Here is a 56,832-nt window from a genome sequence, read left to right as displayed (position 1 = left end):
ACGGCGGCAGTGCAGGGGAAGAAGAAGGCGGCGAAAAAGATGTTTTCAGACATGTTGACCTCTACAGTTCAGGATTGATCCGGGTTGGGAGTGAGCGAGGACGCGGCCGCGGCGATGCTGGCCGGCGTCAGCAGCAATTCGAAGGGACTGGCTTTGAAGTAATTGAGGGCCTTGCCGTCGTGCGACAGCTCCAGCTGGCTGGTGACCCGGCCCGCGTGTTCCAGCTTTGGCAGGCGCAAATGCAGCAGGGGACGGCGGATGCCCAGGCCGCGCGCCAGCTGGCTGACGTAGTTGCTCCCGCCGCTGGCCAGCGCCGCGATGATGCGCAGCCGGTGCGGATTGTCGAGCGCCGCCAGCATGGCCAGCAAGCGGTCGCCAGTGGGGGGATTTGTATCTTTGCATTATCTGACATGTGACAGGCCGTCAGACAAAATTGCCACGCCGTTTTAATGCAAGTTACTTGCAATTGTGTTTGTTTTTCTCCATGATATGCAACTTGTTTGCATATGGAGTGTCCAGCATGAAGCGCGATCCCCTTTCCTTGTCCCTGCCCGACGTGGCGGCCGGTCCCCATCTGGGCAATCCCTTGCCGCTCGAATGGGTGGGCATGCAGGGCATCGCCTTGCCGCTGTGGCTGGAAGAGGGCGGGCAGGCCCAGCAAGTGCATGCCTGGGCCGACGTGCAGGTCGATTTGCCCGACCCGCACGTCAAGGGCATCCACATGTCGCGCCTGTATTTGCTGCTCGATGCATTTGCCGCCGCCCAGCCGCTCGATGCGGGCGCGCTGGCTGCCGTGCTGCGGCGCATGGTGGACAGCCACGCCGATTGCGGCAGCACGCAGGCGCGCCTGGCGCTGGCCTTTCCCCTGCTGCGGCGCCAGCCGGCCCTGTTGACGCCAGGGCTGGCCGGCTGGAAATCGTATCCCGTGCGTCTGCAGGCCAGCTGCTCGCCGCAGGGGTTCGCCCTGTCGCTGACGGTGGAGGTCGGCTATTCGTCGACCTGTCCGTGCTCGGCGGCGCTGGCGCGGCAGCTGCTGGCCGACGCCTTTGCGGCGCAGTTCGGCACTGGCCCCATCGACGGCGGCGCCGCCCGCCAGTGGCTGCAGGAGCATGCGAGCCTGGCCACGCCGCACAGCCAGCGCAGCACGGCGACGGTCACCGTGCCATTGACGGAGCAGGCGGAGCTGGACCTGTTTCCCCTGATCGACCTGGTCGAGGCCGCGCTGGCGACGCCGCTGCAGACGGCCGTGAAACGGGCCGACGAACAGGCGTTCGCGCGCTTGAATGGTGCTAACCTGATGTACGTGGAAGACGCGGCCCGCCGCGTGCAGGCGGCGCTGGCGCCGCTTGGGCCGCATTATGGGCAGGCGTGTGTTACCGTGCGGCATATGGAAAGCTTGCATCCGCACGATGCCGTGGCGCAGGCGGGCAAGCTTGCCTGAACTTTTCGGTCAACCAGGGTGGAGGACGACAGCATGCCGGAGAAAATCGCGCACGAGCCGGGCGAAGGCAGCGTGGAAGAGGAGCTGGAGCGCGAACGGCGCGAACATGCGCTGATCGACGAGGAAAAGCTGGGACTGGACGAGCTGGAAGAGGAGCATTTGAAGCGGGAGCGCCCGCCGGGCGGGCCGGCAGGGCGCTAGCCTGCGGCGGGCGCGTATCAGCGCTGGCATCGCGCCGCGCCGCCCGGTACAATTTCGCTTTGTCCTACTCTCCCCCAACCCCGGAGGCCCATGAAATATCGCGCATTCTTCCAGTTCCTCGCCGGCTTGGCGGGCGCCACGCTGGCCGCCTCGCATGTCCAGGCTGCCACCATCTGCACCGCCATGGCCGACGCCAAAACGGGCGCCGTCCTGCTGCAAGAGGGTAATTGCATCGACCGCGTCACTCCCGCATCCACGTTCAAGATCGCGCTCAGCCTGATGGGCTACGACGCGGGCTTCCTCAAGGATGAGCACAAGCCTCTCTTGCCCTACCGCCAGGGTTATGTGGACTGGGGCGGCGAAGCGTGGCGCCAGGATACGGACCCGTCGCGCTGGATGCAGTATTCCGTCGTCTGGTACTCGCAGCAGATCACGCAGGCGCTGGGCGCCGAGCGCTTCCAGAAGTACACGCGGGCGCTCGGCTACGGCAACGCCGATGTGTCGGGCGACAAGGGCAAGGACAATAGCCTGGAGCGCTCGTGGATCAGTTCTTCGCTGAAGATATCGCCGCTGGAACAGCTGGGCTTTTTGCGCAAGCTGGTCAATTACCAGCTGCCCGTGACGAAACAGGCGATGCAGGAAACGCAGCGTCTGACGCGCCTGGCCGATGTCGGCGGCTGGCAAGTGCATGGCAAGACGGGCGCGGCCTTCCCGCGCAAGGCGGACGGCAGCTTTGACGAAGCGCATGGCTATGGCTGGTTCGTGGGCTGGGCCAGCAAGGGGGAAAAGTCGATCGTCTTCGCGCGCCTGGTGCAGGACGAACAGAAGGGCCAGCAGTCGGCGGGCTTGCGCACGCGCGACGCCATGCTGAAGGAATTGCCGGCCCTGCTGGAGCAGGCGCAGAAGTGACGCACTCGGTCGTCACGGCCACCTTCATCGCGACCGAGGGCGACTACCTGGAAGCCGTCATCGAGGTGGACGGCCAGCGCCTGCACGTGATGGACGAGTTCGGCGGCGGGCAACTGGCCGCCGGCACGCAAGTGCGGCTCGCACTGTGGCCGCAAGCCAGCGAGCTGGACGATTGGGACGCGATGTTCAAGGCCAATCCCGGCCGGGAAAAAGGCGTGTTGCGCCTCGATGGCTGGCGCTACCTGGCGCTGGGCGTCGTGGTGCAGGTCGACCCCGTCGTCTGCGACTGCGGCTGGCTGCAAGTGGCCGACGCTTTCCACACGCGCGATGAGCGCTGCGTGGGCGCGTACGTGGGCGTCCCCCTGGCCCGCCTGGATGCTTGCCTGCCGTAAATTCCAGCCCGCTTTGTTGCCCGCCCTATATACTTGCTGAAACGGATCATCCGGCATCAGACAAGGTTACAAGCATGGCATCAGGCATGGAGCAGTTTCAGGAAAAAGCACGGCAGGCATGGACATGGGCGCGCGCGCAGGCATTGCGCGTGGCGGGCCTGGCGTGGGTGAGGGCGGTGGCGCTGTACCGGCGCGGCCATGCGCATTTGATGACCTTGCCGCCCGTGCGGCGCGCGCTGGTGCTGGGCCTGTGGTCGTTTCTGGCCCTGCTGGCGCTGCTGATCCTGTACATGCTGCTGCTGATCCCCCTGACGCCCAGCATCCACGACTTGCGCCAGGCGCGCGCGGCCGCGCCCAGCATCATGGTCAGCGCGGACGGCAAGGAACTGGCCCGTTTCGACCAGGGCTTGCAGGAGCGCGTGACGCTGCAGCAGATTTCGCCGAACGTGATCAGCGCCCTGATCTCGACGGAAGACCACCGCTTCTACGAACACCACGGCGTCGATTTCACCCGCACGGCGGGCGCCATCGTGCATACGGCGGGCGGCAACCCGCAGGGCGGTTCCACCATCACGCAGCAGCTGGCGCGCAATATGTTCCCCGAGGAAATCGGCCGCTCGCGCAGCCTGAACCGCAAGCTGAAGGAGCTGATCACGGCCCTGAAGATCGAGGCCACCTACAGCAAGACGGAAATCCTGGAAGCGTATCTGAACACGGTGCCGTTCCTGTACAACACCTACGGCATCGAAATGGCGGCCCGCACCTATTTCGACAAGCCCGCCTCGCGCCTCGATATCCTGGAAAGCGCCACCCTGGTCGGCATGCTCAAGGGCACGAATTACTACAATCCGGTCGGCAATCCCGAACGCTCTTTGCAGCGCCGCAATGTGGTGCTGGGCCAGATGCGCAAGCATGACGTCATCGACGAAGCGCGCTACAGGCAGCTGATCAAGCGTCCGCTGCGCCTGCATTTCGAGCGCCAGAGCGAGCGGGCGCAGTCGGACAGCCATTTCACGGCCTATGTGCGCAAATGGCTGATCGACTGGGCCGACGAGAACGACTACAACCTGGAACTGGACGCGCTGGTGGTGCACACCACGCTCGACTACGATTTGCAGCAGGCGGCCGAGCGCGCCGTCGAGCGCCAGGCGAATGCCTTGCAGGCCATCGCCGACGTGGAATGGAGCCGCGCAGGCGTGCCGTCGTCCACCTCGACGGGCATGTATGCGGGCATGCAGGCGGGCAGCGTGGCCTTCGATTATTTCTGGAAATCGCATCCGGCCCTGCTGGACGCCTTCGTGCGCGAGTCGGGCGACTACCGCAAGCTGACGGCCGCCGGCAGCACGCCCGAGGCGGCGCTGGCGCAGCTGAAGGGCGACCGCGCCTTCATGGCCGCCCTGCGCAAGTCGAAGACGCGGCTGGAAGCGGGCTTTGCCGCCATGGACCCGGCCACGGGCGCCGTGCGCGCCTGGGTGGGCAGCCGCGACTTTGCGCGCGAACAATTCGACCACGTCTCGCAGGCGGCGCGCCAGCCCGGCTCCACCTTCAAGCCCATCGTGTATGGCGCGGCGCTGGAAAAGGGGCTCAGCCCCGACCACGTGTACCGCGATGCCGTGATGGATATCAAGGCGTCCGACGGCACGATATGGCGCCCGACGGACATGAGCGGCACGACGGGGCGCGACATGACCATGCGCGACGGCCTCGTGTACTCGAAAAACACGATCACGGCGCAGGTGATGCAGGATGTCGGCTTGCCGCCGATCATCAAGCTGGCGCGGGCGCTGGGCATCCGCGACAGCAAACTGGAGAAAGTGCCGTCGCTGGCGCTGGGCACCAGTCCCGTCACCCTGCTGGAAATGGTCAACGCCTACGCCAGCATCGCGGCCCAGGGCGAGGCGCGCCTGCCCTTCGTCGTCACGCACATCACTGACCGCGAAGGCAAGACCATCGCCCGTTTCGGCGACGACAAGCCCAAGAGGGCCATGCAGGCAGCGTCGGCGGCCACCCTGACGGACATGATGCGGGGCGTGATCGACCGCGGTACGGGCACGGCCATCCGCAGCCGCTTCGGCATCCGCTCCGACGTGGCCGGCAAGAGCGGCACCACGCAAAACAATGCGGACGGCTGGTTCATCCTGATGCACCCGGAACTGGTGGGCGGCGCCTGGGTCGGCTTCAATGACGCGCGCGTCACCATGCGCAGCAATTACTGGGGCCAGGGCGGCCACAACGCCGTGCTGGTGGTGGGCGACTTCTTCAAGACTGCGCTGGACACGGGCAAGCTGTCGCGCGACGCCATCTTCCCCGGCGGCAAGCCGCCGCCACCGCTGCGCCACGTGGAACCCGTCGAAGAGCCGCAGGATGAGCCGGTGGAAGAACCGGGCGATCTGTTGCAGGAAGGCGTGCCACCGGCGCCGCTGGCCATGCCGGCCGAAGCGGCCGATGGGCAGGAAGCGCATGGCAAGGCAGTGCCGGAACCGGTTCCTGCGCCAGTGCCGCAGCCGGCGCCCGTGCCCGTGCCCGTGCCGCAGGGTTAAAAGGACCCAAGGGAGCATTCCATGCTTAAAAAACTGCTGCCGTTGATGCTGTGTTGCGCGCTTGATTCCTCTGCGGAAGAATTGATCCAGGTCGGTTCGCCAACGGGCTATATTGAGCTAGCTCAAGTCGTCGAGAGCTCTTCCCTGGTGGCGCGGGTGACGGTCGTGTCCGCGACGGTGGTGCCGCACGAGGATGCTACGGATGGGAAACCCTGTGGCATTGTCTACCGGGCAAAAGTCGTGCAGGCATTGAAGGGCAGCCAGGACGGTGATGTGCAGTTTTTCCTGCCTGTGGAGACTTCTCCTCTCCAAGCGGGTCTCAAGTACCTGGTGTTCCTGGAACATCGAAGCGAGCGCCAGGCCAGAGACCTCTTTGCGTCCCTGAACGTGGCCTTGCCTTATGCTGAAAGCAAGCGTTTGAAGTGTAAATTTCCAGCGGGATATTACGTTTCCCTGCATGCGGCCCCCCTGGCATTTGATGCAGATGCCGGGAGGCAATTTGGTGGTGAGTGGCTGAACCTGGGAAGAGGCGGGGTGCCATCGGGCCTCGTGCTTTGCGAAGTACCTGTAACCAATAGCGCTAACGTGGAAAGCCGGCACCATCGACAAAAAAAATCCGGCGGCGCGGTGGTCAGCTGGATTGAAATGGCCCGCCTGATCAAAAGGGCCGATAGCGTGTTGAGCTTCTTGAACAGGGGACTCGATGCGTGCGGCCAGTAAGCCGTGCCGCCGCCCGTTCCAGTCTCGGATTTAGGGCGTATTGCGCCTCAACCCCGCCTGCCGCACGAACACTTGCAGCGCGGGCATGGTCTGCTGGTGCAGCGCTTGCAGTTCCGCTTCCAGTGCTGGCGTGACGGCCAGGCTGCCATCCGCCTGGCGGCGCACGGGCAGGCCCAGCGCTTGCGCCATTTCTACCGGGTAATTCGTGAAGTTGCCGTACGGCCGCTTGCCGTCCACGGACGGGGTGGGCCAATAGCCTTCGGCCAGGTAATCCTCGGCACTGCCCATGCCCAGCATTTCCACCGTCAGCCACGACTGCTGGCGCAGCAGCATCAGATGCTGTGCCGTCAGGACGAACGGCGTCTTGCCGTGGGTATAGCTGCCCGGCTTCAGATCGGCCATCTGCACGAAGCGGGGCAGCAGCTGCGCCGCTTCCATCAGGCGCTGCGCGGCCAGCGCCGCATCCGCGCCAGCGATGGCCTGCATGGCCAGTTGCAGGGTGTCGCCCGTGCCCAGCGGGTAGGCAGGATTGAGCATGGGCGCGCCGCTTTCCACGGGCGTCCAGCCGATGTTGAAACGCCGTGTATCAGCGCCAGGTGGTGCACATTGAGGATTTTCGGCAGGGGCGCGTCGAGGGTGGCCACGATGCGCTGGCGCACGGCGCGGGTCAGGCCGCCGCCAGCTGCGCGCGCCAGCACGGGTGGGCACAGCAGGGCGCCGGCGAGGCGCAGCAGCTGGCGGCGCATGGGCTGGATACGGCCCGGCATCACGGCGTCGTCACGTCCTGGCGCTGGAATTCGATGCGGTTTTCCTGGTAATCCCACTTCGTGTAGGGGCCGAACACGCGGCGGTTTTCCTTGCTGTCGGCGTTCGATTGCTCGCGCTTCATGCGCCGCACCAGGGCGGGGTCCGTGAGCGGGGCGGTCGTCGTGCCGAACACCTCGTGCCGCACGCTTTGCCTGGCGTCGGCGCCGCGCGAGATGATGGTGAGCTTGCGCGAGGCGGGATCGAAGTACAGGCGCATGGCAAACGTGTTCATGTCCTGCAGGTACAGGCCGTCGTCGCGCCACTGGGCATAGAAATAGTCGCCGCAGACGGCCTTCGGCTCGCGTCTCCACTCGCAGGCAAGCAGGATCAGCAAATGATGATCATCGAGCTGCTTGATGGAAACACGGGCCTTGGAATAACCCCAGTTGCTGGGCGGCACGGTCGTCGACGAGAGCAGGTTGTATTCGCCCACGAGCTTGGGCATGGGCGCTTGCGCAAAGGCGCCGGTGCACAGGGCAAGGGCGGCTGCCGCGGCGGCGCCGCGTATCGGGAAAAAGGGTGTCATGATGGCCATAAAGAAAAGTTGCCACATTATAGATGGCAACTTGCCAAGATGGCCGCGCGCTTGAACGGGCCGCCGGCTGTTACTTCAGCTTGCTCAACTCCGCCACGTCGATCTTGATGACCTTGCCGTCCGTGGCGGCCACCAGGGCCAGGAAATGGGGCGTCGCTTCATGTGCCCTCAGGGCCGCCTCGCCGGTCCATTCTTCCAGCATGATGAAACGGGTGGGAATCTTGTTGTCGAGGTGCAGCTCGTAGCGCAGGCAGCCGCTTTCGGCGCGGCTGGGCGGCACGACGGCTGCCAGGGCGGCGCGCACGGCGTCGATATGGTCGGCTTGGGCATCGATGGTGGCGACGACGGTCAGGGTCATGGTGGTCCTTGTGTAGTGATGGGGCGGATGCAGCTTAGCGCATCCTGGACTTTCATGCCGGCCACCCACAGTCTGGCTGCGCCGAAACAGTTTGCGCCGCAGCCAGAAAATCCGCCGCTCCCTACGCGGCTTGCAGCGCCCCGATCTGCTCGAACGCGGCCGTCAACGCCTGCGCCCTGGCGGCGTCGCTGACCTTGACGCCTTCGGCGCGCACGATGTCGATTTGCGTGACGCCGAGGAAGCCGAGGAAGGCGCGCAGATGGCTTTCCTGGTGCTCCAGGCTGGCCATCGGCGTGTCGGCGCCGTAATAGCCGCCGCGCGTCGAGGCGATGATCACGCGCTTGCTGCCCAGCAAGCCTTCCGGGCCGTTGGCGCCGTACTGGAAAGTCTTGCCCGGCACGGCCAGCGCGTCCAGCCACGATTTGAGCTGGCTGGGGAGGGCGAAGTTGTACATGGGGGCGCCGACGACGATGACGTCGGCCGCCAGCACCTGCTCCAGGGCGCCGGCCAGCGCCGCGCCGTCGCTGGCGCTGGGAGCCGCCGTGAATTGCGGCAGCGGCCGGGCCGCCAGGTCGCGGTAGTGGACGGCGGCGCCGGGCGCGGCCGCCTGCAGGCGGGCCACGATGGCGGCGGACAGCTGGCGGCTGATGGAATGCTCGCCGAGGATGCTGGAATCGATGTGCAGGATGTTCATGGGGGCCTTCTTGGGGGGTATGATCGGGTGGTATTTTTTTGTAACCGAGTTAAATATAGTGACTATCAAATGAACGCACAAGAAGGCACTTTTTCCACACTGGGGCACACGGATGTGACTATTGGCGATGCCGCCGCGCAAGGGGCAGAGCTGGAGCGGCGCATGCGCGACGAGGGCGGCCATGCGGGCGTGGCCGATTCCTGCCGCCCCATCACGGACATCCTCACGCGCGTGGGCGACAAATGGAGCGTGATGGTGGTGATCCTGCTGGGCAATGGCACCAAGCGCTTCAACGAGATGCGCCGCCTGATCGGCGGCATCTCCCAGCGCATGCTGACCCTGACCCTGCGCGGGCTGGAACGCGACGGCCTCGTGACGCGCACCGTGTTTCCCACCGTGCCGCCGCGCGTCGACTACGCGTTGACGGACCTGGGCCGCTCGCTCCTGGTCCCCATCAGCGCGCTGGGCGCCTGGGCCCATGGCCACCGCGACGCCATCGACGCGGCGCGGCTGGCGTTCGATGCCAAGGCAGGGAAGCAGCTCCCCGCGGACGATTAAGCTATGTCGATGACGGTCAGCATGTCACAGCCATCGGCATCCATGCCTGTTTCCACGAAACCCATGCTGGCATAGAATCGCTGCGCGTTGGTATTGCCGGGCTTGTAGCAAATCTCGATGCTGCGCGCATCCGGCCGGGCGCGGATTTCCGCCAGCGCCAGGCCGAGGGCGGCCCTGCCATGGCCTTGTCCCTGGCGCCGGTGGTCGACCATGAAACGCCAGATCCGGTAGTGGCCGGACGGGTCTTCATCGTCCGGCGAGACGAACATCAGGAAACCGATCACCTCTTCATCGCAATATACGGCGCGCGTATGCATGGTGGCGGGGTAAAAGCTGGCCTGCGCGATGGAGTAGTCGTTGCTGGCCAGATAATCGCGTTGCTGTGGCAGCAGGGGCAATTCGCTGATGACGTCAAAATTGTCGGCGGTGACGGCGCGCAGGCTGATGCTCATGTTCGAAGGTGATGAATAGTCGGGCGTGGAAGTATGGGGAAAAGTTGCGCAACTGGCAATGCCGTGCCATCGATCGGCGCAGCCAGCGCTTCGATCATCGTCATGGCAGGGCCTGTGTCTGAACGTATTCCGATGAACTGCCCTGCACGTCGTGCCGGTAGCGCGCCGGCGGCAGTTCGAACTGGGTCTTGAAGAAGCGGGTGAACGCGCTTTGCGAGGAAAAACCCAGGCGGTCGCCGATTTCCGCCACGCTCATGCTCGTTTCGCGCAGCAGCCGGCGCGATTCGCGGCTCTTGGCGCGCAGTTCCAGCGCGCGGAACGAGGTCTGCTCCTGCTGCAGCTGGCGCTGCAAGGTCCAGCGGTTCATCGCCAGGCCGTCGCACAGGGCCGGCAGCAGCGCGGCGCCGTCGGCGTCCGCCTGCCGGCTCAATAAATCGATGATGGCTTGCTCGACGCGGGCCGAAAACAGCTGCGCCCCCTGCAGCTGCTGCAATTGCCCCTGCGCGTGGCGCAGCGCGTGCGGCGCCAGCATGGCGTTGAACTGGGCAAAGGGCCGGTCCAGCGCCGGTGCGTCAAACGTCAGCGTGTTGCGTCCCTGGGCAAAGGTGGCGGCGGCGCCGAAGCACTCGGCAATGGCGGGCGCGAACCACGGCGCCTTGCCCTGGAAGCCGGCATGGAAGGCGGTGGCCGCGCCATCGTCGTAGGCGCGCGCCACCAGCGACAGCATGCGGAAATTGGCCAGCGCCTGCATGGCGCCGCCCGCGGGGCAGAATTCGGACAGGTATTCGATCTCGATGCGCGTGCCGTTTTCGCTCATCAGCATGAAATCGAATTCGCCGATCAATCCCCGCAAATGCAGCAGTTCGTGCAGCGCGCTGCGCAGGGTGGGGCGGTTGAAGCAGACGTGGGCGATGCCGGAAAAATGGGCGAACCAGTGCGTCACGTCGATGTCGAGAATGGCCCGGTGCTGCGGCAGCTGCTGGGCGTAGGCCGTCATGCGGCGGTGCCGCTCGGCGTTGATGCGGCCGCCCGGTTCGTCCAGCTGCGCTGGCGTGATGCCGGTCTGCCGGAAGAAGTCGGCGGGGTCGTGGCCATCGGCCTGCAAGGCGCGTGCGCATTGCTGCGCAATCCGGTTCGAAACCGTGCGCGTGTCGGGTTTGTGCAAGGGTGTCTCCTGCTTGTTGTAGTAATTTTTCACAAATATTAGCACTTTGTAGGAAATTGTTGGTTGTCGTGCCGCCTAACCAAAAATTGTTTTCGCGGGTATAAAACGCGTGCTGCGCGGTCAAGAAACTCACGCATTCTCACGCTATATTGTTTTCGGCCGGCCTTGCCGCCGCGCCTTGATACCTACAAAAACAGTCTTGGAGATAATGATGAATTGCACTTTGAAACCGATGGCCCGCGTGGTCGCCGGCTGCGTCGCCACGCTTGCCCTGGCCGCCTGCGGCAACGACACCGGCAGCGAGGGCTACACGCAGCCCGTGTTCGGCGCCACCACCTACGCCCAGCTCAAGTCCGACGGCTATACCTTCAAGGACATGAACCGCAACGGCAAGGTCGATCCGTACGAAGACTGGCGCCTGCCGGCCGAGGCGCGGGCCGACGACCTGCTGTCGCGCATGAGCCTTGATGAAAAGGCCGGCTTGATGATGCATGGCACGGCGCCCACCGTGTCCGATCCTTCCGGCATCGGCCTGGGCGGCGCGTATGACCTGGCGGCGCTGCAGGACCTGGTCGTCAAGCAGTACGTCAACACCTTCATTACCCGCATGGCGGGCGACACGGCGAATATGGCGGACCAGTACAACAAGCTGCAGGCGCTGAGCGAAACCTCGCGCCACGGCATTCCCGTGTCCATCAGCACGGACCCGCGCCACCATTTCCAGTACACGGTGGGCGCCAGCGCCGGTACCAAGGGTTTTTCGCAGTGGCCGGAAACCCTGGGCCTGGCCGCCATCGGCGACGATGCGCTGGTGCGCCGCTTCGGCGACATCGCGCGCCAGGAATACCTGGCCGTCGGCATCACGCAAGCGCTGTCGCCGCAGGCGGACCTGGCCACGGAGCCGCGCTGGTCGCGCATCAACGGCACGTTTGGCGAAGATGCGGACCTGGCCAAGCGCATGGTGCAGCACTATATCGAGGGCTTTCAGGATGGCAATACGGGCCTGCATGACGGCAGCGTGGTGGCTGTCGTCAAGCACTGGGTCGGCTACGGCGCCACGAAAGAGGGCTTCGACGGCCATAACTACTATGGCCGCTACATGACTTACCCGGGCAATAACTTTGCCTACCACGTCAAGCCGTTCGAGGGCGCCTTCACGGCCAAGGCGGCCTCCGTCATGCCCACCTATGCGCTGCCGGACGGCAATATCACTATCGACGGCATCACCCTGGAGCAGGTGGCGGCCGGTTTCAGCAAGACCATGCTGACGGATCTGCTGCGCGGCAAATACGGCTTCGAAGGCGTGATCCTGTCCGACTGGGGCATCACTTCCGACTGCGACGCCAACTGCCGCAACGGCACGCCGCCTGGCGTGGCGCCGTCGTTCATCGGCTTCGGCACGCCGTGGGGCATGGAAGACGCCACCAAGGCCGAGCGCTATGTGAAAGCCGTCACGGCGGGGATGGACCAGTTTGGCGGCGTGACGGAAGCGCCGTATCTGACGCAAGCCGTGCAGCGGGGTCAGTTGACGGAAGCGCGCATCAACGCGTCGGCGCGGCGCATCCTGGTGCAGAAATTCAAGCAGGGCCTGTTCGAGCACCCGTTTGTCGATGCTGCCAAGGCGGCCACCACGGTGGGCAAGGCGGACTTCATCGAGGCGGGCCTGGAAGCCCAGCGCCGCTCGCTGGTTCTGCTGGAAAACAAGGACAAGACCTTGCCGCTGGCGGCCACCGTCAAGAAGGTTTACCTGTACGGCATCGACGCGGCCGTGGCGAAGCAGTATGGCTACACGGTGGTCGCCACGCCGCAGGAAGCGGATGTGGCCCTGCTGCGCGTGGCCGCGCCGTATGAAATCCTGCACCCGAACTACATCTTCGGCAGCATGCAGCATGAAGGGCGCCTGAACTATGTCGATGGCGACGCCGACTACGAGGCCATCAAGAACGCGGCCAAATATGCGCCGAAGACGGTGGTGACGGTGTACCTGGACCGCCCGGCCATCCTCGGCAACGTGCAGGACAAGGCCAGCGCCATACTCGCCAACTTCGGCGTGAGCGACGGCGCGCTGTTCGATGTCCTGACGGGCAAGGCCAAGCCGCAAGGCAAGCTGCCGTTCGAGCTGCCATCGTCGATGGCTGAAGTGCAGGTGCAGAAATCGGACGTGCCGTATGACACGGCCCATCCGCTGTACAAGTTCGGTTACGGCCTGGGGTACTGACAACGCTCCTGCTGTCAGCGCATGGTAATCCAGCTGCGCTCCTGCACGGAGCGCAGCGCGGCGTCGACCAGCCGGTCCACCTCGTAGCCGTCGCGGAAGGTGGGCCAGACTGGCTGGCCGCCGGCGATCGCCTGCAGAAAATCGCGCGCCTCGATGACGATCTGCTCGTTGTAGCCCGTGCCGTGCCCGGTTCCCTGGCTGAATGCCAGGTAGTCGGGGTGGGCGGGGCCCATCAGCAGGCGCTGGAAACCCTGGCGCTGCGCGGGGCGGCTGGCGTCGTACAGCCACAGCTCGTTCTGGTTTTCCTGATCAAACGCAAGCGCGCCTTTCGTTCCCGTGATGCGGTAGGTATAGCCCATCTTGCGCCCGGCCGCCACGCGGCTGAAGGTCAGCGCGCCCAGCGCGCCGCTGGCAAAGCGCAGCAGCACATTCCCCTGGTCGTCGTTGTCCACCGCTTCCATGCCGTGCGGGCCGTCGCGCCGCGCATGCACGGTATTCATGTCGGCCACCAGCGCGTCGACGGGGCCGCCCAGGCGCAGGGCCAGGTTGAGCAGGTGCGAACCCACGTCGGCCAGCGCGCCGGCACGCGTTGCCGTGGCCTCCCGCGTGCGCCACGAGGCGGGCGCGCGCGGATCGTGCAGGTAGTCTTCCACATGCTCGGCGGCGACGTGGATGATGTCGCCGATTTCTCCGGACGCAATGATCTGGCGCGCCAGCTGGCTGGCCGGCGTGCGGATGTAGTTGTAGCCGACCATGTTGGCCACGCCCGCGTCTTCCGCCGCCTGCGCCAGCTGCAGCGATTCGGCGGCGGAAAATCCCAGCGGCTTTTCGCAGAACACGGGCTTGCCCAGGGCCAGCGCCGCCAGCACGATGTCCTTGTGCGTGGCGGGCGGCGTGGCGACGACGATGGCGTCGATGGCGGGGTCATTGACCAGCGCGCGCCAGTCGCCCGTGGAGCTGTTCCAGCCCAGTTCCCGCGCGCTGCGGGCCGCGCCTTCTTCGCTGCTGGTGGCGATGCATGCGCAGACGGGGTTGCGGGCAGTGGGAAAGATGCTGCGCACGGATTTATAGGCGATGGTGTGGGCTTTGCCCATGTAGCCGGCGCCGATCAGGCCGATGTTGATGTCTTGCATAGGGCGTCTCCGAGGTGGCGCGTAGGGGATTCAGGCTTGCTGGCGCCAGGCATGGCTGTCCAGGGCGTCGAGGAAGCGGGCTGCTGGCCAGTCTTGCGCCAGCGCTTCGCGCATGAGCTGCTGCTGCGTGGGCGGCGCCATGCCGTCGATGGGCTGGTCGCGGTCCAGGTTGCTGGGAAAGGCATAGCCTTCGGCGCAGGCGGCAATCGCGTGGCCGGCGCCGGCGTCATCCAGCGCGCCCTGCGCGCGCAGCGCCTGCAAGGCCGGGTATAGCGCGGCGCTCATGGCGCGGCGGTCCAGCGCTTCCATGGCGCGCCCGAACGGCGACGACACCTGCAGCAGATTGGCCATGCGGCGGATGTCGGGCGAGCGGTTATGTCCGGCCGCATGGAACAGGGCGGGATTGAAGAACACGGCGTCGCCTTGCGACAGCGGCAGCTGCACGCAATGCCGGGCGAAATAGTCGCGGAACGGCCGCTGCTGCCAGGCGAGAAAACCGGCCCGGTAGCGCTGCGACCAGGGCAGGTACAGGGTAGGGCCGGATTCGAGCGGCATGTCGCAATGGGCGACGGCGCCCTGCAAGGTCAGGAGGGCCGACATCTGGTGCACGGGCGCGGGATAGGCGGCGCAGGCGGCGGCGCTCTGGAAGCCCAGGTGATAGTCGCGGTGCGGCGCCTGGGCGGCCCCGCCGGGATTGACGACGTTCACTTGCGCCGTCATCTGGTAGGCAGGCCCCAGCCAGGCCTGCGATATCCAGGCGAAGACGGGGTTGGCGTAATAGCGCGCGAACGTTTCGGGCGCGCGCAGGCAAAGCTTTTGCTGGGCGTTCCAGATGCGGTCATTCGCGCCCGGCCTGGCGAAATGGTCGCCTGCCGCCTGGCCGCTGGCATGCTGCCCGGCGATCAGCTCGCGGAACACGCGATTCGCCTGTTCCAGCGTTTCCATGTCGGTGACGGCCCGTTTGAGCACGATGACGCCGGGACCGTCCATCAGCGCCTGGCCCCATTCGGCCTGCAGCGCGTATAGCGAGGCCGGATTGGCGGCCAGTTCGCGCACGGCATCGCAGTCGTAGACGAGGATATTTTCCTGCACCGCGGCGGCGTGCGGATAGTCGGCCAGCGCCGTGCGGCGGCTGACGCTGCCGATGAAGTCCTGCAGGTCGCAGCTTTCCGGCGTCAGCCAATACGGGGCGGGCGGCGCGGCGCCGGCGTTGGTGGTGTGCATGCGGAGTCTCCTGATTATTTAAGTTGTAGAATCAGTATAGGGATGAAAATCCGCATTTTTGATCAGAAAATCCATCAAAAAACCATCAATTCGAGTTGGAGGGCACGTGACGCATCCTTTCCCGGTCAAGGTCGTGGCGCTGCAGGCCGGCGTCAGCGTGGCCACGGTCGACCGCGTGATCAGGCAGCGCGGCGGCGTGCACGCCAATACGGTGCGCCGCGTGATGCAGGCGCTCGACGAGCTGGCGCGGCAAAGCACGCAGGTGGGTTTGGCCGGCAGAAAATTCATGCTCGACGTGCTGATGGTGGCGCCGCGCCGTTTTACCGATGCCGTGCGCGCCGCGCTGGAGGCGGAGCTGCCGTCCCTGCATCCGGCCGTGCTGCGTTCGCGCTTTCACCTGCATGAAACCCTGGAGGTGGACGGCATCGTCGACCTGCTGGAACGCATCCGCAAGAACGGCAGCCACGGCGTGCTGCTCAAGGCGCCGGACGTGCCGCCCGTGGCCGACGCCGTCGCCAGGCTGGCGGCGGCCGGCATCCCCGTGGTGACCCTGGTGACGGACTTGCCCGCGTCCGCGCGCCGCAGCTATGTGGGCATGGATAACCGGGCGGCGGGCGAGACGGCCGCCTACCTGATCGGGCAGTGGCTGGGCGGCGCGCGAAAGAAACGGCAAGTGCTGGTGACCCTGAGCAGCAACCGTTTCCACGGCGAGGAAGAGCGCGAGATCGGTTTTCGCCGCGCGCTGCGCGAACGGCACCGGCATTTATCCATCGTCGAAGTGAGCGAAGGCCACGGCATCGACGGCGCCACGGGCGCGCTGGTGCGGCAAGCGCTGGCCGCGCATCCGGATATCGCCGCAGTGTATTCCATCGGCGGCGGCAATGCCGCCATCGTGCAGGCGTTCGCCAAAGCGGGCCGGCCCTGCCAGGCCTTCATCGGCCATGACCTCGATGCGGACAACCTGGCGCTGCTCCGTTCGGGCGCCATCCACGCCGTGCTGCACCACGACCTGGGCCAGGACATGCGCCGCGCCTGCCAGGAAATCCTGCGGGCGCAGGGCGCGCTGCCGGCCCTGGCGCAGCCTGTCTCGCTGTCCGCCATCCAGATCGTCACGCCGTGGAACCTGCCCGCGCTGAACGGCCTGAATTGACAGCCGCCCGGGCCTGGCCGATACTCGCCGCTTCGCCCATCGCTCACCTTTGAAGGAAATCCCCGATGTCCGTCATCCCGAAATTGCATCAGACTGTGCTGGCCGCCTTGCTCTCCACCGCGTTTGCCATGCCGGCGATGGCCGTCGCCCCCGCAGTTGCGGCAGCTGCCGCCTCCCCATCGGCCTGGGTCGAGGCCAGCAACCGCAATGCGGCCATCGTGCTGGCGGCACAGGCGCAGTTCTCGCCCGAAGACGCCTCCGATACGGGACTGGCGCAGTACGACGGCCTGGCCGCCGACCTGGGGCCGAACATCACCGAGCGCCATGTGGCGGCCATGCAGAAGGCGCGCGCGCAATTGCAGCAAAAGCTGGCGGCGGAAAAAGATGAACGTATCCGCCAGGATCTGCAAATTCTGACGAACGCCGTCGACCAGGAAATCAGCGGCGCCCGGCTGGAAGCCAAATACGCCTTGCCGTGGGTCGACGTGCCGCAGATGGTCTTTGGCAGCATGCAAAGCCTGCTGCAGGAACAGCGTCCGGCCGCGCGCCGCGCCAAGGCGCTGGAGCGCCTGCAGCGCTATGTGGGCCAGTTCCCGGGCAGCACGCCGATCACGCAGCAGGCCAAGGCCCGCTTCACGGAAAAAATCGGCAAGCCCGGCCTGGCCGGACCCGTGCGCCTGCAGGTGGAGCAGTCGCTGGAGAACGTGCCGACGTATATCGCCGGCATCCGCAAGCTGTTTGCCGACATGCAGATCGCGGGCGCCGACGCAGCGCTGGCGGCCATGGAGCAGCAGCTGAACGAGTATGCGGCATGGGAAAAACAGGTGGTGCTGCCCCTGTCGCGCGCGGATTTTCGCATGGCGCCGGAACTGTATGCGTTCCGCCTGAAACAGGTGGGCATCGATATCGAGCCGCGCGCGCTGGTCGAACGGGCGCAGGTGGCTTACCTGGAAACGCGCGCCGCCATGCAGGCGCTGGCGCCCGTGGTGGCGGCGAAAATGTCGCTCAAGGGTGTCGACGGCAGTGATTACCGCCAGGTGCTGCGCGCGCTGAAAGCGGACTCCATCCCCGACGAGCAGCTCGAGGCGCACTACAAGGGCGTCAATACGCTGCTCGAGGAACGCATCCGCCAGCAGCGCGTGGTCGATATTCCGGCGCGCGCCATGACCATGCGCCTGGCGTCCGACGCCGAATCGGCCGCCCAGCCGGCGCCGCATATGCGTCCGCCTCCGCTGATCGGCAATACGGGGGAGCACGGCCAGTTCGTCCTGCCCGTGAGTAATCCGGCCGCCAGCGGCAAGGGCGAGGCGTATGACGATTTCAATTTCGCGGGCGCCGCCTGGACCCTGAGCGCGCATGAGGGCCGTCCCGGCCACGAACTGCAGTTCAGCGCCATGGTGGAGCGGGGCGTGTCGCAGGCGCGCAGCCTGTATGCGTTCAACAGCGTCAACGTGGAAGGCTGGGCCCTGTACGCGGAAGCGGAGATGATTCCCTACGAGCCGGCCGAAGGCCAGTTCATCGCGCTGCAGTTCCGCATGCTGCGCGCGGCGCGCGCCATGCTCGACCCGATGCTGAACCTGGGCCAGGTCACGCGCGAGGAAGCAGGGCGCATCCTGACGGACGAAGTGATGCTGTCGAAAGCGATGGCGCGCCAGGAACTGGACCGCTACACCTTCAATTCGCCGGGCCAGGCGGGCAGCTATTTCTATGGCTATACGCGCATCCTGCAGCTGCGCGCGGAAACGGAGCTGGCGCTGGGCGAGAAATTCGACCGCCTGGCCTTCAACAACTTCCTGCTGGGCCAGGGCTTGCTGCCGCCTGGCTTGCTGGCCAAGGCCGTGCGCGAGCATTTCATTCCCGAGCAGAGAAAAGCCCGGGGCTGAAGCGATCGCACGATGCGATGCGCCGCGCTGTCCTGCATACCCTATACTGGCGCCTTTGAATGAAGACGCGGGTGTGGCTGCATGTGGCGTGGGATCGTATCGGGTTTGCTGGCCGGCGCCTTCTGGGGCGCCGTTTTCATTGTGCCCGTCTTGCTGCCCGATTTTTCACCGGTCGAGCTGATGGCGGGCCGCTACATCTGCTACGGCGCGCTGGCGGCGGGGCTGATGCTGCCGCGCTTCCTGCCCCTGCTGCGTCGTTTGCGGGGCGGCGACTGGCTGGCCATGCTGCGCCAGGCGCTGGCCGGCAATGTCGTGTACTACCTGCTGCTGGCCTACGGCGTCAAGCTGGCCGGCGTGGCGCCCACCTCGCTGATCATCGGCCTGCTGCCCTTGAGCGTGACGGTTTTCGGCCACAAGGACCACGGCGCGCTGCCTCTGCGCCGCCTGGCCCTGCCGCTGCTGGTGGTGGCCATGGGCATCGCCTGCATCAATCTCGATATCTTCAGCCAGGCCGGTAGCGCGGGCGGCGCCGGCCTGGCGCACAAGCTGGCCGGCGTGCTGTGCGCCATCTGCGCGCTCGCGTGCTGGACCTGGTATGCGCTCGACAATGCCCGCTTCCTCAAGCGCCACGCGCATTTCAGTGCCGTGGAGTGGGCCATGCTGTATGGCCTGGCCAGCGGCGTCATCGCCCTGGCGGTGGGCGCCGTGGCGCTGGCGCTGCAGCCGGCGGGCGGCCCCGATGGCGGACCGGCGCGCGACTGGGCCCATTTCTGGCTCGTGTGCCTGCTGCTGGCGCTGGGCGCTTCCGTGATCGGCAACTACCTGTGGAACCTGGCGTCGCGCCTGGTGCCCGTCACCTTGTCGGGCCAGCTGATCCTGTCGGAGACCCTGTTCGCGCTGCTGTACGGCTTCGTCTACGCGCAGCGCATGCCGCGGCCGCTGGAATGGGCCGCCATGCTCTTGCTGACGGCGGGCGTGCTGTGGTCCGTGCACGCGCATGCGGGGCAAGGGGAGGATGGCGGGGAGGGGCGGGCGTAGCGAAAAATACATCGTTGCCAGCCTGCCGTTTGCCCTGGACGGGCCGTATAATTACGCTAATTTTTCCGCCCACCGAGGGAGTTCCGCTTGCAGCTACCGATCCGTTATCCGAACATGCCGCAACTGCTGCTGAAGGCCCGCGACAGCCTGCTCCAGCATTTCCGCCCCATCCTCAATCACTTCGGCGTCACGGAGCAGCAGTGGCGCATCATGCGCGCGCTGAACGAAAGCCCCACGCTGGAACCGCGCGAGCTGTGCGACATCTGCCAGATTTCCAGTCCCAGCATGAGCGGCATTTTGGCGCGCATGGAAGAAATCGGCTTGATCGGGCGCAGCAAGTTCGAAGGCGACCAGCGCCGCCGCAAGGTGCACCTGTCGGAAGCGGGCGCCAGCCTGCTGCTGCAGATGGGCAAGCTGATCGACTTGCAATATGAACACCTGGAAGCGGCCTATGGCAAGCAAGTGTTCGAAGACATGCGCCGCACCCTGGAAGCCTTCATTGCCCTCGAAACCCTGCCGGTGGCGCCCGCCATCCTGCGCTGACCTTCCCGTTCTTTCCGCGTTCTTTCCCGCGTTCTTTCCCGCGTTCTTTCCCGTTTTCCCGCCTGCCTGATTGCCCACCGGCGCGTGTTTTCCCACACGCGCCGCCGCTGCCTTTTCCATGCCTGTTCCGCGTACCTCCGCATCCTGCCGGGCGTGCGCCCGCGCGCCAGCCGGTTTTACTATAAGACACAAGAAAGTTTTGCTATAAGACTACGCCTTACAGTCAATCACTTATATATGAGTAAATAAGCGTATAATTTGCGTCACTTGATCCAAATCAAGAACAAAAGCGGACGCCCCACGCACTGGACGGGGCCGCAACGCGGCGCCCCAGCCGGTATGTCGCCCATGCGGCGGCAATACTTATCGGGCGTACAATAAAACAGGAAAGTCAGGAAAAATAATGAACAATACTTGCATGCGCGCTGCGGCGCTGGCCGTCTCCACGCTCATCGGCGCAAACGTTTGCGCCCAAAGCAATGTCAGCATCTATGGCGTGGTCGATGCGGCCACCGCCTACGCGAGCAACCAGGGCGGCAAATCGAATACCTATATGCGCAGCGGCAGCTTGTCCGCAAGTAAGATCGGCTTCCAGGGCGTGGAAGACCTGGGCGGCGACCTGAAGGCGCTGTTCCTGCTGGAAAATGGTTTTGAAAGCGATACGGGCGCGCAAAGTTCCGCCAGCTCCCTGTTCAACCGCCAGGCTTACGTGGGCTTGCAATCGTCCGCCTACGGCACCGTGACGGCCGGCCGCCAGTACACGCCGTACTATCTGCTGGTGGGCTCCCTGGCGTCGAGCAACGTCTTGACGGGCGCCACCGGTGCCCATCCGGGCGATATCGACGGCCTCGATACGACCGTGCGCATCAGCAATTCCATCACCTACAGCATGCCTGCCTGGCGCGGCCTGCAGGCCAGCGCCCAATACGGCTTCGGCGAAGCGGCCGACGGCAATGCCGTGGGCAGCAGCTTCAGCGCCGCCGTCAAGTACAGCACGTCCCCGGCCGAATTCGCGCTCGGCTACCTGAAACTGAAAAATGGCGAAAATGGCGCCGGCTGGAGCGACAACGCTTCGGGCAGCTTCGGCATCTCGGCCATCAACCGGGGCTACGCCTCGGCGGAAAGCATAGCGTTCGTCGCCGCCAGCGCGCGCTACACCATGGGCAAGTGGATGGTGGGCGCCAATGCCAGCAATGTGCAATACCAGGCGGGCAGCCGCTCGACCTTCCGCGACACGGCCATCTTCAACACGGCCGGCCTGATCTCCAGCTACCAGTTGACGCCGCAGTGGTTCCTGGCCGCCGGCTACAGCGACACCTTCGCCAGCCGCGCCAACGGCATCGCCGACCGCGCGCGCTACCGCCAGCTGTCGTTCGAACAGACGTATGCGCTGTCGAAGCGCACGGCCATCTACCTGATCGAAGCGCGCCAGCTGGCGCGCGGCCAGACCCTGGCCCAGAACGGCGCCATCGCCGATGCCGTCGCCTCGGTGGGCGATTCGCAAAACGGCACGCCGTCGTCGAACGGCGGCCAGACGGTGGTGATGGTCGGTCTCAAGCATTCTTTCTGAACGGTTGCTGAACTCACGGGAGCTTCAATTGGACGCTACACATAACAAGGAGGGCCGCGGCCCTCTGAATCCCGGCCGCCGCATGGTGCTGGCCGGCTTGCTGTCGGCTTCGGCGGCGGCGCTGATTCCCTGGGCGCTGGCCGAGCCGGTCGCCAATGCGGAGCAGGGCGCCTTCCTCGGTGTGTCGGCCATGCTGGTGGGACGGCAGGTGCTCGACCCCGTGCTGGCCAGGCGCCTGTACGACGCGCTGGCGGCGCAGGACGCCGCCTTCCCCGCCAACGTGCGCGCGCTGCTGGCCCTGATCAATGCGCAAGGCCTGCAGGCGGCCGGGCTGCAGGAAGCGCTCGACGCGCTCGCTCCCGCCCAGTCGCCGCTGGCCGCCTTGCCGCGCCAGATCGCCAGCGCCTGGTACCTGGGCATCGTGGGCACAGGCGAGGCGGCCGTCTGCGTCGCCTACGAGCAGGCGCTGAACGCGGCCGTCGTGGCCGACGTGCTGAAGCCACCCACGTATTCCTACGGCGCCTACGGCAGCTGGGCCAGAAAACCAATTTAAGGAGCCATCATGGCTGAAGAACTCTCTGCCGATTACCTCGTGATCGGCTCCGGCATCATCGGTTCCCTGGCCGCGCGCAAGCTGGCGCTGGCAGGCGCCTCGGTGCTGATCCTGGAAGCGGGACCGCGCGTGTCGCGCGGCGAAATCGTCGCCCGTTTCCGCAACACGACGCGCCGCAGCGACTGGATGTCGCCGTATCCGTCCGTCGCCACGGCGCCGCACCCGATCTACCAGCCCAAGGACAATGGCTATCTGGTGCAGGCCGGCCCGTATCCGTATCCGGCCGAATACATCCGCCAGTTCGGCGGCACGTCGTGGCACTGGGCCGCGCAGGCGTGGCGCAACGTGCCGAACGATTTCCGCATCCATACCCTGTATGGCGTGGGCGTCGACTGGCCCATCAGCTATGAAGACCTGGAGCCGTTCTACCAGGAAGCGGAGGAGATCATGGGCGTCTCGGGCGCGGAGAACACGGGTTCGCCGCGCAAGCAGCCCTTCCCGATGGACTCCGTGACGGAACCGTACGCCATGCGCCGCATCCGCGAGCGCCTCGACCCCGCGTTCAAGGTGGTGGGCAACACGGTGGCGCGCAACAGCGTCAGCTACGATGGCCGCCCGGCCTGCTGCGGCAACAACAGCTGCCAGCCGATCTGCCCCATCGATGCGCAATACCACGGCGGCATCGCCGCGCAGCAGGCCGAAGCGGCCGGTGTGAAGATCGTCTGCAATGCCAACGTCTACAAGCTGGAACACGACGCGCAGGGCCGCATCACGGCTGCCCTGTACTACGATGTGGACAAGAAGAGCCACCGCGTCACGGCCAAGACTTTCATCCTCGCCGCCAACGGCATCGAAAGCCCCCGTTTGCTGCTCGTTTCCGCCTCGGACAAATACCCGAACGGCCTGGCCAACAGCAGCGACATGGTGGGCCGCAACCTGATGGACCACCCGAGCACCTCGATCACCTTCGATGCCGATGAAGACCTGTGGCTGGGCCGGGGTCCGCAAAGCCCCAATTCCATCAACACCATGCGCGACGGCGATTTCCGCAGCCGGCATTCGCCGTACCGCCTGGACTTCACGAACATCTCGCGCGTCGACGGCGCCACCAAGGAGCTGATCGGCAAGGGTGTGTTTGGCGAGGCATTCGAACAGCAGCTGCGTTTCCGTTCGGCCCGCGAAATGAGCCTGAAAAACGTGCTGGAAGTGCTGCCGAATCCGGAGAACCGCATTGCCCTGAGCAGCGAAAAGGATGCCATGGGCATCCCCAAGCCGCAGGCGCACTATGCGATCGACGAGTACACGAAGCGGGGCCACGAGCGCTCGAAGCAGGATTTCGAGCAGATCGCCAAGCTGATGGGCGGCACCAATCTGCGCCACAGCAAGGAAGGCGTGTTTGCCAACAACCAGCACATCTGCGGCACCCTGTCGATGGGTTCTGACCCCGCCAAGGCCGTGTGCGACCAGTGGGGCCGCACCTTCGACCACGCCAACCTGTTCCTGTGCAGCACCGGCGTGCTGCCCACGTCCGGTACCTGCAATTCGACGGAAAACGGCCTGGCCGTGGCGCTGCGCACCGTCAAGCACATCCTCGATGAACAAGCGGGAGGCACAGCATGATGGCGACCTTCAGAATGGCGGCCGGCGCCGCCTTGCTGTCCCTGGCCCTGCCCGTGCTGGCGGCCGGTCCGGACGCGGCGGCCATCGAGCGTGGCCGCTACCTGGCCACGGCCGGCGACTGCATCGCCTGCCACAGCGTGCCTGGCGGCAAACCGATGGCGGGCGGGCTGTCCCTGGCCACGCCGCTGGGCGCCATCGTCGCCACCAACATCACGCCGTCGACCACGCACGGCATCGGCAACTACACGCTCAAGCAGTTCTCCGCTGCCGTGCGCCATGGCGTGCGGGCCGACGGCGCCAACCTGTACCCGGCCATGCCGTACACGGCCTACGCCAAGGTGACGGACGAGGACACGGCCGCCCTGTATGACTACTTCATGCACGGCGTGGCGGCCGTGGATGCGGCGCCGGCGCAAACGACGGACTTGCCGTTCCCGTTCAATATCCGCCTGTCGATGGCGGGCTGGAATATGCTGTTCCTGGACAAGAAGCCCTTCGTGGCCGATACGGCGAAAAGCATGGAGTGGAACCGGGGCGCCTACCTGGCGCAAGGCCTGGCCCACTGCACCACCTGCCACACGCCGCGCAATGCGCTGATGGCCGAGCAGCTGTCGAAGGAACTGGGCGGCGCCGACCTGGGTACCTGGCATGCGCCGAACATCACGTCGGACGGCAACAGCGGCGTGGGCGGCTGGAGCCAGCAGGAACTGGTCGATTACCTGCGCACGGGCCGTGCCGCGCACAAGGCGCAGGCGGCAGGACCGATGGCCGAAGCCATCGACCATAGCCTGAAGCACCTGAGCGACGCGGACCTGAACGCCATCGCCCACTACGTCAAGAGCGTGCCGGCCATCCGCGACAAGGCCGACACGCGGCCGGTGACGCAATGGGGCAAGGCGGGCGACGAGCTGGCCGCCATCCGCGGCGTGCCGCTGCCGCAAAACCTGAACAAGATGTCGGGTGCGCAGCTGTACGATGCGCAGTGCGCCAGCTGCCACCAGGCCAGGGGCGAGGGCAGTTTCGACGGCAGCCTGCCGCCCCTGTTCCACAACTCGGTGACGGGCCGCAGCAACAGCAACAACCTGGTGATGGCCATCCTCGATGGCGTGGAGCGGCAGGATGGCGAGGGCAGTCATGCTGCAGGACACTTGATGCCCGCCTTCCGCCAGACCCTGTCGGACGAGCAGATCGTTACCCTGGGCAATTACGTGCAGAAGATGTACGGCAACCCCGATGTCAAGGTGACGGCGGAGCAGGTGACGACCCTGCGCAACGGCGGCGCGCCGTCCAACCTGATCGGCCTGGCCCGCGCAGGCATCATCGTCGGCGTGCTGGCGCTGCTGGCACTGCTGCTGTGGTGGCGGGGACGCCGGCGCAAGGATGCATAGGCACGTTAACAAAACACCCTGAAGCAACGGCTGGGGTCGGACCCAAAGGGTCTGACCCCTTTTTTTATGCCGCAAAAATGCAACTTGCTTGCATATATGAATTTCATGTACTATCATTGGTTACATGAGACGCGACAGCAAACTATCTTCGATCCTTCATGTGCTGCTGCACATGGCCCACGCGGGACGCCCGATGACGTCCGACGAACTCTCCTCCTACCTGGACACCAACCCCGTGCTGGTGCGGCGCGTGATGGCCGGCTTGCGCGAGCGGGGCTACGTGGCCTCGGTCAAGGGCCATGGCGGCGGCTGGCGCATCGTCTGCGACCTGCACCGCGTCACCCTGCACGACATTTACGTGGCCGTGGGTTCGCCCACCATCTTCGCCATGGGCAACCGCGTCGAGCAGCCGGGCTGCCTGGTCGAGCAGGTGGTCAACCAGTCGCTGGCCGGCGCCTTCGACGAAGCGCAGGCGCTGCTGATGCAGCGCTTTGGCGCCGTCACCCTGGCCGACCTGGCCGAACGCTTCAGCCAGCAATACGCCGCACACCAAGGAGCAATGCATGAGCAATCCTGAATTCCAAGGCGCCGCCGCGTCTGCCGCCCCGTTCGACGCCATCATCGTCGGCGGCAGCTACGCGGGCCTGTCGGCCGCCACACAACTGGCGCGCGCCCGCCGGCGCGTGCTGGTCGTCGATGGCGGCCAGCGCCGCAACCGCTACGCCAGCTAATCCCACGGTTTTCTGACACGCGACGGCAGCGGGACGGCCGCCATCGCGGCCGAGGGCAAGGCGCAGCTGATGGCGTATGCCACCGTGTCCTGGCTGGACGGCACGGCCGTGCGGGCGGCGGCCAGCAGCGAGGGCCATGGCTACGACGTGACCCTGGCGGACGGCACGCGCGTGCGGGGCCGCCGGCTGGTGCTGGCCACCGGGGTGATCGACGAATTGCCGCCTGTCGATGGCCTGGCCGAGCGCTGGGGCCGCAGCGTCTTCCACTGCCCGTACTGCCACGGCTATGAACTGGAGCAGGGCGCCATCGGCGTGCTGGCCACCGGTCCCCTCTCCATGCACCATGCGCTGATGCTGCCCGACTGGGGCACGGTGACTTTCTTTCTCAATGGCGCGTTCGAGCCCGATGGCGCGCAGCTGGAGCAGCTGGCCGCGCGCGGCGTGACGGTGGTGCGCGCGCCCGTGGCGCAGATCGCCGGCGTGGCCGACGTGGTCATGCAGGATGGCAGCCGCCATGCGATGGCCGGCCTGTTCGTGGCGACCCGCACCCGCCCGGCCAGTTCCCTGGCCGGTGAGCTGGGCTGCGCGCTGGAAGAGGGGCCCATGGGCCCGTTCGTGCGCACCGACGAGCAAAAGGCCAGCAGCGTGCCTGGCGTCTTTTGCTGCGGCGATGCGGGCCGCATGGCCGGCAGCGTGGCGTTCGCGGTGGCCGATGGCGCCATGGCCGGCGTGGCAGCGCACCGCTCGCTGATGTTCGGACTGGCCCCGGCGGCGTAATGCCGTGGCGCGTGCCGGGGATCAGGCGGCAAAACCGCCGTCGATCTTCAGTCCTGCGCCCGTGACGAACGCCGCTTCTTCGCTGGCCAGGTAGGCGACCATGCCGGCGATTTCATCGGCGCTGCCGTGGCGGGGCAGGGCCATCAGGCCGTGCATCAGGTCGGCGAAGTCGCCCGTGGGCGGGTTCATGTCGGTGGCCACGGGGCCCGGTTCCACGTTGTTGATGGTGATGCCGCGCGGACCCAGGTCGCGCGACAGGCCTTGCGTCAGGCCGCTCAGCGCCGATTTGCTCATGGCGTAGGCGGCGGCGCCGCCGAACGGCATGCGGTGCGCGTTGGTGCTGCCGATGTTGATGATGCGTCCGCCCGCCTGCATGTGGGCCACGGCCGCCTTGATGGCCACGAACACGGCGCGCACGTTGACGGCCACGGTCTTGTCGAAGTCCGCCAGCGAAAAGTCGTCGATGGCGCCGGGCAGGAACACGCCCGCGTTGTTGACGAGGATATCGAGCTTGCCAAACTGCGCCGCCACCTTGTCGATGGCCGCCGTCAGTGCGTCGGCATCGGCTGCATCGGCCTGCACGCCCAGGGCCTTGCCGCCGCTGGCCTCCACCTTGGCGGCCAGCGCCTGCGCTTCGGCGGCGGAACTTTGATACGTGAAGACGACGGTGGCGCCCTGGCGCGCCAGGCGCTGGACGATGGCGGCGCCGATGCCGCGCGAGCCGCCCGTCACAAAAGCGATCTTGTCCTGCAGTGACAGGGCGGTGCTGGTGGTGGCTTGGGTTTGCATGATATGCTTTCTGAGTGAGGAGTCGAGGAGTTCAGTATCTGCCTTTCATTCCTGCCGCGCTAGCCATGAATCATTACAATCACTTTCAACCATTGTTATCAAATGAGAGGGTAAAATAGGGGCATGGAAGCCCTTAATCACTTGCAATCTTTCGTGCTGTCTGCCGAACTGGGCAGCTTTTCGGCGGCTGCGCGCCGCCTGGGACTGACGCCGGCCGCCGTCAGCAAGAACGTGGCGCGGCTGGAAGCGGGCCTGGGACTGCGGCTGTTCCAGCGCAGCACGCGCAAGCTGACCTTGACGGAAGGGGGCGAGCGTTTCCTGCTGCAGATAGGCGGCGCCCTGTCCACCTTGCAGGAAGCGATTGCCGGCGTGGCGGAAGAGGGCGGTCAGCCGGCGGGCATCCTGAAAATCAGCATGGCGCCATCGTTCGGGCGCAGCTACGTGGTTCCCCTGCTGGGCGACTTCATCGCGCGCTATCCGGGCGTCATTCCCGACTGCCATTTCGACAACCGGCAAGTGGACCTGATCGGCGAAGGGTTTGACGTGGCCATCGGCGGCGGCATCGAACTGACGCCCGGCGTGGTGGCGCGCGAACTGGGCCACGCACACATCGTCGCCACGGCCTCGCCCGCCTTCATGCGGGACAAAACCATGCCCGCGCATCCGCTTGACCTGGCGCGCTTCGACGGCGTGGCGCGCCGCTCGGCCGGCAGCGGCAGGCTGCGCAGCTGGATACTGCGCGATGGCCGGGGTGGCGAAGGCGTGGCCGAATGCCGGCCCCGCGCCATCTTCGACGATCCGGAAGCGATGGCGCAGGCCGCCATCCTGGGCGTCGGCGTGGCGCTCTTGCCCATGCCGCACGCGCTGGCTCACTTGCGCAGCGGCGCCCTGATCCGATTGCTGCCCGGCTGGCACGCCGATTCGGGCCCCCTGTCCGTGTATTATCCCAGCAAGAAACTGCTGCCCGCGAAGACGCGCGTGTTTGTCGACTTTTTGCTGGAGCAGTTCCGCCAGCGCGATTTCGCCGCGCAGATACAGCCCGATCAAACGAAGAAGAATTCCCATGCATAGCAACTACAGCCTGTTTTACACCTTCGACGGCGACCAGCCGGCCCGCTTCCGGGAAGCGCGCGTATTCGGCACGACCGTCTGGACGGCCGGCGGCGCGGCCATGACGTGGGGCGAAGAGACGCGCACGCAGTATGCCAGCGAAGCTGCAGCGCATGCCGCATATGCCGCCCGTTGCCAGGCCGCCCTGGCCGATGGCTACGCGCTGGCGCGTGCCACGGCCATCGACCCCGCCGTGTTTGATTTCGCGCTGCTGCAAAGCCTGGTGGCGCACGCCGCGCGCCTGGCTGTCGATGCCGTGCGCCGCGCGCATCCGGAGCAGCACATCGACGCTGTCGCGCTGGTGAGCGACGACAGCGCCATGACCATCGGTCTCATGGCGAATAGCCGCGAGGCGCTGGCCGCCTCGGAGTATGGCGAGGAAATGCTGTGGAATCCCGCCGAGTGGGCGTTCGAAGACGGCGGCGCGCACTTCGACAGCGCCTACCGCCTGCTGTTGCAGGCGCACCGCGAGCTGCCGTTCGAGGTGGACTTCGGCGCCTTGCGCAGCGGCGTGTTCGACGCCTGCATCGCGGCGCTGGCGCAGCTCGATGCCGAGGGATGTTTCGGCACGGGCGCGCAGCGCGACGAGAGCCTGCTGCTGTTCGAGGTCAGCGACAGCGAACCGGTGGAAGGCGCGCTGGCGCGCTTGAATCCGCCGGCGGTGGTGGCGCGTTACGAGGCATGGATGGCCAGCTGGGCGGAATGAAGTTCAGGCCGCCACCAGCCTGATTCTCGTAATCTCCGCCGGTGCGCCGATGCGTTTCGGCGGGCCCCAGTAACCGGTGCCGCGGCTGACATAAATCCACAAACGGCCTTGCCGGTGCAAGCCCGCCACGTAGGGCTGCTGCAGCGGCACGAACAGGTTCCACGGCCAGAACTGGCCGCCGTGCGTGTGGCCCGACAACTGCAGGTCGTAGCCGGCCGCTTCGGCCTCGGGCGCGCTGCGCGGCTGGTGCGCCAGCAGGATGCGGGGGATGCCGGCCGGGGCGCCGGCGATGGCCGCTTGCGGGTCGCTTTTCTGGGCCGGGTCGAATGCGCCCGCGTTGTAGTCGGTGACGCCGGCGACGGCCAGGCGCGCGCCGCCGTGCTCGATGACCGCATGTTCGTTCATCAGCACGCGCAGGCCCAGGCGGCGAAATTCCGCCACCCACGGCGCGGCGCCCGAATAGTATTCGTGGTTGCCCGTCACCAGAAACACGCCGTGGCGCGCGCGCAGCTCGCCCAGCGGCGCCGTGTGGCTGGCCAGCTGCGCCACCGTGCCGTCGACCACGTCGCCCGTGACGGCGATGAGGTCCGCCTGCAAGCCGTTGGCGCGCGCGACGATGGCTTCCACATAGGCGCGCTGGATGGTGGCGCCCACGTGGATGTCGCTCAGCTGCACGATGGTGTAACCGTGCAGCGCCGGCGGCAGGCCCGCGATGGGCACGTCGATCTCGCGCACGCGCGCCACCCTGCGGGCGTTGACGAAGCCGACGAAGGTGGCCAGCAGCGCCAGGGCCAGGGCCGCCACGGCGGACGCCTGCGCGTGCGCGCGCACTGCGGGGATCAGCATCAGCAGTTCGCGCAGCACGGTGAGCACGAACAGCGAGGAAAAAAAGCCCATGCACAGCGAACCGGCCCAGACCAGACGGTCGGCCAGGCGCGCATCATTCGTGACGGCGCGGGCGAAGATGGTCATCGGCATGAGCATGGTCGACGCCAGCAGCACCAGGCCGCCCAGCAGCCAGCCGGCCAGACCCACGGGCAGGGCAGGCAGCAGCAGCCAGCCCAGCAGGGCGTGCAGGGTGCCCAGTATCATGGTGATGCGCAGCAGCGGCGTGCGGGTTTTCATGTCATGGTTCCAGTGGTGGGGGGCCCGGAGCGGCGGGCGCGCTGACAGCATGGCGGCATGGCCGAACCTGTCGCGCCTGGCATCGGCCGATTATAGCCGACGCCTGGTCAACGGATGGCTGGCCCCGCTCATGGGGCGATATGCAGTCCCAGCATGGCCAGCTTGCCGAAATCGACGGGCTTGGCGAAGTGCTCGTTGAAGCCGGCCTGCAGGGCCGCCTGGCGGTCGTGTTCCTGGCCATAGCCGGTCAGCGCGACGAGCAGGAATTGCTGCGGTATCGGCAACTGGCGCAATTGTTTGGCCACCTCGTAGCCGCTCATGTCGGGTAGGCCGATGTCGAGAAAGATGATGTCGGGCCTGAATTCCAGAGTGCGTTCGGTCGCTTGCGCGCCCGTGTAGGCCGTGCGCACCGCGTGGCCGTACATTTCCAGCAATTCGGCCAGGGTGTCGGCCGCATCGCGGTTGTCGTCGACGACGAGGATGCGCTGGCTGCCGCCGGTGGCCGCTTCCGGCGCCGGCGCGGCGGCCGGCAGCGGCACGTTGGCGTCCAGCGGCAGGGTGACCTCGAAGGTGCTGCCCAGCCCCACGCCGGGGCTGCACACGCTGACCTGGCCGCCGTGCAGGGTCACCAGATTGCGCACCAGCGACAGGCCGATGCCCAGGCCGTCCTGCACCCGGTCGGGCGCGTGGCCGCTTTGCTCGAACAGGCCGAAGATGCTGTCGATGCTGGCCGCGGCAATGCCGATGCCGTTGTCGCTGAGGCGGATACGCACGTTGTCGCCTTCGCGCTCGGCGGAAATCGCAATGCGCCCGCCCGGCGCCGTGAACTTGGCCGCGTTGAGCAGCAGGTTGGCGACGATCTGCGACAGGCGCACGGCGTCGCCGCAGACCCGCAGTTCTTCCCTGGGCAGGTTCACGTCCAGCGCATGGCCGCGCGCCTCGACGCTGTGCGAACTCGTTTCCAGTGCGCTGCGGATGACGCTGGCCAGGCTCACGCTTTCCCATTGCAGCGAGATCTTGCCCAGCGAAATGCGCGACACGTCGAGCAGGTCGTCCACCAGGCGCACCAGGTGGTCCGTATGGCGGCCGATGGTGCGGCGCGCATTGTCCTGCACGGCCGGCACGACGGGATCGAGCTTGCACAGCAGGGCCAGCGCCGTGCGGATGGGGCCCAGCGGGTTGCGCAGTTCGTGCGCCAGGGTGGCCAGGAATTCATCCTTGCGGCGGTCCACGTCGCGCAGCGCGCGCTCGACGCGGCCCAGTCGCAGCAGCGCCTTGACGTTGGCGATCAATTCGTCCGCCTCGATCGGCTCGACCAGATAATTGTCGGCGCCGCCGTCGAGCGCGCGTATCTTGTCGGCCGAGCCGATGCAGGAGGCGGACGTCTGCAGCACCAGGATGGTATTCGTCTCGGCGCCGCCCTTCAACTGGCGGCACACTTCCAGGCCGTTGATGTCGGGCAGCTTGACGTCGAGCAGGATCAGGTTGGGACGGTCCTGGCGGGCGCGCAGCAGGGCGTCGCCGCCGTTCGACGCCTCGATGACCTTGAAGCCGGCGCGCTGGAGGATGCGCGACTTGGCGTAGCGGGCGCCGTCGCTGTCATCGACGTTGAGGATCAGAGCATCGCTATTGTTATCCGGTCGCATGCGCATTGTCCTCGGTGGTTGTGCCTTGCGGCGGAACCGGCTCTTGCCGGTGATGTTGATTGCCGATCAGCGCGCGCAGGGTGGCCAGCAATTGCTGGCGCGGCAGCGGCTTGACGTAGTAGGCGTCGGCGCCCAGGGCCAGGCCCTTGCGCACGTCGTCGATCTCGGTGGCGACGATGACGGGCACCTGGCGCCGCAGCGGGTCGTTTTTCAGCTCGGCCAGCCAGTGCCAGGCCGTTTCGCCGTGCAGCAGGATGTCGAGGATGATGGCGGCAGGGCGCTGCTGTTCCCAGCGCTCCTGCGCTTCGCGCACGCTGCGTGCGGGGACCACGCGAAATTCGCTGCCGGCCAGGAATTTTTCATACAGCAGGCGGACGGGCGGATTGTCTTCCACCACCAGCACGGGGATGCGCTGGTCGTTGCCGTTGTCGTTGGCCGGCGCGCACGGCGGCAGGCTGCCTTCGGGCGCATGGTAGCTGGTGGGCAGGATCACGGAAAACAGCGAACCCTGGCCCGGCGTGCTTTCGACGGCCACCGTGCCGTTGAGCAGGGTGGCCAGGTTGCGGCACAGGGGCAGGCCCAGACCCGTGCCCTTGACCTTGCGCTGCATGTGGTTTTCCACCTGGCTGAATTCCTCGAAGATCAGCTGCACGTCTTCGGCGGCGATGCCCAGGCCCGTGTCGGAAACGGAAAAGCAGATGGTATCCTGCTCCGGCAACGGCGTGGCGCTGACGATGATGGCGCCCGCTTCCGTGAATTTGAGGGCGTTGGAGATGAAGTTGCGCAGGATTTGCGACAGCTTGCCTTCATCCGTGTGGATGTGCAGCGCGGGATCGGGGGGGATGAAGGTGAGCGTGAGCGAATCGGACACCAGCAGCGGGCGCAGCATGCCGCGCAGTGCGCTGAACAGGTCGGCGACCAGCACGCTGTTGGCGTGCACGTCGACCTTGCCAGCCTCGATCTTGGCCAGGTCCAGCAAGTCGTTGACCAGGTCGCTCAGGCTGACGGCGCTTTGCAGGATGAACAGCACCTGCTTTTCCTGCTCCTCCGACAGCTCGCCATCGATGCGGTCGAGCAGCAGCTTGGACAGGGCGCGGATGGAACTGAGCGGCGTGCGGAATTCATGGCTCATGTTCGACAGGAAGCGCGATTTCATCTGGTCGGCGCGGCGCAGGTGGTCGGCCTTTTCGTCCAGTTCCGCGAACAGCGCCACCACGCCCCGGTTGGTGTCTTCCAGTTCGCGCGTCAGCTGCAGCAGGTCGTCCTGGCGCGTCTTCAGTTCGGCCAGGGTGCTCAGCAGTTCGCGGTTCTGCTGCTGCACTTCGGCGAGCGTGACATCCGGGGGCAGCGCCTGCAGGCTGCCGGACAGGGTGCCGATGCTTTGCCCGTCGAGCAGGGGCGCGTCGCGCGGGAACAGCTTGTGCAGGGTGATGTGCGTGCCATTGCCCGGCGCGCTGCGGATGTGACAGCGGTCCATCAGGCGCTGCGCGCCCAGGATGCCCAGCCCCATGCCCGTGCGCGAGCGGTAGGTGCCGGCCAATATCTGATCCAGGTGCGCGATGCCGGGGCCCTGGTCTGCGATGCGGATGCTGAGCACCTGCGGTGCCGTCAGACCGTCGATGGCGAAATGCACCTTGCCGCTGCCGGCGTAGTTGTAGACGTTGCGCGCCAGTTCCGATACGGCCGTGGCGATGCGCACCTGGTCCTGCACGCCGAAGCCGCACAGGGCGGCGATCTGCCGCGCGCGCTGGCGCGCGCCCACCACATCGAGTTCGCTGCCGATATGGGCCGTCAATATGCGTTGCGTCATGCTGCACCTGTCCCTTCTGCTGTTATGGCCTGGTGTTCCTCGTGTTCGCGCAGCACCACCACCGTGACGTCGTCGCGTCCGCGCGAAAAATCGCGGTACAGCACGGCGGCGACCAGGCTGGGATGGCAGTGCGCCAGGCCCGGATACTGTTCCAGGTCCCAGCGCGTATGCAGGCCGTCCGTATGCATGATCAAGGTCGTGCCCAGCTGCCATGGAAAACGGAATTCCTGCACCTTGCGCAGATTGCTGCCGACGATGCCGTTATGCGACAGCAGATGCCGGCGCTGCCGCGCATCGAAGGCGCAGGCGGCGATATTGCCCACGCCCGCATAGCGCAATTCGCGCTGCACGCTGTCGATATGCGCCACCGCCATGGCCGCCCCGCGCGTGGCGCGCAGGGCGCCGTGGGCCAGTTCGATGAAGGGGGCGGGCAGGGGCGGCAGGCCGGGCGTGTCGTGTTCCAGCAGTGCGCTGGCGCATTCCGAGGCGCGCGCCGCCAGCGGGCCGTGGCCCAGGCCATCGGCCACCATCAGGCTCAGTTCATGGCCTTCGCACACGACGTTCCAGGCGTCGCCGCATACCTGCTCCGAGGCCAGCGGCAGGCACACGGCGCCGATCTGCCAGTTCGGACTGGCCGGGATGGCGCTGCTGGCGTGCTGTCCCCATACCACCATCATCAGCACCGTGCCCTTGCCGGGCGCCGTGTACAGGTCGAATTCCTGGCTCAATCGGCGCAGGGCGCCCAGTCCCACGCCGTAGGTGCCCGTGGTGGAGTGGCCGTCCTGCATGTGCTGGCGCACGTTCGCCATGCCGGGGCCGTTGTCGATGGCCAGCACTTCGATGCCGCTGGTGCCGCCCCGCAGCACCTTGCGCAGCAGGATTTCACCGCGCTGCGCGTGTCTGGCGATGTTGGTGGCCGCTTCGCTGATGATGATGGCCAGCTGGCCCGTGCGCACGTCGTCGAAGCCGATGCGGCGCGCCAGCTCGTTGCCGGCGCGGCGGGCCGCGGCGATCTCGCTCGGTTCGCCGATGGGGAAACTGCGTTGCCTGGCAATGTCAGGGTACGGCTCTTGGTGGTTCAAAACAGCTTCCATTTCGCGATGGTGACGGTGGTGCCCGCGCCGGGCGCCGTGTCGATGTGAAATGCGTCGGCCAGGCGCTTGGCGCCACCCAGCCCCAGTCCCAGCCCGCCGCCGCTGGTGTAGCCATCGGTCAGCGCCAGGGGAATATCCTCGATGCCCGGTCCCGCATCGACAAAGCGCAGTTCCAGCCCCAGCCGCGCGCCGTCGCTGACGCGCGCGATGTGCGCTTCGCCGCCGCCGCCGTAGCGCAGGGTGTTGCGCGCCAGTTCGCTGGCCGCCGTGATGATCTTGGTCTGTTCGATCAGGCCAAAACCCATGGCGACCATGCTGTCGCGTACCTGCTTGCGCAGCCGCACGACGTCTTCATCGCTGCGCAGGGGCAGGATTTGCTGCCTCGGCTGCGCCCCTGCCTGCCCTTGCGCGCCTAGCACGGCGCCCCCGTCATGCGCACGCGCCGCCCCGTTCCAGCAGCTTGATCCCCCGCTCCACGTTCAGGGCCGTGCTCACGCCTTCCAGGGTCAGCCCCAGTTCCACCAGGGTGATGGCGACGGCGGGCTGCATGCCCACGACCACGGTGCGCGCGTCGAGGATTTTTGCCATCGCCGCCGTGTTGCTGATCATGCGGCCGATGAAGGAGTCGACGATGTCGAGCGCGGAAATGTCGATCAGCACGCCCGTGGCGCGGTCCGTCACGATGCGCGTGGTCAGGTCGTCCTGCAGGGTCATCGCCAGGCGGTCATGCATGTCCACCTGGATCGTCACCAGCAGCAGCCGGCCCATGCGTAAGATGGGGATTCTTTCCATAGGCGCCTCAGTGCTGCTGCGGGTAGGTGATGCTGGAGCCCGTGCGCTTCAGGGCCACGACGAAGGCGTCGGCCAAGGTGGCCTTGGTCATCACGTCTTCCAGGTTCACGCCCAGGTGCACGATGGTTTGCGCGATCTGCGGGCGGATGCCGCTGATGATGCAGTCGGCGCCCATCAGGCGCGCGGCGGCGATGGTTTTCAGCAGGTGCTGTGCCACCAGGGTGTCGACGGTGGGCACGCCCGTGATGTCGATGATGGCGATCAGGGTGCCCGTGTCGACGATCTTTTGCAGCAGGCTTTCCATCACCACCTGCGTGCGGGCGCTGTCGAGCGTGCCGATCAGGGGCAGGGCCAGCACGTTTTGCCACAGCTGCACCACGGGCGTGGACAGTTCCAGCAATTCCTGCTGCTGGCGCAAGATCACCTGTTCGCGCGCCTTCTGGTAGATGGCGATGGTCAGCAGGCCCAGTTCGTCGAACAGCTTGCTGGTGCTGACGATGGCGTCGCCCAGCTGCTGCGGCTGGGCCGTGATTTCCTTGCGCAGATAGGTAAACAGCGGCTCCTTGAGGGAAAACATGAAGCTGGCCGTGTCGATCGGCGAATAGCCCTGGCGCACGCGCGACTGCGATATTTCAGCGAGCAGCTGGCGCGTGTCGTCCCAGGCGCCGCCTTCGATGTCGAACGAGTCGCCGCTTTCCAGCGCGCCTGCCAGCAGCGGCAGGAATTGCGAGGCCTGCTGGCGCAGCTCGTTTTCGGCGATCTTGTCGCGCCGCACCAGGCGGGAGATCAGGCCGGCCATCCAGCCGTCCAGCAGTTCCGTGTGGTGTTGGCTGATGATGTCGGCCAGTTGTTGCGCCTGGCCCGTGCCCGTCTTGACCGTGTCCGTCTTCATACTCATGCTCATCCTTGGCTGGAGTGGAGGGTGCGGCGCGGCCGCAAGCGGGCACGCGCTGTGATGAATAAATTATAGGCAGGCGTGGCCCTGGCTTGTGTTCTGTGCCGCACATAGTGGCGCAATCGGTGCATATTTCCGCAAGAGACTGTCGCCATTTAAAGATGTATGTTATTTGCATGTTTAAGCAAATTCCGCTACACTGAATGCACTCAACAAGAGAAACACGCCATGAATATCGACAAATTCAAACAGCAGCACCTGGCCATCCTGGCCGCCATCGATGACTTGCGCCAGCTGGCGCGCGGCGGTGTTGCCGCGCAGGCGCAGGCCATAGCCGAACAGATCATTGCCATGAGCGGCTTGATCAAGCTGCACCTGGCCGTCGAGCAGCGCTATCTGTATCCGGCCGCGCAAGCGTGCGGCGTGGCCAGGGTCGCCCAGCTGGGCCGCCAGTACGAAGACGAGATGCACGGCATCGCGGGCGCCTACCTGGATTTTGCGGGCCGCTGGAATACGCCCGTGCGCCTGGCTGCCGAACCGGAAGCGTTCCGCAGCGAAGCCAATACCGTGCTGCACGCGCTGTTCCAGCGCATGCGGCGCGAAGACCATGACCTTTATCCCGCCATAGAATCTCTCGCCTGAGACCGCTTACTGATAGATACACAGGAGTTTTACATGCTGACCAAAGAACAACGCGCCATCATCACGGCCACCGTGCCCATCCTCGAGCAGGGCGGCGAAGCGCTGACCCGCCATTTCTACAAGAACCTGTTCCGCGACCATCCGCAAGTGCTGCCGTACTTTAACCAGGCGCACCAGCACAGCGGCGACCAGCAGCGGGCGCTGGCCAATGGCGTGCTGATGTATGCCAAACATATCGACCGGCTCGAAGCGCTGGGCGACCTGGTGGCCACCATCGTCAACAAGCACGTGGCCCTGCAGATTCGCGCCGAGCACTATCCGCTGGTGGGTGCCAGCCTGCTGCAAGCGATCCGCGAAGTGCTGGGCGCCGAGGTGGCCAGCGACGCCGTCATCGACGCCTGGGGCGCGGCCTACGGCCAGCTGGCCGATATCCTGGCCGGCGAAGAAGGGCGCATCTACAAGGCGCAGGCGGCCGCTCCCGGCGGCTGGAGCGGCGCGCGCGACTTTACCGTGCGCAGCAAGACGGTGGAAAGCGGCGAGATCACGTCCTTCCTGCTGGCGCCTGCCGATGGCCGGCCCGTGCTCGACTTTGCGCCAGGTCAATACATCGGCGTGCTGGCCACCGTCGATGGCGTGCCCATGCGCCGCCAGTATTCGCTGTCGGCCGCCAGCAATGGCCAGACGTACCGCATCAGCGTCAAGCGCGAGGAGGGCGGCAAGGTGTCGAATTTCTTCCACGACCGCGTGCAGGCGGGCGACACCGTGCAGCTGACGCCGCCATCGGGCGACTTCGTACTGACCGAGAGCGACAAGCCGCTGGTGCTGATCAGCGGCGGCGTGGGCATCACGCCCACCCTGGCCATGCTGACGGCGGCCCTGCGCGGCAAGCGTCCCGTGCATTTCATCCACGCGGCGCGCAACCGCGGCGTGCATGCGTTTCGCGCGCAGATCGACGCACTGGCCGCCCAGCATCCGCAACTGCAGCGCTATTACTGCTACGCGGAACATGGCGGCGAACACGATGCGCCGGGCGCCGCCGCGCCGGACGCCGTCGGCCTGCTGAACAAGGAGCAGCTGGCGCACTGGCTGCCGGCCTCGCGCGACGTCGATGCCTACTTCCTGGGACCGCAGCCGTTCATGCGGGCCGTCAAGCAATACTTGCGCGAACTGGGCGTGCCGGAACAGCAGACGCACCATGAATTCTTCGGACCGGCCGCCGCCTTGAATTGACGGTACCGATTGCCGCGTGTTGTCCCGGCGAGAAAAAACCGCTGGCGTAAGGGGCGGGTAAGCCTCGCGCTGTACTGTGAAGCCAAGCTCGAAAACAAAAGAGCAGCTTTTACATAACAGGAGGCAACACAATGCATGACGATCTGGTTCAAAAAATCAAGGGCGACCCCAGCTACCATCAGCTGGTCAAGGTGCGCTCCCGCTTCGGCTGGGCGCTGACGGGCCTGATGATGCTGGTGTACTACGGCTACATCCTGCTCATCGCCTTCAACAAGGAATTCCTCGCCTCGAAAACGGGCGCCGGCGTGATGACCTGGGGCATGCCGATCGGCCTGTTCGTCATCGTGTTTACCGTGCTGGTCACGGGCATCTATGTGCGCCGCGCCAACCAGCAATTCGACGATCTGAGCAACGCCATCCAGGCACGGGTGCAAGCATGAGCGGCACCCCATCGACGCAACGCACATTTGCCTGCCTGACAGCGCTGGCCTTGCTGGCGGGCGCCAGCAGCAGCGTGCTGGCGGCCGGCGCCGACCTGGGCCAGGCAGTCAAGCAGCCCACCAACTGGACGGCGATCATCATGTTCGCCGCCTTCGTCATCTTCACCCTGTTCGTCACCAAGTGGGCGGCCGCGAAGACCAAGTCGGCCTCCGATTTCTACACGGCGGGCGGCGGCATCACGGGCTTTCAGAATGGCCTGGCCATCGCGGGCGACTATATGTCGGCCGCCTCCTTCCTCGGCATTTCCGCTGCCGTTTTCCTCAATGGCTACGATGGCCTGATCTATGCCATCGGTTTTCTCGTCGGCTGGCCCGTCATCACCTTTCTGATGGCCGAGCGCCTGCGCAACCTGGGGCGCTTCACCTTTGCCGACGTGGCCGCCTACCGCTTCAAGCAGGCGCCGATCCGCATTTTCTCCGCGTCCGGCACCCTGGTCGTCGTGGCCTTCTACCTGATCGCGCAGATGGTGGGCGCGGGCCAGCTGATCAAGCTGCTGTTCGGCCTCGAGTACTGGATCGCCGTCGTGCTGGTGGGCACGCTGATGATGATTTACGTGCTGTTTGGCGGCATGACGGCCACCACCTGGGTGCAGATCATCAAGGCCGTGATGCTGCTGGGCGGCGCCAGCTTCATGGCCATCGCCGTGTTGGCGCAATTTAACTTCAGCCCGGAAGCGCTGTTCGCCAAGTCGGTGGACGTACATGCCACCAAGGAAGCCATCATGGGTCCCGGTTCCTTCATCAAGGACCCGATCTCCGCCATCTCGTTCGGCATGGCGCTGATGTTCGGCACGGCCGGCCTGCCGCACATCCTGATGCGTTTCTTCACCGTGCCCAGCGCCAAGGAAGCGCGCAAGTCCGTGTTCTGGGCCACCACCTGGATCGCCTATTTCTATATCCTGACCTTCATCATCGGCTTTGGCGCCATCGTGCTGGTGAGCACGAATCCTGAGTTCAAGGATGCGGCTGGCAAGCTGCTGGGCGGTAACAATATGGCGGCCGTGCACCTGGCCAAGGCCGTGGGCGGCAATGTCTTCCTCGGCTTCATGTCGGCCGTTGCCTTCGCCACCATCCTCGCCGTCGTGGCGGGCTTGACACTGTCCGGTGCGTCGGCCGTGTCGCACGATCTGTACGCCACCGTCATCAAGAAGGGCAAGGCCACGGGCGCCAACGAATTGAAAGTGTCGCGCGTGACGACGATCGTGCTGGGCATCATTGCCGTGGTGCTGGGCATTGCGTTCGAGAAGCAGAACATCGCCTTCATGGTGTCGCTGGCCTTTGCCATCGCCGCTTCGGCCAACTTCCCCGTGCTGTTCATGTCGGTGCTGTGGAAAGACTGCACCACGCGGGGCGCCACCATCGGCGGCTTCCTGGGCTTGATCACGGCCGTGGCGCTGACGGTGGTGTCGAAGTCCGTGTGGGTGGACGTGCTGGGCCATGGCGAAGCGCTGTTCCCGTATGCGTCGCCGGCGCTGTTCTCGATGACGGCAGGCTTTGTCGGCATCTGGCTGTTCTCGGTGCTCGACAAGAGCCCCCGCGCGCGCATCGACCGCGCCGGCTACGAAGCGCAGCAGATGCGTTCGGAAACGGGCATCGGCGCGGCAGGCGCCAGCGCGCATTGAGCATGTAGCATCGCTCTGCACCTGGAACACCCCTTTCGCAGGGGTGTTTTTTTTGCCTGCGATTTGCATGATCGGGCCAGCCGGTGTACGCTCGCCCAAAGAAGGTCCGCTTGCTGTTGTTACTGTCATTAAGTGCAACTTGAGAGAACCAATGAAGCACACATACGCGGTAAAAAGACAGGATGGCGGGGAGCGTTTGCGCGCCTCCGGCGCTGGCCCCGGAGCAGGGCAGCTGGCCGCGGCATTCCATTCCGGCAGCGAACGGCCGCAAGCCACAGGCTCGCGTAAATGGCGGGGCATGGCGGATGGGGCTGGCGGTGCGCGTAGGCATGCCATGCACGGCATGGCCGATCAGGCCCGCGTGCAGGACCTGCTGGCCAGGGCCGGACAGGGCAGGCTGCGCGATGGCGAGGTGGAAATGACGCAGCGGCCCGACGTCGGACCCATGTCGCTGCGGCATCTCGCACAATCGCTGGAAGCGACGGCCACTGCACCTGGCAGGCCGGTGGCCGACGCCTTGCAATCGGGCTCGGCCAGCATCGGCAATGGGCGGGTGCGGCTGCCGGGCATCGGCGGCGCAGGCGATCCGGCGGCGATCGCCCATCAGCTAGGCGTGCTTCGTCCGCAGGCAACGCGCATCGTGCCTGTGCCGAACGGGCGCTTCGAGGTCCAGGCAAAGCTCAACCCCTGGGTGTCCGTGGCGACGGGGCGCGCATTGCCGGAATTGGACGATGTGCTGGACCCCAATGTCGTCGACCCGCAGCAACAGCATAAGGATGGCGATAAACATCCGATCGAGCTGGGCGTGGAATGGCGTAGCGTGGTCCCCCAGCCCCTGCCATTGCAACCATACGATTCCGAAAACACGTATGGCGGATTCATGCAGGCGCTTGCCGCCGTCGATGGGTCGGATATGAAAGCAAAAGACAAGCAGGCGGAGAAAGTGCGCCTGCTGTCTGACTTTTACCATCAGCTGAAAAGCTTGTCAGCAGCGCAATTGCAGGAAATTGGAAGCCTGCTTGAAAAAGATATCAATACGCATGAGGCTAGCGATACGCTTGACAAGGCATATGCGGAAACCCGGCTGGTCTACAAAACATGGCATCTGCCAGGGCATATTTCAGGGTCAACCGGCCTGGGAGTGTCGAAATTAGACGGGAAAGAGCTTGTGGGCGCCGATAACCTCAAGACCGTGCTCGACCCCGAGAAATTCAGGCATTACAAGGAACAAATGAAACTGCCCGGGTCGAAATTGCCATCGCTTGGCGCCGCTCCATCCTCATTACTCTATCCTGATCAACCTAATACTGTTTTTTTTAAGGGACGCGGCACGGCTGCCGCCCTTTTGCCCGAAAATCTGAATGCCGGATTCGCCGCTTACAATGAGGCATCCAAATCCTTACTTCGAGGGAAGACAAGCGAAGAATTGGCAGGCGAATTCAGCAAACTTCATTACCATGCCAAAAAGATGCGGGCCAGCGTGACGCGGCCGGTGTTTTTTAATAAAGAAGATATTCAATCGAATACGGAGGCCTTTGAGCACCGAGATAAATTGGATGACCGCTCGCATGTACGTAAAACGCATAGTGACTTGCATGCAGATCACAATCCATTAAGGCAAAGCTTTGACCTTAAACTGGCCGATCCATTCCGGACCAACGCTATTTTTCATCAGACATTCTCACTGCATTCAAGAGCAAGCTATGGTGAATGGAATGAAATGGTTGTCAAATACAGAAAACAAGGGCATATGGCGGGCCTCTACCAGGAGATCAGGGAGTGGGTGCCCGGGTTGGCGGATTACCCTGGAATCATTGGCAATTTAATAGACAGCGGGAAATTCAATGCGGAGTATGCGCAGGCGACTGCCGTGAAAGATGACGATCAAAAAATAGAGCCAGAAAAGCAGGAAGCACAGAAAAAGCAGGAAAAGTCGAAAAAGAAGAAAAAGTAAGCGTGCTCCGGCGCGCAGCCCCCTCACCGCGATGCAACGTGGCGCATAGCGGGCCTGTCGCCTGTCCGGACTGCTTGCCTGGTCCAGGCACTTATTGCGTATTTTCCACATGCAGGCGGATCACGCCCGCCATCGGTGCTGGCGCATTGCCAGCCGGTTCCAGGATGGCTGCCAGGGTCACCGTGTCGAGCACGGCCAGGAAGGCGGCCGTGGCCTGGCCCAGCTTGGCCTTCAGCAGGCAATCGGGTGTCAGCGGGCAAGTGTTGTTTTCCTTGTTAAAACATTCCGCCATAAAAAAATCGCTTTCCGTCTCGCGCACCACGGTGCCGATATTGATCTCGGCCGGGTCGCGCGCCAGGCGCAGGCCGCCATTCCTCCCACGCACGGTTTCCACGATGCCGGACAGGCCCAACTGGTGCACCACCTTCATCAAGTGATTCTTCGAGATGGCATGCAGGTCGGCAATGTCCTGGATGGTCACGAGGCGGTCGCGGTGCACGCCCAGGTACATCAGGGTGCGCAGGGTGTAGTCGGTATAGGCAGTCAGTCGCATCGGTAGTCGTGTCGGTAAAGATGTGGATTACATCCTTGTTTCAGCCGTCAGCATACAGGAGAGTAGCTTGCCGCAGCGGGTCTGCTGCGCATTTTCACGCCACATTTCAGCCTCGAAAGGAAAAAGTTGATTGCCTTCCGATCAAATGCGTAGTAAATTTTCATATTGTTGCCACGGTAAATAGCTTGCAAGCCCGTTATAACCCTTTGAGCATGGACTTTTCTGATGGAAATCAAGAGGATGGTGAAACAATAAGGTAAATTTACTACAAATTGGATGATGAGCGCTTCCCGGGACGGGGAGCGCGTACGACGCAATCTGTGCGGTGCCGCCGTGGCCGCTCCAGGAAATGAATACCATGCAAATGAATGAAGTGAAAGACGAGCTGCTGAGCAGCGATATCCGCCAGCTGGGCCGTCTCTTGGGCGACGCCATCCGCAACCACCTGGGCGACCCCGCCTTCGAACGTATCGAGCATGTGCGCCAGCTGGCCATCCGTTTCCGCCGCGACAATGATGAAGCGGCGCGCGCGCAGCTGTCCGCTGCGCTGCAAGCGCTGTCGCAGGAAGAAAGCACGCAATTGACGCGCGCTTTCAGCTATTTTTCGCTGCTGGCCAATATTGCGGAAGACCAGCACCACATCCGCCGCACGCGCGCCCATTTGATCGCCGGTTCGCCGCCGCGCCAGGGTAGCCTCAGCCATGCTGTCGGCAATGTGTTCGACGCGGGCAAGGCCGATGCGCTGGAGACGTTCTTCGACGATGCTTTTGTGGGCCCCGTGTTCACGGCCCATCCGACGGAAGTGCAGCGCAAGAGCATCCAGAATTGCCAGATGGCCATCGCGCGCCTGTTGAGCGAGCGCGACCGCGTGCAAATGACGCCGGAAGAGGCGGAGCAGAACGAAGAAGCGCTGGGCCGCGGCATCGTCACCCTGTGGCAGACGCGTTTGCTGCGCACGAGCAAGCTGTCCGTCATGGATGAAGTGGCCAATGGCCTGTCGTTCTATGACCACACGATCCTGCGCGAACTGCCGAAACTGTATTCATCGCTGGAAACCATGCTGGCCCAGCGCGATGCCCGCTGGGAAGATGTGGAATTACCCAACTTCATGAAAGTGGGCAGCTGGATAGGCGGCGACCGCGACGGCAATCCGTTCGTGACGGCCGACATCCTGCGCAGCACCTTGCAGACGCAGGCCGACAAGGCACTCGATTTTTACCTCGGTGAATTGCGCAAGCTCGCTTCGCAACTGTCGCTGGCGCAGATACTCAATGGCTGCAGCGAACCGCTGCGCGCGCTGGCCGAGCGTTCGGCCGACGCGTCGCCGCACAGGGTCGACGAGCCGTACCGGCGCGCCTTGCACGGCATCCATGCGCGCCTGGAAAACACGCGCGTCGTGCTTTCAGGCAAGGGCAAGCAAGCCGACGGCGTGCAGCCCTACGCAGCGGCTGCCGAGCTGCTGGCCGACCTGGACGTGGTCCAGCATTCGCTTGTCAGCAATGGCTTGCGTGCGCTGGCGCGGGGCCGGCTGCGCCAGCTGCGCCGCGCCGTCAAGGTCTTCGGTTTCTCGCTGGCGCCGCTGGACTTGCGCCAGAATTCCGACGTGCACGAGCGCGTCGTGGGCGAACTGTTCGCGGGCGCCCAGCCGGGCCTCGTTTACCTGGACCTCGATGAGGAGCAGCGCATCGCCTTGCTGCTGGCCGAGCTGCAGTCGCCGCGCCTGCTGACGTCGCCGTATGCGCAGTATTCGGAAGAAACCACGTCCGAACTGGACATCTTCCGCGCCGTGCGCGAAGCCCACGTCAAATACGGCCAGGAATCGGTGCCGAACTGCATCATCTCAAAGGCGGACAGCGTCTCGGACTTGCTGGAAGTGGCCTTGCTGCTCAAGGAAGTGGGCCTGCTGCGCCAGGACAGCCGCGCAGTGGACGTCAACATCATCCCCCTGTTCGAAACCATCGACGACTTGCGCGCCGGTCCCGCCATCATGGCGCGCGCCTTCGGCCTGCCGTTCTACCGGGGCTTGCTGGCCTCGCGCGCGGACCAGCAGGAAGTCATGCTCGGTTATTCGGACAGCAACAAGGACGGCGGCTTCCTCACGTCCGGCTGGGAACTCTACAAGGCCGAGATCGAGCTGGTGAATGTCTTCAAGGAGCACCGGATCAAGCTGCGCCTGTTCCACGGCCGGGGCGGTTCCGTGGGCCGCGGCGGCGGACCCAGTTACGAAGCCATCCTGGCCCAGCCGGCCGGCGCCGTGCAGGGCCAGATCCGCCTGACGGAGCAGGGCGAAGTCATCACGGCCAAGTATGCGAACCCGGAAGTGGGGCGTCGCAACCTGGAAGTGCTGGTGGCCGCCACCATCCAGTCGACCCTGCTGCCGCAGGCGCAGCTGCAGCCGAAGGCCTCGGCCGGCGCGGGCCACCTGGCCGCCATGGAAGAGCTGTCCGGCACGGCCCTGAACGCCTACCGCGACCTCGTCTACGGTACGCAAGGCTTCGAGCAGTATTTCTGGGAATCGACGGTGATCGCGGAAATTGCCGCACTGAACATCGGCAGCCGTCCCGCCTCGCGCAAGAAATCCACGTCCATCGAAGACTTGCGCGCCATTCCCTGGGTCTTGAGCTGGGCGCAATGCCGCTTGATGCTGCCGGGCTGGTTCGGCTTCGGCTCCGCCGTGCAAGCCTATCTGGCCGCCCACCCGGCCGGCGGCGCGGACGTGCTGCGCGGCATGTACACGGATTGGCCTTTCTTCACGTCCCTGCTGTCGAACATGGATATGGTGCTGGCCAAGAGCGACATCGCCATTGCCGGCAAGTATGCGGAACTGGTCAAGGACAAGGCCTTGCGCGACGCCATCTTTACGCGCATCCGCGCCGAATATGCGGCCACCCTGGACGCCCTGAAACTGATCACGGGCCAGGAAGAGTTGCAGCAAGCCAATCCGCTGATGCAGCGCTCGATACGCAACCGTTTCCCGTACATCGACCCGCTCAACCACGTGCAGGTGGAGTTGCTGAAGCGCTTCCGCGAGGGCAAGCAGGATGCGGCGGCGCGCACGGGGATTCATTTGTCGATCAATGGCATTGCGGCGGGGTTGCGCAACAGCGGTTGATTCTTTTTAACCCGACAACAAATGCTGGGGTCGTACCCTCAGGGTACGACCCCGGTTTTTGCACTTGGGTGGAGAAATAGTGGCTACCTTTTTGGGTCAGTCACTGCGTGACCGGAATGCGCCCCACTAGGGCGTATTCCCCCGCCGGGTCTGACCCCAGCTTTGCACTTGGCTTAGTTTTAAGTAAAACAACAAGGAGACAGCATGACCATCAAAGTTGCCATCAATGGCTATGGCCGCATCGGCCGCAATGTCTTGCGCGCGTTTTATGAAGGCGGCAAGCAGCAGGATATCGAAATCGTCGCCATCAACGACCTGGGCGACGCCAAGTCGAATGCGCATCTGACGCGCTACGACACGGTGCACGGCAAGTTTCCCGGCGTCGTCACCATCGACGGCGACAATATGATCGTCGACGGCGACCGCATCCGCGTGTTCGCGCAGCGCGATCCGGCCCTGATACCGTGGGGCGAACTCGGTGTCGACGTGGTGCTCGAATGTACGGGTTTCTTCACCACCAAGGAAAAAGCCTCGGCCCACCTGAAGGGGGGCGCAAAGAAAGTCATCATCTCGGCGCCGGGTGGCAAGGATGTCGATGCCACCATCGTGTTCGGCGTCAACCAGCAGGTGCTGAAAGCCACGGATACGGTGATTTCCAACGCCTCGTGCACGACGAATTGCCTGGCGCCACTGGTCAAACCGCTCAACGACGCCATCGGCATCGAATCGGGCCTGATGACCACCGTGCACGCCTACACGAATGACCAGGTGCTGTCCGACGTGATGCATGAAGACTTGCGCCGTGCCCGCTCGGCCACCCATTCGATGATTCCCACCAAGACGGGGGCGGCAGCCGCCGTGGGCCTGGTCTTGCCGGAACTCAATGGCAAGCTCGATGGTTTTGCCGTGCGCGTGCCGACGATCAACGTCTCGCTGGTCGACCTGTCCTTCATCGCCAAGCGCGATACCACGGTGGACGAGGTGAATGCGCTGCTGAAAGCGGCGTCGGAAGGCGCGCTGAAAGGCATCCTCACGTACCAGACGGAACCGCTCGTTTCCATCGATTTCAACCACAACCCCGCTTCGTCGAACTTCGATTCGACCCTGACCAAGGTGTCGGGCCGCCTCGTGAAAGTGTCGTCGTGGTACGACAACGAGTGGGGCTTCTCGAACCGCATGTTGGACACCACGGTCGCCCTGATGGCGGCCAAGTAACAAGGTTTTACCGCTGATCCAGCGCACCAGGACGGCCGGCCCACAAGGCTGGCCCTTGTAGCAACTTATTATAGAAAGCAGCACACCATGACCATGCAAGTACAGCAACGCGCCACCAAGATCGTTTCCACCATCGGCCCCGCTTCGAACGATATCGATACCCTGGTCCGCATGTTCAAGGCCGGCGTCGACGTCGTGCGCCTGAACTTCTCGCATGGCAAGGCGCAAGACCATATCGACCGCGCCCGCATGGTGCGCGAAGCGGCCGCCCTGTGCGGCCGCGAAGTGGCCATCATGGCCGACTTGCAAGGCCCGAAAATTCGCGTCGGCAAGTTTGAAGAAGGCAAGATTTTCCTGGAAAACGGCGCTGCCTTCATCCTCGACGCGAAATGGGGCGAGAACGGCGAACTGGGCAACATCGAGCGCTGCGGCCTCGACTACAAGGAATTGCCGCGCGACTTGCGCACTGCCGATGTGCTGCTGCTCAACGATGGCCTCATCGTCTTGACGGTCGACAAGGTCGTCGGCAGCGAAATCCACACGACCGTGAAAATCGGCGGCGAGTTGTCGAACAACAAGGGCATCAACCGCCAGGGCGGCGGCTTGTCGGCCCCGGCCCTGACGGCGAAAGACATGGAAGACGTGAAGACGGCGATGAGTTTCCAGGCTGACTACGTGGCCGTGTCCTTCCCGAAAAACGCCACCGACATGGTCATGGCGCGCCAGCTGGCCAATATCGCCGGCGAAGCGTGGGACCACAAGCCGATGATGATCGCCAAGATCGAACGCGCGGAAGCCATTCCTGCGCTGCAGGAAATCCTCGACGCGTCCGACGGCATCATGGTGGCGCGCGGCGACCTGGCGGTCGAGGTGGGCAATGCGGCCGTGCCGGCCTTGCAAAAGCGCATGATCAAGATGGCGCGCGCGTCGAACAAGCTGGCGATCACGGCCACGCAGATGATGGAATCGATGATCGTCAACGCCGTGCCCACCCGCGCGGAAGTGTCGGACGTGGCCAATGCCGTGCTGGACGGCACGGATGCCGTGATGACGTCGGCGGAAACGGCGTCCGGCCGCTATCCGATCGAAACGGTGGAAGCGATGGCCGCCATCTGCCTGGACGCGGAAAAGTGGGATACCTGCAAGCTGGACGCCGATTTCCTCAACGCCACGTTCTCGCGCATCGACCAGTCGATCGCCTACGGCGCCCTGTTTACGGCCCACCACCTGCGCGTGAAAGCCATCGCCACCCTGACGGAATCGGGTTCCACGGCGCTGTGGATGAGCCGCTGCAACATCGACATCCCCATCGTCGCCCTGACGCCCAGCGTGGGCACGCGCCGCAAGCTGGCCCTGTACCGCAACGTCAGCACCCTGGAACTGACGTCCGGCACGGACCGCGACAAGGTCTTGCAACAGGCGGAAGACTTGCTGCTGGAACATAAAGTCGTGGCCAAGGGCGACACCGTCGTGCTGACCTGGGGCGAGCCGATGGGCAAGGTGGGCGGCACGAATGCGCTGAAAATCATGAAGATCGGCCAGCACTAAGTTGCTCAGGCGCCGGCTCCCCCTGTGCGGATCCGGCGCCGCATTGCCCTGGCGGGCCCGCCCTGCGCCACCGGTGCGGGTGGCCCGTCCAATCCTGCCGCTTCCTTCCTCCGCCATGCGCGCCACCATCCTGTCCAGTTGATAATTATTAAGAACACACTTATTAATTATCGAAATTAGTATATTTAAATATAATTGCATGTATCGTGTTTTGCGCAGTCAAACCATACAAGGCTTTGCATGCAGTTATTACGTCTTGCCGCCATCTCTCTATTGACCGTTGCGGGCTTGCCGGCCTACGTCGTGGCAGCCGTCTTTCCTGCCGTTCCGGCGGCAGACATCGCGCAGCATTTCACCGATTACTATGGCGTGCGCCAGCATGCGCAGCAGCGTGTCCAAGTGACGACGGCTACCGTGGGCGGCGTCACGCGGCCCGTGGTGCGCGCCGACTGGTTTGGCACGGACGCCACGCCGCACAGCGATTTCCACCTGCTGAACGAACAGCACCCGGCGCAATCGACGCGCCGCTGGTATGCCATGAGCATCTTCCTGCCCGCCGACTGGATCAGTACCAGCGCGCCCATCACCGTGGCGCAGGTCGATAACGGCAGCGGGGCAGGGACCCTGGCGCCGCCCCTTGCGCTGCAGATACGCGGCGACCAGCTGATGCTGAACATGAACTTCAATCATCGGACGGGCGATATCACGCCCGCCAATTCCGCGCGCCGCACGGTGCTGGCCGGTCCGGCAACCCTGGGCAGCTGGCACTGCATGGTGGTGCGCGCCGACTGGTCGGCGGTGGCTGGCACCGGTGAGCTGCGGGTCTACATGAATGGCAGTGCGAAGGAAACTTTTTTCGCCCGCTTAAGCCACAACAGCTACGCGGGCGCGCTGCACGTGCCGCGCGCGGGCTTGAGCGTGCCGGAGGAGGCCGCGCCAGAACATCGCGTGATGTATGCCGACTTTGTATGGGTGGGCGATTCCGCCGCATCACTCAATGACATGACGCAAAAGACGCCTTGCCATGCGGCATCTTGAACAGCCTCCGAAGCAGGGATTTTCCATGCGCTCCTTTACCGCCATCGCCATGCTGGCACTGCTGGCCGCCACCCCGCTGCACGCGCAGGTCGTCAACGGCATCGGCGGACCCGTGACCACCATGGTGCCGTCCAGCGCGTCCCGGCCAGCCAGTTTCGACAATGTGACGACGCGCCACTTCAACTGGCTGTACGGCATCAGCGCCGGTAATGCTGCCGGAGTGGAATTGGTGGGCGATCCTGCCGTGACGCAGGGCGTCGAGACGCGCAAGGTGTTCCGCATGACCGTCAACGCCAGCGATCCCGACGAATATGGCAAGCGCACCGAGGTGTCGCCATTGTATGAGCGCGTGCCCCAGGGGCGCCGCTGGTATGCGGGCGGCGTATATTTTCCCGCGGACTGGGACTTGACGGGCAAGGATGGCTGGATCGTCGTCTTCCAGGTGCACAGCGCCAGGGGCATCGTCGTGACGTCGCCGCCGTTTTCGATCATTGCCGATGGCCCCGACCTGCTGATGGAGACGCGGGCCAATCACCGCGATACCTACACGTTGAAGAATGGCGTGATGGTGCCCGATGCGAGTCCGGACAATACGATGCAGCAACGTCTGATGCTGGGGAAAATTGAGCGTGAGAAATGGTACTGTTTGGTGCTCGATGCGGACTGGCAACATGCGTCAGGGACGGGCGCATCGCGCCTGTGGCTCAATGGCAAGTTGGTGTACGAGGGAAGCAATTTTCCTACCCACTATATGAATGTGGATTTGCCGTCGCGCGGCAATTATCCGAAGACGGGCGCCTACCTGGGCGGATTCCAGGACACGCTGCACGGCAAGCGCGTCCTGTATGCGGATTTCATCCACCTGGGCGGCGCCGCCAGCAGCTATGCGCAAATGGCCGATCGGACGCCATGTCCCGCGCCGCCGGCAACGTAGTCAAGGCGCAGGGGCTCCACCGTCGCCAGCGCAATGCTCTGCAAGATCAGGAAAGTCTGACGGCCGAGTGAGCTGCAATTTGAAGAATTGCTGAAGAATGCAGGCTGAAAGGGAATGCCCATGCAGCGCGGCGCTCCATGGGAGGAGCGCCGCCGGCAGCCACGCTGAAACAACAGTTTCCAGGATCGGGCAGGCGCCGGCATTGACGCCGGAGGCAATGATTTGTGATAATGAGAATTATTATCAATTGAGTCGCTTGCCTTGCGGCCGGCCGCCATCGCGGCCGCGCCTTGCCTTGAGCGCATCGGAGTCCCTCGTGAACATTGCGCAATCCGGCGAATCGATCGCAGTCATTTACAGCAATCATCATGGCTGGCTGATGCGCTGGCTGCGCGCCAAGCTGCAGTGCGCCGACCACGCGGCCGACCTGGCGCAGGATACCTTCGTGCGCCTGCTGACGGCGCCGCCGGAAGGCCGGCAGACCATGCGCGAACCGCGCGCCTACCTGACGACCGTGGCGCAGCGCCTGCTGATCGACCATTACCGGCGCCTGTCGCTGGAGCAGGCGTGGCTGGAAACCCTGGCGCAGCAGCCCGATCTGCTGATGCAGTCGCCGGAAGAGCGGCTGCTCGTGCGCGAAGCCTTGCAGCGCATCGATACCATGCTCGACGGCTTGCCGCCGCTGGTGCGCAGCGCCTTCCTGCTGGCCCATGTCGATGGCCTCGGCTATGGGGAAATCGCCGGGCGTCTGGCCGTTAGCGAGCGCAGCATCAAGCGCTACATGGTGCAGGCGTTCGAGCGCTGCATCCTGCTGATCCTGTGAACCCGGCCATCGACCCGGGCGCGGCGCGCGCCGCAGCGCAATGGCTGGTGCGCCTGCATGCGGGCCCCTTGACTGCGGCCGAGCAGCAGGCGTTCCAGGCCTGGCGCGCCGGCGATCCCGCACACGAAACGGCCTGGCAGCGGGCCGAACTGGTATGCAGCACCCTGGCCAGCGTGCCGCCCGCGTTGCGCCAGGCGGCGGACGGGGCGCCCCAGCCGCCGCAGCGGCGTGCCGTGCTCTACGGCCTGGCGGGGCTGATCGCGGCGGGGCCGGCGCTGTGGCTGGCCAGTCAGTCAGAGCCCTGGCAAGCGTGGCGCGCCGGCATCCGCACGGCCAGGGGGGAAATCCGCCATATGAACTTGCCTGATGGCACGCAACTGGTACTCAACACGGACACGGCCATCGACGTGCGCTTTGACGACGGGGCGCGGCTCGTGGCCTTGCATGCGGGCGAAATCCACGTTGCCACGGCGCACGACGGGGCCGTGCCGGCGCGTCCGTTTCTCGTGCGCAGCAGCAATGGCGCCGTGCGCGCGCTGGGCACGCATTTCAGCGTGCGCCACCTTGGCAGCGTGCTGGCGCCGCGCACGCAGGTGAGCGTCAGCGAGGGCGCCGTCGAAATCCAGCCCTCGCAGGCGTCCGGGGGCGCGCGCAGGGTCGGTGCGGGCCAGCAGGGCAGTTTCGATGACCGTGCCGTTTCGGCCCTGGCGCCGCTGGCGCCGCACGCTGCCGGCTGGCTGCAGGGCGTGCTGATCGCCGAGCGCATGCCGCTGGGCGAGGTGCTCGACCACGTGGCGCGCTATCGCTACGGCGTGCTGCGCTGCGATCCCGCGCTGGCCGCCATGCCCGTGGACGGCATCTTCCAGCTGAACGACCCGGACAACATCCTGCTCTTGCTGCAGCGCTCACTGCCGATCCGGCTGGTACGCCGCACGCGCTACTGGATCAGCGTCGAGGCGGTCTGAAGAAATTATTTGCCGCCCGCCTGTCCCTTTTTCGGAATTGCTTCGTCATACAAGGTAGAGAACGAACAATCCGAACCATCGAAAGGGTTTTACATGGCTGTGCAGCACCGCTTATCTTCACCGTGGACGCCACTCGCGCTCCATCCCGCCACGGGCGCCGTGCGCGCCGCACTGGTCCTGCTGCTGGCCGTGGGCGCCGCTGGCGCCGGCTTGCCGCACACGGCGCTGGCCGCCGGGGCCGGCCCGTCCGCAAGCGTGCGCGGCTACAATATTCCCGCCGGCAGCCTGCGCGGCGCGTTGGCCACATTTGCCGTCGCCGCCGGCATCAACCTGTCCACGCAGGGCGTGGCGCTGGACGGCCTGGCCACGCCAGGCTTGCAGGGCCGCCATGGCGTTGCCGCGGGCCTGCAAAAACTGCTGCAAGGCAGCGGGCTGGAAGTGACGGACGGTGGCAACGGTAATTACCTGTTGCGCAAGATCAATACCAGCACGGCCGATGGCGGCATGGAGAGCATGCCCGCCGTCGTCGTCAGCGCCGAAGCGGACCGCGCCACGGAAGGCACGGGACTCTACACTTCGCGCAATATGTCGACGGCCACGGGCCTGAACCTGTCGCAGCGCCACACGCCGCAAACGGTCAGCGTCATTTCGCGCCAGCAGATGGAAGATTTCGATCTGACCACCTTGCAGGACGTGGCGCGGGCCACGCCCGGCATCTATGGCAAGACGCAGGGCGTGTCCGACCAGGAAACCACGTATTTCGCGCGTGGTTTTGCCTTGAGCCACGTCAATGTCGATGGCTTGCCGCTCGATGTGACGGGTTTTAATGAACGCAATGTCTCGGCCGACATGCTGATGTACGACCGCGTGGAAGTGGTGCGCGGCGCCACGGGGCTGATGGAAGGGGCGGGCGCGCCGTCGGGCAGCATCAACATGATACGCAAGCGCCCCACGGCCACGCCCTTGCTGAACGCGTCCGCCCACCTGGGCAGCTGGAAGGACCGGCAATCGACGGTGGACGCCAGCAATGCGCTGAACGAGTCGGGCAGCGTGCGCGGGCGCGTGGCGGCCGGCTGGCGCGACAGCGACAGCTTCGTCGACGTGGTCAACAACAGGAACAGCACCGTGTATGCGATCGTCGAGGCGGACCTGACGCCATCGACCACGGCCGGCATCGGCTTTTCGCGCCAGCACAGCCGCACCGACGGCGTGTTCGTCGGCTTGCCCACGTTTACCGATGGCAGCCACATGCCCTTGCCCCGCTCGACCTTCCTGAACAATGCGGACGCGTTCCAGAAACGCGACAACAATGTCGTCTTTGCCGACCTGGAAACCAGGCTGGAGAAGGGCTGGCGCAGCCGCTTCGCCATCACGCATATCGATGCCTCGTCCAGCACGCGCAATACCACCAACAGCCGCATCGATGGCGAAATATACGAGCTCAACCAGTCGGAAACGGGCTGGAAGTACAATACGGAACAAGTGGTGGCCGACTGGCGGCTGAGCGGCCCCGTCACCTGGTTCGGCCGCCAGCACGACGTCATCGTGGGCGCCAGCTACCGCCACGACGATTCGGACGCGGGCCAGAGCTGGGAGGGCGCGGGCACGCGCGTGATCGACATCCGCAGCTGGAATCCGTATGCCTACCCGATGCGCGGCACGGCGTTCGAACCCTACAACTGGGGCCGCAAGACGGACGAGAAGGGCCTGTATGCGGCCGGCAACTTCAGCCTGGCCGATCCCCTGCGCCTGGTGCTGGGCGGGCGCTTCGGCTGGTACGCGCAGGACGTGACGGGCTGGTATTCCACCAATCCCGCATGGCGCCGCAGCCTGACGGAAAACGCGAAGTTCACGCCGTACGCGGGCCTCGTCTACGATGTGGACCGGCAGCATTCCGTGTATGCGAGCGGCACGCAGATTTTCGAGCCGCAAAGCTCGCTGGACGAGCGCGGCAATACCTTGCCGCCGCTGAGCGGCACCAACCTGGAAGCGGGCGTCAAGGGCGAGTATTTCGGCGGCCGGCTCAATGCCAGCGGCGCCTTGTTCCGCATCAGGCAGAACAACCGCGCCATGGCCGATGAAGTCAATTGCCCCACGGGCGGCGCCGTCTATTGCGCCCGCGCGGCGGGGCAGGTGCAGAGCGAGGGCGTCGACCTGCAATTGTCGGGTTCGCCATTGCCGGGCTGGCAGATCGCCGGCGGCTACACCTATGTGCTGGCCAAGTACACGAAGGACAGCGTGGCGGCGAATATCGGCCAGCGCATCGCCACGGACGAGCCGAAGCAGTTGTTCAAGCTGATGACGAATGTGCAGCTGAGCGGCAGCCTGGCGCGCTGGAACCTGGGCGCCTCCGTCTACGCGCAGGACAAGATCTACCGCCGCGATCCCGCCTACCTGACGCGGCAGGGCGGCTATGCGCTGGTCGGCCTGACGGCCGGCTACCGCCTCAGCGAGCAGCTGCAGCTGCGCGTGAACGTCGACAACGTGCTCGATCGCCGCTACTACCAGGGACTCGGCTATTCCTGGTCGGGCGGCCTGGAGCGCTACGGCGCGCCGCGCAGCGTGCTGGTCTCGCTGAACTACAAGATGTAGCCGTTGCGCCAGCGGAGCGCGCCCGTCCGGGCGCCTCTGCTACACTGCCGCCGTCTTCATCTTTCCAATTTGCCATGACCGCCACGCCTGCATCGACTCCCCTGAAAAGCGCTTTCCAGCAATCGCGCGCCGAGAACAACATCGAGCTGATCCTGCCCGAACTGCTGGCCGCGCAATTGCACGTCGTTATCGGCGGACAAAGCGAGCAGATCGACCTGTTCCTCGTGCCGTCGCCCAATCCCGAGCGCCGCTGCGTGACGGTGGCGGAAGATCCCGCCTTCCTGGCCGGTATCGCGTTTCCCAACATTCCCGTGACGGGCGCGCAACTGCTCGCCTCGATCCCGGCCGAGATCGAGATCGTCGTCCTGCATGGCGACGGCGCCAATTACCTGACGCGCGAGCAGTTGGCCTGGTTCCGCGGCATGCTGGCGCAGAACGCTTGAGCGGAGAACCGGCGCGCCAGCTGAAACGGGCGCGCGCCGAATGGATCTGCTTTGCGCCGGCCGACGATGCCGCGGCCCAGGCGGCGCTGATGGCGGATAGGCGTCCCGTGCTGTCGCGCAGCGTGCTGCTGGGCGGCTGCGCGCTGATCCTCGCCTTCATGCTGCAAGCCGTCTGGCGCAACGTGCCGTATGCGGGCGAGGCAGTGTTGTTCGGCCCGCTGGCGCTGGGCGCCTGGGTGGCGGGCCTGGTGCTGTTTCCCGGACGGGGCCTGCTCTTTCATGCGGAACTGGGCGACGGGGGCCTGTTGCTGCGGCGCCAGGCGCGACGCTTGCCCGGCTGGGATAAAAGTGTGCTGCTGGACTTGACGCAGCTGCAGCGGCTGGAAGTGGTCACGTATGGGGGCGCGTTGCAGGTCTACCGGACCGCGGCACCGCTGGCGCGCGTAGAGCTGCTGCTCTACACGACCTTGGCGGACTGTCCGCTGATCCGCGTGGTGGGCCTGAACTTGCCCGTGCCGCAGCGCTGGTCCTTGTGCCAGATCAAGGAGGAGCTCCTCCGCCGTTGTAAACTGGCCGGTATCCCTGTCACCGAGACGTTCGGCCCGCTGAGTCAACAATCCGGGGCCATCCGCGCGCGCTGGCCGCAGGCGTAGGCGGGGATTGTCGCATCGCCGCCGCAATAAATATTAGTTTTGATAACTGTATTGCTGAAGTCCTATGAATATTTTCGCAAAGCAACTATACTCATGGCTCTTTAAAAAATCATCGTCACGCTGGCGGCCAGCCATCCGCGCCAGAGTTCGTACGCATTCCGCTTGTTCCTTCTGAACGAGCACCTTTCCCCCGCGCGGCAGGCGCGGGCGTGATGACCGAGCCTTGCCCTGGTCGACTGCTACCGTTGTCATTTTCGCTGTGTTGCTGCTTTGCTAAAAAGCCTGGCACCGGCGCGCGGTGCGCAGTCATGTTTTGCGACGTTAGGTTTCACTCTCTTATGCCACGACAGTATGTTTAGTTCCATCTTTACCGCATCGACCGATACCATGCCGTACATCTACGGCACGCACGATGTCGGACTCGTGCTGTTTTCCATCGGT

General features: G+C 65.1%; 54 protein-coding genes and 1 pseudogene (1 of these 55 cut by a window edge). 36 read left to right on the top strand and 19 right to left on the bottom strand.

Going from position 1 to position 56,832, the window contains the following annotated elements; genetic code table 11:
• Positions 1 to 68 precede the first annotated feature (68 nt).
• On the bottom strand, positions 69 to 359 hold the full coding sequence (locus GCN74_RS09755; RefSeq protein ID WP_152256522.1) for an ArsR/SmtB family transcription factor: 291 nt from the start codon (positions 357 to 359) through the stop codon (positions 69 to 71).
• A 161-nt stretch (positions 360 to 520) separates the two neighbouring features.
• Between GCN74_RS09755 and folE2 the strand changes: the two genes are divergently transcribed.
• The 6 genes from folE2 (at position 521) to GCN74_RS09730 (ending at position 6,203) form a co-directional block, all read left to right on the top strand.
• The gene (gene folE2 / locus GCN74_RS09750; RefSeq protein WP_226938966.1) at positions 521 to 1,441 is read left to right on the top strand and encodes a GTP cyclohydrolase FolE2; all 921 of its coding nucleotides are present in this window, start codon (positions 521 to 523) and stop codon (positions 1,439 to 1,441) included.
• A gap of 33 nt (positions 1,442 to 1,474) precedes the next feature.
• A complete protein-coding gene (locus GCN74_RS28715; RefSeq protein WP_193317030.1) occupies positions 1,475 to 1,642 on the top strand; it encodes a hypothetical protein in 168 nt (55 codons plus the stop codon).
• 90 nt (positions 1,643 to 1,732) lie between these two features.
• Entirely contained in the window at positions 1,733 to 2,551 is an 819-nt protein-coding gene (gene blaOXA, locus GCN74_RS09745) for a class D beta-lactamase (RefSeq protein WP_152256482.1), read from the top strand.
• A complete protein-coding gene (locus tag GCN74_RS28710) occupies positions 2,548 to 2,943 on the top strand; it encodes a hypothetical protein (protein WP_193317029.1) in 396 nt (131 codons plus the stop codon). The genes blaOXA and GCN74_RS28710 overlap by 4 nt, the downstream gene beginning before the upstream one ends.
• Positions 2,944 to 3,017: 74 nt before the next feature.
• Positions 3,018 to 5,483: a penicillin-binding protein 1A gene (locus tag GCN74_RS09735; protein WP_152256481.1), complete on the top strand. Its 2,466-nt coding sequence runs from the start codon at positions 3,018 to 3,020 to the stop codon at positions 5,481 to 5,483.
• A 21-nt stretch (positions 5,484 to 5,504) separates the two neighbouring features.
• Positions 5,505 to 6,203: a hypothetical protein gene (locus GCN74_RS09730; RefSeq protein WP_152256480.1), complete on the top strand. Its 699-nt coding sequence runs from the start codon at positions 5,505 to 5,507 to the stop codon at positions 6,201 to 6,203.
• Positions 6,204 to 6,233: 30 nt separating this feature from the next.
• Here GCN74_RS09730 and GCN74_RS09725 read toward each other — a convergent pair whose 3' ends face one another.
• From GCN74_RS09725 to GCN74_RS09705, 5 genes are all read right to left on the bottom strand, one after another.
• The gene (locus tag GCN74_RS09725) at positions 6,234 to 6,740 is read right to left on the bottom strand and encodes a hypothetical protein (RefSeq protein WP_152256479.1); all 507 of its coding nucleotides are present in this window, start codon (positions 6,738 to 6,740) and stop codon (positions 6,234 to 6,236) included.
• A complete protein-coding gene (locus GCN74_RS09720) occupies positions 6,641 to 6,970 on the bottom strand; it encodes a hypothetical protein (RefSeq protein ID WP_152256478.1) in 330 nt (109 codons plus the stop codon). Before GCN74_RS09720 ends, GCN74_RS09725 begins: the two co-directional genes overlap by 100 nt.
• Entirely contained in the window at positions 6,970 to 7,536 is a 567-nt protein-coding gene (locus tag GCN74_RS09715) for a hypothetical protein (protein ID WP_152256477.1), read from the bottom strand. Before GCN74_RS09715 ends, GCN74_RS09720 begins: the two co-directional genes overlap by 1 nt.
• Positions 7,537 to 7,615: 79 nt before the next feature.
• Positions 7,616 to 7,903: a putative quinol monooxygenase gene (locus tag GCN74_RS09710; protein WP_152256476.1), complete on the bottom strand. Its 288-nt coding sequence runs from the start codon at positions 7,901 to 7,903 to the stop codon at positions 7,616 to 7,618.
• Positions 7,904 to 8,024: 121 nt separating this feature from the next.
• Positions 8,025 to 8,597, bottom strand: a complete 573-nt coding sequence (locus GCN74_RS09705; RefSeq protein ID WP_152256475.1) for an FMN-dependent NADH-azoreductase — start codon at positions 8,595 to 8,597, stop codon at positions 8,025 to 8,027.
• Positions 8,598 to 8,759: 162 nt separating this feature from the next.
• On the opposite strand from GCN74_RS09705, the gene GCN74_RS09700 reads away from it, so the two are divergent.
• The gene (locus GCN74_RS09700) at positions 8,760 to 9,155 is read left to right on the top strand and encodes a winged helix-turn-helix transcriptional regulator (RefSeq protein WP_152256520.1); all 396 of its coding nucleotides are present in this window, start codon (positions 8,760 to 8,762) and stop codon (positions 9,153 to 9,155) included.
• On the opposite strand, the gene GCN74_RS09695 is transcribed toward GCN74_RS09700, so the two are convergent.
• Together GCN74_RS09695 and GCN74_RS09690 are read right to left on the bottom strand one after the other, a co-directional pair.
• Positions 9,152 to 9,607 (bottom strand): GNAT family N-acetyltransferase, encoded by a 456-nt coding sequence (locus GCN74_RS09695; protein WP_152256474.1) that lies wholly within the window; start codon positions 9,605 to 9,607, stop codon positions 9,152 to 9,154. The two genes, GCN74_RS09700 and GCN74_RS09695, sit on opposite strands and share 4 nt — an antisense overlap.
• A 100-nt stretch (positions 9,608 to 9,707) precedes the next feature.
• The gene (locus GCN74_RS09690; RefSeq protein WP_152256473.1) at positions 9,708 to 10,772 is read right to left on the bottom strand and encodes a helix-turn-helix transcriptional regulator; all 1,065 of its coding nucleotides are present in this window, start codon (positions 10,770 to 10,772) and stop codon (positions 9,708 to 9,710) included.
• Positions 10,773 to 10,983: 211 nt separating this feature from the next.
• Here GCN74_RS09690 and GCN74_RS09685 point away from each other — a divergent pair, with 211 nt between their 5' ends.
• Positions 10,984 to 12,990, top strand: a complete 2,007-nt coding sequence (locus tag GCN74_RS09685) for a glycoside hydrolase family 3 protein (RefSeq protein WP_226938965.1) — start codon at positions 10,984 to 10,986, stop codon at positions 12,988 to 12,990.
• Between the two features lie 14 nt (positions 12,991 to 13,004).
• Here the strand turns inward: GCN74_RS09685 and GCN74_RS09680 are convergent, their stop codons facing one another.
• A complete protein-coding gene (locus tag GCN74_RS09680; protein ID WP_152256472.1) occupies positions 13,005 to 14,123 on the bottom strand; it encodes a Gfo/Idh/MocA family protein in 1,119 nt (372 codons plus the stop codon).
• 30 nt (positions 14,124 to 14,153) lie between these two features.
• A complete protein-coding gene (locus tag GCN74_RS09675) occupies positions 14,154 to 15,347 on the bottom strand; it encodes a phytanoyl-CoA dioxygenase family protein (protein ID WP_152256471.1) in 1,194 nt (397 codons plus the stop codon).
• Positions 15,348 to 15,453: 106 nt separating this feature from the next.
• On the opposite strand from GCN74_RS09675, the gene GCN74_RS09670 reads away from it, so the two are divergent.
• The 10 genes and pseudogenes from GCN74_RS09670 to GCN74_RS09625 all read left to right on the top strand — a co-directional run bounded on the left by GCN74_RS09670 (position 15,454) and on the right by GCN74_RS09625 (position 26,600).
• Positions 15,454 to 16,497, top strand: coding sequence for a LacI family DNA-binding transcriptional regulator (locus GCN74_RS09670; RefSeq protein ID WP_152256470.1), 1,044 nt, complete (start codon positions 15,454 to 15,456; stop codon positions 16,495 to 16,497).
• Between the two features lie 65 nt (positions 16,498 to 16,562).
• Positions 16,563 to 18,380 (top strand): DUF885 domain-containing protein, encoded by a 1,818-nt coding sequence (locus tag GCN74_RS09665; protein WP_226938964.1) that lies wholly within the window; start codon positions 16,563 to 16,565, stop codon positions 18,378 to 18,380.
• Between the two features lie 81 nt (positions 18,381 to 18,461).
• Entirely contained in the window at positions 18,462 to 19,418 is a 957-nt protein-coding gene (locus tag GCN74_RS09660; protein WP_152256469.1) for a DMT family transporter, read from the top strand.
• A gap of 87 nt (positions 19,419 to 19,505) precedes the next feature.
• The gene (hpaR, locus tag GCN74_RS09655) at positions 19,506 to 19,961 is read left to right on the top strand and encodes a homoprotocatechuate degradation operon regulator HpaR (RefSeq protein ID WP_226938963.1); all 456 of its coding nucleotides are present in this window, start codon (positions 19,506 to 19,508) and stop codon (positions 19,959 to 19,961) included.
• Positions 19,962 to 20,364: 403 nt separating this feature from the next.
• On the top strand, positions 20,365 to 21,531 hold the full coding sequence (locus tag GCN74_RS09650) for a porin (RefSeq protein ID WP_226938962.1): 1,167 nt from the start codon (positions 20,365 to 20,367) through the stop codon (positions 21,529 to 21,531).
• A 28-nt stretch (positions 21,532 to 21,559) separates the two neighbouring features.
• Positions 21,560 to 22,084: a sorbitol dehydrogenase family protein gene (locus tag GCN74_RS09645; RefSeq protein WP_226938961.1), complete on the top strand. Its 525-nt coding sequence runs from the start codon at positions 21,560 to 21,562 to the stop codon at positions 22,082 to 22,084.
• A 9-nt stretch (positions 22,085 to 22,093) separates the two neighbouring features.
• Positions 22,094 to 23,704, top strand: coding sequence for a GMC family oxidoreductase (locus tag GCN74_RS09640; RefSeq protein WP_152256468.1), 1,611 nt, complete (start codon positions 22,094 to 22,096; stop codon positions 23,702 to 23,704).
• On the top strand, positions 23,701 to 25,092 hold the full coding sequence (locus GCN74_RS09635) for a cytochrome c (protein WP_152256467.1): 1,392 nt from the start codon (positions 23,701 to 23,703) through the stop codon (positions 25,090 to 25,092). Before GCN74_RS09640 ends, GCN74_RS09635 begins: the two co-directional genes overlap by 4 nt.
• Before the next feature lie 124 nt (positions 25,093 to 25,216).
• Positions 25,217 to 25,669, top strand: coding sequence for an RrF2 family transcriptional regulator (locus tag GCN74_RS09630; RefSeq protein ID WP_152256466.1), 453 nt, complete (start codon positions 25,217 to 25,219; stop codon positions 25,667 to 25,669).
• Positions 25,656 to 26,600 (top strand): annotated as a pseudogene (locus GCN74_RS09625) (NAD(P)/FAD-dependent oxidoreductase). The gene GCN74_RS09630 and the pseudogene GCN74_RS09625 overlap by 14 nt, the downstream one beginning before the upstream one ends.
• A gap of 21 nt (positions 26,601 to 26,621) precedes the next feature.
• Here the strand turns inward: GCN74_RS09625 and GCN74_RS09620 are convergent.
• Positions 26,622 to 27,389, bottom strand: a complete 768-nt coding sequence (locus GCN74_RS09620; protein WP_152256465.1) for an SDR family oxidoreductase — start codon at positions 27,387 to 27,389, stop codon at positions 26,622 to 26,624.
• Positions 27,390 to 27,512: 123 nt separating this feature from the next.
• Here GCN74_RS09620 and GCN74_RS09615 point away from each other — a divergent pair, with 123 nt between their 5' ends.
• Together GCN74_RS09615 and GCN74_RS09610 are read left to right on the top strand one after the other, a co-directional pair.
• Positions 27,513 to 28,460, top strand: a complete 948-nt coding sequence (locus GCN74_RS09615) for a LysR family transcriptional regulator (RefSeq protein WP_152256464.1) — start codon at positions 27,513 to 27,515, stop codon at positions 28,458 to 28,460.
• Positions 28,453 to 29,205 carry a DUF4303 domain-containing protein gene (locus tag GCN74_RS09610; RefSeq protein ID WP_152256463.1) on the top strand — a complete coding sequence of 251 codons (753 nt, stop codon included), beginning with the start codon at positions 28,453 to 28,455 and terminating at the stop codon, positions 29,203 to 29,205. Before GCN74_RS09615 ends, GCN74_RS09610 begins: the two co-directional genes overlap by 8 nt.
• 3 nt (positions 29,206 to 29,208) lie before the next feature.
• Here the strand turns inward: GCN74_RS09610 and GCN74_RS09605 are convergent, their stop codons facing one another.
• The 7 genes from GCN74_RS09605 to GCN74_RS09575 all read right to left on the bottom strand — a co-directional run bounded on the left by GCN74_RS09605 (position 29,209) and on the right by GCN74_RS09575 (position 36,570).
• A complete protein-coding gene (locus GCN74_RS09605) occupies positions 29,209 to 30,330 on the bottom strand; it encodes a metallophosphoesterase (RefSeq protein ID WP_152256462.1) in 1,122 nt (373 codons plus the stop codon).
• A gap of 128 nt (positions 30,331 to 30,458) precedes the next feature.
• Positions 30,459 to 31,976, bottom strand: a complete 1,518-nt coding sequence (locus tag GCN74_RS09600; RefSeq protein WP_152256461.1) for a response regulator — start codon at positions 31,974 to 31,976, stop codon at positions 30,459 to 30,461.
• A complete protein-coding gene (locus GCN74_RS09595; RefSeq protein WP_152256460.1) occupies positions 31,963 to 33,786 on the bottom strand; it encodes an ATP-binding protein in 1,824 nt (607 codons plus the stop codon). The genes GCN74_RS09600 and GCN74_RS09595 overlap by 14 nt, the downstream gene beginning before the upstream one ends.
• Positions 33,783 to 34,868, bottom strand: coding sequence for an ATP-binding SpoIIE family protein phosphatase (locus tag GCN74_RS09590; RefSeq protein ID WP_226938960.1), 1,086 nt, complete (start codon positions 34,866 to 34,868; stop codon positions 33,783 to 33,785). Before GCN74_RS09590 ends, GCN74_RS09595 begins: the two co-directional genes overlap by 4 nt.
• Entirely contained in the window at positions 34,865 to 35,299 is a 435-nt protein-coding gene (locus GCN74_RS09585; RefSeq protein ID WP_193317028.1) for an ATP-binding protein, read from the bottom strand. The genes GCN74_RS09590 and GCN74_RS09585 overlap by 4 nt, the downstream gene beginning before the upstream one ends.
• Positions 35,300 to 35,309: 10 nt before the next feature.
• Entirely contained in the window at positions 35,310 to 35,672 is a 363-nt protein-coding gene (locus GCN74_RS09580) for an STAS domain-containing protein (protein WP_099667758.1), read from the bottom strand.
• A 7-nt stretch (positions 35,673 to 35,679) separates the two neighbouring features.
• A complete protein-coding gene (locus tag GCN74_RS09575) occupies positions 35,680 to 36,570 on the bottom strand; it encodes an STAS domain-containing protein (RefSeq protein WP_226938959.1) in 891 nt (296 codons plus the stop codon).
• Between the two features lie 225 nt (positions 36,571 to 36,795).
• On the opposite strand from GCN74_RS09575, the gene GCN74_RS09570 reads away from it, so the two are divergent.
• The 5 genes from GCN74_RS09570 to GCN74_RS09550 all read left to right on the top strand — a co-directional run bounded on the left by GCN74_RS09570 (position 36,796) and on the right by GCN74_RS09550 (position 42,515).
• Positions 36,796 to 37,209 (top strand): hemerythrin domain-containing protein, encoded by a 414-nt coding sequence (locus GCN74_RS09570; protein WP_152256458.1) that lies wholly within the window; start codon positions 36,796 to 36,798, stop codon positions 37,207 to 37,209.
• 33 nt (positions 37,210 to 37,242) lie between these two features.
• On the top strand, positions 37,243 to 38,439 hold the full coding sequence (gene hmpA, locus GCN74_RS09565; RefSeq protein WP_152256457.1) for an NO-inducible flavohemoprotein: 1,197 nt from the start codon (positions 37,243 to 37,245) through the stop codon (positions 38,437 to 38,439).
• 131 nt (positions 38,440 to 38,570) lie between these two features.
• Positions 38,571 to 38,879, top strand: coding sequence for a DUF485 domain-containing protein (locus tag GCN74_RS09560; RefSeq protein WP_152256456.1), 309 nt, complete (start codon positions 38,571 to 38,573; stop codon positions 38,877 to 38,879).
• A complete protein-coding gene (locus GCN74_RS09555; protein WP_152256455.1) occupies positions 38,876 to 40,561 on the top strand; it encodes a cation acetate symporter in 1,686 nt (561 codons plus the stop codon). The genes GCN74_RS09560 and GCN74_RS09555 overlap by 4 nt, the downstream gene beginning before the upstream one ends.
• A 151-nt stretch (positions 40,562 to 40,712) precedes the next feature.
• Positions 40,713 to 42,515, top strand: coding sequence for a hypothetical protein (locus tag GCN74_RS09550; RefSeq protein WP_152256454.1), 1,803 nt, complete (start codon positions 40,713 to 40,715; stop codon positions 42,513 to 42,515).
• Between the two features lie 91 nt (positions 42,516 to 42,606).
• On the opposite strand, the gene GCN74_RS09545 is transcribed toward GCN74_RS09550, so the two are convergent.
• Positions 42,607 to 43,068 (bottom strand): RrF2 family transcriptional regulator, encoded by a 462-nt coding sequence (locus GCN74_RS09545; protein WP_152256453.1) that lies wholly within the window; start codon positions 43,066 to 43,068, stop codon positions 42,607 to 42,609.
• A 358-nt stretch (positions 43,069 to 43,426) separates the two neighbouring features.
• Here GCN74_RS09545 and ppc point away from each other — a divergent pair, with 358 nt between their 5' ends.
• The 11 genes from ppc to GCN74_RS09480 all read left to right on the top strand — a co-directional run.
• Complete coding sequence (ppc, locus tag GCN74_RS09540; RefSeq protein ID WP_226938958.1) at positions 43,427 to 46,180, top strand: phosphoenolpyruvate carboxylase; 2,754 nt, start codon at positions 43,427 to 43,429, stop codon at positions 46,178 to 46,180.
• 204 nt (positions 46,181 to 46,384) lie between these two features.
• Positions 46,385 to 47,395, top strand: coding sequence for a type I glyceraldehyde-3-phosphate dehydrogenase (gene gap / locus GCN74_RS09535; RefSeq protein WP_152256452.1), 1,011 nt, complete (start codon positions 46,385 to 46,387; stop codon positions 47,393 to 47,395).
• Positions 47,396 to 47,482: 87 nt separating this feature from the next.
• Complete coding sequence (pyk, locus tag GCN74_RS09530) at positions 47,483 to 48,943, top strand: pyruvate kinase (protein ID WP_152256451.1); 1,461 nt, start codon at positions 47,483 to 47,485, stop codon at positions 48,941 to 48,943.
• A gap of 240 nt (positions 48,944 to 49,183) precedes the next feature.
• Complete coding sequence (locus GCN74_RS09525; protein WP_152256450.1) at positions 49,184 to 49,981, top strand: heparin lyase I family protein; 798 nt, start codon at positions 49,184 to 49,186, stop codon at positions 49,979 to 49,981.
• A gap of 25 nt (positions 49,982 to 50,006) precedes the next feature.
• Positions 50,007 to 50,915, top strand: coding sequence for a heparin lyase I family protein (locus GCN74_RS09520; protein WP_193317027.1), 909 nt, complete (start codon positions 50,007 to 50,009; stop codon positions 50,913 to 50,915).
• A gap of 316 nt (positions 50,916 to 51,231) precedes the next feature.
• Positions 51,232 to 51,738 (top strand): sigma-70 family RNA polymerase sigma factor, encoded by a 507-nt coding sequence (locus GCN74_RS09515; RefSeq protein WP_226938957.1) that lies wholly within the window; start codon positions 51,232 to 51,234, stop codon positions 51,736 to 51,738.
• Complete coding sequence (locus GCN74_RS28705; protein ID WP_193317026.1) at positions 51,735 to 52,703, top strand: FecR domain-containing protein; 969 nt, start codon at positions 51,735 to 51,737, stop codon at positions 52,701 to 52,703. The genes GCN74_RS09515 and GCN74_RS28705 overlap by 4 nt, the downstream gene beginning before the upstream one ends.
• Before the next feature lie 93 nt (positions 52,704 to 52,796).
• Positions 52,797 to 55,295 carry a TonB-dependent siderophore receptor gene (locus tag GCN74_RS09495; RefSeq protein ID WP_152256445.1) on the top strand — a complete coding sequence of 833 codons (2,499 nt, stop codon included), beginning with the start codon at positions 52,797 to 52,799 and terminating at the stop codon, positions 55,293 to 55,295.
• Positions 55,296 to 55,369: 74 nt separating this feature from the next.
• Positions 55,370 to 55,738, top strand: coding sequence for a hypothetical protein (locus GCN74_RS09490; protein ID WP_152256444.1), 369 nt, complete (start codon positions 55,370 to 55,372; stop codon positions 55,736 to 55,738).
• Positions 55,735 to 56,391 carry a hypothetical protein gene (locus GCN74_RS09485; RefSeq protein WP_152256443.1) on the top strand — a complete coding sequence of 219 codons (657 nt, stop codon included), beginning with the start codon at positions 55,735 to 55,737 and terminating at the stop codon, positions 56,389 to 56,391. The genes GCN74_RS09490 and GCN74_RS09485 overlap by 4 nt, the downstream gene beginning before the upstream one ends.
• Positions 56,392 to 56,742: 351 nt before the next feature.
• Positions 56,743 to 56,832: the beginning of a PAS domain S-box protein gene (locus tag GCN74_RS09480; protein ID WP_152256442.1), read on the top strand. 3,624 nt of this gene lie beyond the right edge of the window; the window shows 90 of its 3,714 coding nt (coding positions 1-90); it begins with the start codon at positions 56,743 to 56,745; its stop codon lies beyond the right edge, outside the window.

This window comes from Janthinobacterium sp. FT14W (genome assembly GCF_009208755.1).
Taxonomy (GTDB): Bacteria; Pseudomonadota; Gammaproteobacteria; order Burkholderiales; family Burkholderiaceae_D; genus Janthinobacterium; species Janthinobacterium violaceinigrum.
Note: the sequence above shows the minus strand (reverse complement) of the source record. Positions and strands in the feature narration are given on the sequence as shown.

Coding starts and splice junctions, on each gene's coding strand:
- GCN74_RS09755 (WP_152256522.1), bottom strand. CDS start 359: ATGCTGGCGGCGCTCGACAATCCGCACCGGCTGCGCATCATCGCGGCG.
- folE2 (WP_226938966.1), top strand. CDS start 521: ATGAAGCGCGATCCCCTTTCCTTGTCCCTGCCCGACGTGGCGGCCGGT.
- GCN74_RS28715 (WP_193317030.1), top strand. CDS start 1,475: ATGCCGGAGAAAATCGCGCACGAGCCGGGCGAAGGCAGCGTGGAAGAG.
- blaOXA (WP_152256482.1), top strand. CDS start 1,733: ATGAAATATCGCGCATTCTTCCAGTTCCTCGCCGGCTTGGCGGGCGCC.
- GCN74_RS09735 (WP_152256481.1), top strand. CDS start 3,018: ATGGCATCAGGCATGGAGCAGTTTCAGGAAAAAGCACGGCAGGCATGG.
- GCN74_RS09730 (WP_152256480.1), top strand. CDS start 5,505: ATGCTTAAAAAACTGCTGCCGTTGATGCTGTGTTGCGCGCTTGATTCC.
- GCN74_RS09725 (WP_152256479.1), bottom strand. CDS start 6,740: ATGCTCAATCCTGCCTACCCGCTGGGCACGGGCGACACCCTGCAACTG.
- GCN74_RS09720 (WP_152256478.1), bottom strand. CDS start 6,970: ATGCCGGGCCGTATCCAGCCCATGCGCCGCCAGCTGCTGCGCCTCGCC.
- GCN74_RS09715 (WP_152256477.1), bottom strand. CDS start 7,536: ATGACACCCTTTTTCCCGATACGCGGCGCCGCCGCGGCAGCCGCCCTT.
- GCN74_RS09710 (WP_152256476.1), bottom strand. CDS start 7,903: ATGACCCTGACCGTCGTCGCCACCATCGATGCCCAAGCCGACCATATC.
- GCN74_RS09705 (WP_152256475.1), bottom strand. CDS start 8,597: ATGAACATCCTGCACATCGATTCCAGCATCCTCGGCGAGCATTCCATC.
- GCN74_RS09700 (WP_152256520.1), top strand. CDS start 8,760: ATGCGCGACGAGGGCGGCCATGCGGGCGTGGCCGATTCCTGCCGCCCC.
- GCN74_RS09695 (WP_152256474.1), bottom strand. CDS start 9,607: ATGAGCATCAGCCTGCGCGCCGTCACCGCCGACAATTTTGACGTCATC.
- GCN74_RS09685 (WP_226938965.1), top strand. CDS start 10,984: ATGAATTGCACTTTGAAACCGATGGCCCGCGTGGTCGCCGGCTGCGTC.
- GCN74_RS09680 (WP_152256472.1), bottom strand. CDS start 14,123: ATGCAAGACATCAACATCGGCCTGATCGGCGCCGGCTACATGGGCAAA.
- GCN74_RS09675 (WP_152256471.1), bottom strand. CDS start 15,347: ATGCACACCACCAACGCCGGCGCCGCGCCGCCCGCCCCGTATTGGCTG.
- GCN74_RS09665 (WP_226938964.1), top strand. CDS start 16,563: ATGTCCGTCATCCCGAAATTGCATCAGACTGTGCTGGCCGCCTTGCTC.
- GCN74_RS09660 (WP_152256469.1), top strand. CDS start 18,462: ATGTGGCGTGGGATCGTATCGGGTTTGCTGGCCGGCGCCTTCTGGGGC.
- GCN74_RS09650 (WP_226938962.1), top strand. CDS start 20,365: ATGAACAATACTTGCATGCGCGCTGCGGCGCTGGCCGTCTCCACGCTC.
- GCN74_RS09640 (WP_152256468.1), top strand. CDS start 22,094: ATGGCTGAAGAACTCTCTGCCGATTACCTCGTGATCGGCTCCGGCATC.
- GCN74_RS09635 (WP_152256467.1), top strand. CDS start 23,701: ATGATGGCGACCTTCAGAATGGCGGCCGGCGCCGCCTTGCTGTCCCTG.
- GCN74_RS09630 (WP_152256466.1), top strand. CDS start 25,217: ATGAGACGCGACAGCAAACTATCTTCGATCCTTCATGTGCTGCTGCAC.
- GCN74_RS09620 (WP_152256465.1), bottom strand. CDS start 27,389: ATGCAAACCCAAGCCACCACCAGCACCGCCCTGTCACTGCAGGACAAG.
- GCN74_RS09615 (WP_152256464.1), top strand. CDS start 27,513: ATGGAAGCCCTTAATCACTTGCAATCTTTCGTGCTGTCTGCCGAACTG.
- GCN74_RS09610 (WP_152256463.1), top strand. CDS start 28,453: ATGCATAGCAACTACAGCCTGTTTTACACCTTCGACGGCGACCAGCCG.
- GCN74_RS09605 (WP_152256462.1), bottom strand. CDS start 30,330: ATGAAAACCCGCACGCCGCTGCTGCGCATCACCATGATACTGGGCACC.
- GCN74_RS09600 (WP_152256461.1), bottom strand. CDS start 31,976: ATGCGACCGGATAACAATAGCGATGCTCTGATCCTCAACGTCGATGAC.
- GCN74_RS09595 (WP_152256460.1), bottom strand. CDS start 33,786: ATGACGCAACGCATATTGACGGCCCATATCGGCAGCGAACTCGATGTG.
- GCN74_RS09580 (WP_099667758.1), bottom strand. CDS start 35,672: ATGGAAAGAATCCCCATCTTACGCATGGGCCGGCTGCTGCTGGTGACG.
- GCN74_RS09575 (WP_226938959.1), bottom strand. CDS start 36,570: ATGAGTATGAAGACGGACACGGTCAAGACGGGCACGGGCCAGGCGCAA.
- GCN74_RS09570 (WP_152256458.1), top strand. CDS start 36,796: ATGAATATCGACAAATTCAAACAGCAGCACCTGGCCATCCTGGCCGCC.
- hmpA (WP_152256457.1), top strand. CDS start 37,243: ATGCTGACCAAAGAACAACGCGCCATCATCACGGCCACCGTGCCCATC.
- GCN74_RS09560 (WP_152256456.1), top strand. CDS start 38,571: ATGCATGACGATCTGGTTCAAAAAATCAAGGGCGACCCCAGCTACCAT.
- GCN74_RS09555 (WP_152256455.1), top strand. CDS start 38,876: ATGAGCGGCACCCCATCGACGCAACGCACATTTGCCTGCCTGACAGCG.
- GCN74_RS09550 (WP_152256454.1), top strand. CDS start 40,713: ATGAAGCACACATACGCGGTAAAAAGACAGGATGGCGGGGAGCGTTTG.
- GCN74_RS09545 (WP_152256453.1), bottom strand. CDS start 43,068: ATGCGACTGACTGCCTATACCGACTACACCCTGCGCACCCTGATGTAC.
- ppc (WP_226938958.1), top strand. CDS start 43,427: ATGCAAATGAATGAAGTGAAAGACGAGCTGCTGAGCAGCGATATCCGC.
- gap (WP_152256452.1), top strand. CDS start 46,385: ATGACCATCAAAGTTGCCATCAATGGCTATGGCCGCATCGGCCGCAAT.
- pyk (WP_152256451.1), top strand. CDS start 47,483: ATGACCATGCAAGTACAGCAACGCGCCACCAAGATCGTTTCCACCATC.
- GCN74_RS09525 (WP_152256450.1), top strand. CDS start 49,184: ATGCAGTTATTACGTCTTGCCGCCATCTCTCTATTGACCGTTGCGGGC.
- GCN74_RS09520 (WP_193317027.1), top strand. CDS start 50,007: ATGCGCTCCTTTACCGCCATCGCCATGCTGGCACTGCTGGCCGCCACC.
- GCN74_RS09495 (WP_152256445.1), top strand. CDS start 52,797: ATGGCTGTGCAGCACCGCTTATCTTCACCGTGGACGCCACTCGCGCTC.
- GCN74_RS09490 (WP_152256444.1), top strand. CDS start 55,370: ATGACCGCCACGCCTGCATCGACTCCCCTGAAAAGCGCTTTCCAGCAA.